The sequence below is a fragment of the Halopseudomonas yangmingensis genome, from assembly GCF_900114825.1.
Lineage (GTDB): Bacteria > Pseudomonadota > Gammaproteobacteria > Pseudomonadales > Pseudomonadaceae > Halopseudomonas > Halopseudomonas yangmingensis.
The window spans coordinates 283,085-339,528 of the sequence record NZ_FOUI01000001.1 but is presented as its reverse complement, the minus strand read 5'-3'; the positions used below and the strand labels follow the sequence as shown (position 1 = coordinate 339,528).

56 protein-coding genes and 2 tRNA genes (1 of these 58 cut by a window edge) are annotated in these 56,444 nt (G+C 60.7%); 22 read left to right on the top strand and 36 right to left on the bottom strand.

Annotated elements, in window-relative coordinates:
* The 5 genes from BMZ23_RS01670 to BMZ23_RS01650 all read left to right on the top strand — a co-directional run.
* Positions 1–1,048 carry the 3' portion of an efflux RND transporter periplasmic adaptor subunit gene (locus BMZ23_RS01670; protein ID WP_093471776.1) on the top strand. The gene continues 104 nt to the left of window position 1, outside the view, so 1,048 of the gene's 1,152 nt are visible here — the last part of the coding sequence; its start codon lies beyond the left edge, outside the window; its stop codon occupies positions 1,046–1,048.
* A 3-nt stretch (positions 1,049–1,051) separates the two neighbouring features.
* The gene (locus tag BMZ23_RS01665; protein ID WP_093471773.1) at positions 1,052–2,998 is read left to right on the top strand and encodes a MacB family efflux pump subunit; all 1,947 of its coding nucleotides are present in this window, start codon (positions 1,052–1,054) and stop codon (positions 2,996–2,998) included.
* Complete coding sequence (locus tag BMZ23_RS01660; RefSeq protein ID WP_093471771.1) at positions 2,988–4,364, top strand: efflux transporter outer membrane subunit; 1,377 nt, start codon at positions 2,988–2,990, stop codon at positions 4,362–4,364. The genes BMZ23_RS01665 and BMZ23_RS01660 overlap by 11 nt, the downstream gene beginning before the upstream one ends.
* A 21-nt stretch (positions 4,365–4,385) precedes the next feature.
* Positions 4,386–4,823 (top strand): hypothetical protein, encoded by a 438-nt coding sequence (locus BMZ23_RS01655; protein ID WP_143069545.1) that lies wholly within the window; start codon positions 4,386–4,388, stop codon positions 4,821–4,823.
* 209 nt (positions 4,824–5,032) lie between these two features.
* Positions 5,033–5,905, top strand: a complete 873-nt coding sequence (locus tag BMZ23_RS01650; protein WP_093471766.1) for an alpha/beta hydrolase family protein — start codon at positions 5,033–5,035, stop codon at positions 5,903–5,905.
* Between the two features lie 29 nt (positions 5,906–5,934).
* On the opposite strand, the gene BMZ23_RS01645 is transcribed toward BMZ23_RS01650, so the two are convergent.
* Entirely contained in the window at positions 5,935–7,899 is a 1,965-nt protein-coding gene (locus BMZ23_RS01645; RefSeq protein ID WP_093471763.1) for a methyl-accepting chemotaxis protein, read from the bottom strand.
* 212 nt (positions 7,900–8,111) lie between these two features.
* Complete coding sequence (locus BMZ23_RS01640; RefSeq protein WP_093471760.1) at positions 8,112–9,746, bottom strand: methyl-accepting chemotaxis protein; 1,635 nt, start codon at positions 9,744–9,746, stop codon at positions 8,112–8,114.
* A gap of 142 nt (positions 9,747–9,888) precedes the next feature.
* Between BMZ23_RS01640 and BMZ23_RS01635 the strand changes: the two genes are divergently transcribed.
* The gene (locus tag BMZ23_RS01635; protein WP_093471757.1) at positions 9,889–10,860 is read left to right on the top strand and encodes an alpha/beta fold hydrolase; all 972 of its coding nucleotides are present in this window, start codon (positions 9,889–9,891) and stop codon (positions 10,858–10,860) included.
* A gap of 12 nt (positions 10,861–10,872) precedes the next feature.
* Here BMZ23_RS01635 and BMZ23_RS15035 read toward each other — a convergent pair whose 3' ends face one another.
* Both BMZ23_RS15035 and BMZ23_RS15030 read right to left on the bottom strand, forming a co-directional pair.
* A complete protein-coding gene (locus BMZ23_RS15035; RefSeq protein WP_218143541.1) occupies positions 10,873–12,090 on the bottom strand; it encodes a methyl-accepting chemotaxis protein in 1,218 nt (405 codons plus the stop codon).
* A 3-nt stretch (positions 12,091–12,093) separates the two neighbouring features.
* Positions 12,094–12,798: a cache domain-containing protein gene (locus BMZ23_RS15030; RefSeq protein WP_218143539.1), complete on the bottom strand. Its 705-nt coding sequence runs from the start codon at positions 12,796–12,798 to the stop codon at positions 12,094–12,096.
* Between the two features lie 260 nt (positions 12,799–13,058).
* On the opposite strand from BMZ23_RS15030, the gene BMZ23_RS01625 reads away from it, so the two are divergent.
* Entirely contained in the window at positions 13,059–13,769 is a 711-nt protein-coding gene (locus BMZ23_RS01625) for a hypothetical protein (protein ID WP_218143538.1), read from the top strand.
* Positions 13,770–13,772: 3 nt separating this feature from the next.
* Here BMZ23_RS01625 and speA read toward each other — a convergent pair whose 3' ends face one another.
* The 6 genes from speA to dapA form a co-directional block, all read right to left on the bottom strand.
* Complete coding sequence (gene speA / locus BMZ23_RS01620) at positions 13,773–15,692, bottom strand: arginine decarboxylase (RefSeq protein ID WP_093471754.1); 1,920 nt, start codon at positions 15,690–15,692, stop codon at positions 13,773–13,775.
* A 242-nt stretch (positions 15,693–15,934) separates the two neighbouring features.
* A complete protein-coding gene (locus BMZ23_RS01615; protein WP_093471751.1) occupies positions 15,935–16,144 on the bottom strand; it encodes a cold-shock protein in 210 nt (69 codons plus the stop codon).
* A gap of 236 nt (positions 16,145–16,380) precedes the next feature.
* A tRNA-Ser gene (locus tag BMZ23_RS01610) sits at positions 16,381–16,470 on the bottom strand.
* A gap of 47 nt (positions 16,471–16,517) precedes the next feature.
* The gene (purC, locus tag BMZ23_RS01605; RefSeq protein WP_093471749.1) at positions 16,518–17,231 is read right to left on the bottom strand and encodes a phosphoribosylaminoimidazolesuccinocarboxamide synthase; all 714 of its coding nucleotides are present in this window, start codon (positions 17,229–17,231) and stop codon (positions 16,518–16,520) included.
* A 34-nt stretch (positions 17,232–17,265) separates the two neighbouring features.
* Positions 17,266–18,366, bottom strand: coding sequence for an outer membrane protein assembly factor BamC (gene bamC / locus BMZ23_RS01600; RefSeq protein ID WP_093471746.1), 1,101 nt, complete (start codon positions 18,364–18,366; stop codon positions 17,266–17,268).
* 38 nt (positions 18,367–18,404) lie between these two features.
* Positions 18,405–19,280, bottom strand: a complete 876-nt coding sequence (gene dapA / locus BMZ23_RS01595) for a 4-hydroxy-tetrahydrodipicolinate synthase (RefSeq protein ID WP_093471743.1) — start codon at positions 19,278–19,280, stop codon at positions 18,405–18,407.
* Between the two features lie 182 nt (positions 19,281–19,462).
* Here dapA and BMZ23_RS01590 point away from each other — a divergent pair, with 182 nt between their 5' ends.
* Both BMZ23_RS01590 and BMZ23_RS01585 read left to right on the top strand, forming a co-directional pair.
* Positions 19,463–20,020 carry a glycine cleavage system transcriptional repressor gene (locus BMZ23_RS01590; protein WP_093471740.1) on the top strand — a complete coding sequence of 186 codons (558 nt, stop codon included), beginning with the start codon at positions 19,463–19,465 and terminating at the stop codon, positions 20,018–20,020.
* A 29-nt stretch (positions 20,021–20,049) separates the two neighbouring features.
* Positions 20,050–20,517 carry a peroxiredoxin gene (locus BMZ23_RS01585; protein ID WP_093471737.1) on the top strand — a complete coding sequence of 156 codons (468 nt, stop codon included), beginning with the start codon at positions 20,050–20,052 and terminating at the stop codon, positions 20,515–20,517.
* A 17-nt stretch (positions 20,518–20,534) separates the two neighbouring features.
* Here the strand turns inward: BMZ23_RS01585 and BMZ23_RS01580 are convergent, their stop codons facing one another.
* Both BMZ23_RS01580 and BMZ23_RS01575 read right to left on the bottom strand, forming a co-directional pair.
* Positions 20,535–21,617, bottom strand: a complete 1,083-nt coding sequence (locus BMZ23_RS01580; RefSeq protein ID WP_093471734.1) for an AI-2E family transporter — start codon at positions 21,615–21,617, stop codon at positions 20,535–20,537.
* A gap of 69 nt (positions 21,618–21,686) precedes the next feature.
* Positions 21,687–21,941 (bottom strand): sulfurtransferase TusA family protein, encoded by a 255-nt coding sequence (locus BMZ23_RS01575; protein ID WP_093471731.1) that lies wholly within the window; start codon positions 21,939–21,941, stop codon positions 21,687–21,689.
* 153 nt (positions 21,942–22,094) lie between these two features.
* On the opposite strand from BMZ23_RS01575, the gene BMZ23_RS01570 reads away from it, so the two are divergent.
* Complete coding sequence (locus BMZ23_RS01570; protein WP_093472120.1) at positions 22,095–23,489, top strand: M48 family metalloprotease; 1,395 nt, start codon at positions 22,095–22,097, stop codon at positions 23,487–23,489.
* 18 nt (positions 23,490–23,507) lie between these two features.
* On the opposite strand, the gene nadA is transcribed toward BMZ23_RS01570, so the two are convergent.
* The 14 genes from nadA to aspS all read right to left on the bottom strand — a co-directional run bounded on the left by nadA (position 23,508) and on the right by aspS (position 35,054).
* A complete protein-coding gene (gene nadA, locus BMZ23_RS01565; RefSeq protein WP_143069544.1) occupies positions 23,508–24,608 on the bottom strand; it encodes a quinolinate synthase NadA in 1,101 nt (366 codons plus the stop codon).
* 56 nt (positions 24,609–24,664) lie between these two features.
* Positions 24,665–24,740 (bottom strand) — tRNA-Lys (locus BMZ23_RS01560).
* 64 nt (positions 24,741–24,804) lie between these two features.
* Positions 24,805–25,590: a tol-pal system protein YbgF gene (ybgF, locus tag BMZ23_RS01555; RefSeq protein WP_093471725.1), complete on the bottom strand. Its 786-nt coding sequence runs from the start codon at positions 25,588–25,590 to the stop codon at positions 24,805–24,807.
* Between the two features lie 4 nt (positions 25,591–25,594).
* Positions 25,595–26,089, bottom strand: a complete 495-nt coding sequence (pal, locus tag BMZ23_RS01550; protein ID WP_093471723.1) for a peptidoglycan-associated lipoprotein Pal — start codon at positions 26,087–26,089, stop codon at positions 25,595–25,597.
* A gap of 44 nt (positions 26,090–26,133) precedes the next feature.
* On the bottom strand, positions 26,134–27,432 hold the full coding sequence (gene tolB, locus BMZ23_RS01545) for a Tol-Pal system beta propeller repeat protein TolB (RefSeq protein WP_093471720.1): 1,299 nt from the start codon (positions 27,430–27,432) through the stop codon (positions 26,134–26,136).
* Positions 27,432–28,451: a cell envelope integrity protein TolA gene (tolA, locus tag BMZ23_RS01540; RefSeq protein WP_245748083.1), complete on the bottom strand. Its 1,020-nt coding sequence runs from the start codon at positions 28,449–28,451 to the stop codon at positions 27,432–27,434. The genes tolB and tolA overlap by 1 nt, the downstream gene beginning before the upstream one ends.
* Entirely contained in the window at positions 28,448–28,894 is a 447-nt protein-coding gene (tolR, locus tag BMZ23_RS01535; RefSeq protein WP_093471717.1) for a protein TolR, read from the bottom strand. The genes tolA and tolR overlap by 4 nt, the downstream gene beginning before the upstream one ends.
* Before the next feature lie 12 nt (positions 28,895–28,906).
* The gene (tolQ, locus tag BMZ23_RS01530) at positions 28,907–29,578 is read right to left on the bottom strand and encodes a protein TolQ (RefSeq protein WP_093471714.1); all 672 of its coding nucleotides are present in this window, start codon (positions 29,576–29,578) and stop codon (positions 28,907–28,909) included.
* 4 nt (positions 29,579–29,582) lie between these two features.
* The gene (gene ybgC / locus BMZ23_RS01525; RefSeq protein ID WP_093471711.1) at positions 29,583–30,053 is read right to left on the bottom strand and encodes a tol-pal system-associated acyl-CoA thioesterase; all 471 of its coding nucleotides are present in this window, start codon (positions 30,051–30,053) and stop codon (positions 29,583–29,585) included.
* Positions 30,054–30,122: 69 nt separating this feature from the next.
* On the bottom strand, positions 30,123–31,178 hold the full coding sequence (ruvB, locus tag BMZ23_RS01520) for a Holliday junction branch migration DNA helicase RuvB (RefSeq protein ID WP_093471708.1): 1,056 nt from the start codon (positions 31,176–31,178) through the stop codon (positions 30,123–30,125).
* Between the two features lie 18 nt (positions 31,179–31,196).
* Positions 31,197–31,808, bottom strand: a complete 612-nt coding sequence (gene ruvA, locus BMZ23_RS01515) for a Holliday junction branch migration protein RuvA (RefSeq protein WP_093471705.1) — start codon at positions 31,806–31,808, stop codon at positions 31,197–31,199.
* 20 nt (positions 31,809–31,828) lie between these two features.
* Positions 31,829–32,356 (bottom strand): crossover junction endodeoxyribonuclease RuvC, encoded by a 528-nt coding sequence (gene ruvC, locus BMZ23_RS01510; RefSeq protein ID WP_093471702.1) that lies wholly within the window; start codon positions 32,354–32,356, stop codon positions 31,829–31,831.
* 118 nt (positions 32,357–32,474) lie between these two features.
* Complete coding sequence (locus BMZ23_RS01505) at positions 32,475–33,218, bottom strand: YebC/PmpR family DNA-binding transcriptional regulator (protein ID WP_093471699.1); 744 nt, start codon at positions 33,216–33,218, stop codon at positions 32,475–32,477.
* A gap of 60 nt (positions 33,219–33,278) precedes the next feature.
* Entirely contained in the window at positions 33,279–35,054 is a 1,776-nt protein-coding gene (gene aspS / locus BMZ23_RS01500) for an aspartate--tRNA ligase (RefSeq protein ID WP_093471696.1), read from the bottom strand.
* 205 nt (positions 35,055–35,259) lie between these two features.
* Here aspS and BMZ23_RS01495 point away from each other — a divergent pair, with 205 nt between their 5' ends.
* Together BMZ23_RS01495 and BMZ23_RS15265 are read left to right on the top strand one after the other, a co-directional pair.
* A complete protein-coding gene (locus BMZ23_RS01495) occupies positions 35,260–35,730 on the top strand; it encodes a Dps family protein (protein ID WP_177197187.1) in 471 nt (156 codons plus the stop codon).
* 171 nt (positions 35,731–35,901) lie between these two features.
* On the top strand, positions 35,902–36,519 hold the full coding sequence (locus BMZ23_RS15265) for a cold-shock protein (protein ID WP_093471691.1): 618 nt from the start codon (positions 35,902–35,904) through the stop codon (positions 36,517–36,519).
* 19 nt (positions 36,520–36,538) lie between these two features.
* Here the strand turns inward: BMZ23_RS15265 and BMZ23_RS01485 are convergent, their stop codons facing one another.
* Together BMZ23_RS01485 and BMZ23_RS01480 are read right to left on the bottom strand one after the other, a co-directional pair.
* Positions 36,539–36,751 carry a SlyX family protein gene (locus BMZ23_RS01485; RefSeq protein WP_093471688.1) on the bottom strand — a complete coding sequence of 71 codons (213 nt, stop codon included), beginning with the start codon at positions 36,749–36,751 and terminating at the stop codon, positions 36,539–36,541.
* Positions 36,748–37,179, bottom strand: coding sequence for an HIT domain-containing protein (locus BMZ23_RS01480; RefSeq protein WP_093471685.1), 432 nt, complete (start codon positions 37,177–37,179; stop codon positions 36,748–36,750). Before BMZ23_RS01480 ends, BMZ23_RS01485 begins: the two co-directional genes overlap by 4 nt.
* A gap of 266 nt (positions 37,180–37,445) precedes the next feature.
* On the opposite strand from BMZ23_RS01480, the gene BMZ23_RS01475 reads away from it, so the two are divergent.
* The 4 genes from BMZ23_RS01475 (at position 37,446) to BMZ23_RS01460 (ending at position 41,835) form a co-directional block, all read left to right on the top strand.
* Positions 37,446–38,696, top strand: a complete 1,251-nt coding sequence (locus BMZ23_RS01475) for an OprD family porin (protein WP_093471682.1) — start codon at positions 37,446–37,448, stop codon at positions 38,694–38,696.
* A gap of 143 nt (positions 38,697–38,839) precedes the next feature.
* Entirely contained in the window at positions 38,840–40,570 is a 1,731-nt protein-coding gene (locus BMZ23_RS01470) for a proline--tRNA ligase (protein WP_093471679.1), read from the top strand.
* A 2-nt stretch (positions 40,571–40,572) separates the two neighbouring features.
* Positions 40,573–41,247 carry a hypothetical protein gene (locus tag BMZ23_RS01465; protein WP_093471676.1) on the top strand — a complete coding sequence of 225 codons (675 nt, stop codon included), beginning with the start codon at positions 40,573–40,575 and terminating at the stop codon, positions 41,245–41,247.
* Between the two features lie 12 nt (positions 41,248–41,259).
* Positions 41,260–41,835: a lytic transglycosylase domain-containing protein gene (locus tag BMZ23_RS01460; RefSeq protein WP_425431649.1), complete on the top strand. Its 576-nt coding sequence runs from the start codon at positions 41,260–41,262 to the stop codon at positions 41,833–41,835.
* On the opposite strand, the gene BMZ23_RS01455 is transcribed toward BMZ23_RS01460, so the two are convergent.
* Positions 41,825–43,084 (bottom strand): YihY family inner membrane protein, encoded by a 1,260-nt coding sequence (locus BMZ23_RS01455; RefSeq protein ID WP_093471670.1) that lies wholly within the window; start codon positions 43,082–43,084, stop codon positions 41,825–41,827. The genes BMZ23_RS01460 and BMZ23_RS01455 overlap by 11 nt on opposite strands.
* 179 nt (positions 43,085–43,263) lie before the next feature.
* On the opposite strand from BMZ23_RS01455, the gene arsC reads away from it, so the two are divergent.
* From arsC to BMZ23_RS01440, 3 genes are read left to right on the top strand one after another with little or no spacing between them, the layout of a single operon-like run.
* On the top strand, positions 43,264–43,617 hold the full coding sequence (gene arsC, locus BMZ23_RS01450) for an arsenate reductase (glutaredoxin) (protein WP_093471667.1): 354 nt from the start codon (positions 43,264–43,266) through the stop codon (positions 43,615–43,617).
* Positions 43,614–44,234, top strand: coding sequence for an NAD(P)H:quinone oxidoreductase (wrbA, locus tag BMZ23_RS01445; protein WP_093471664.1), 621 nt, complete (start codon positions 43,614–43,616; stop codon positions 44,232–44,234). The genes arsC and wrbA (BMZ23_RS01445) overlap by 4 nt, the downstream gene beginning before the upstream one ends.
* A complete protein-coding gene (locus tag BMZ23_RS01440) occupies positions 44,221–44,655 on the top strand; it encodes a DUF2069 domain-containing protein (RefSeq protein WP_093471661.1) in 435 nt (144 codons plus the stop codon). Before wrbA (BMZ23_RS01445) ends, BMZ23_RS01440 begins: the two co-directional genes overlap by 14 nt.
* On the opposite strand, the gene hda is transcribed toward BMZ23_RS01440, so the two are convergent.
* A complete protein-coding gene (hda, locus tag BMZ23_RS01435) occupies positions 44,633–45,346 on the bottom strand; it encodes a DnaA regulatory inactivator Hda (protein WP_093471658.1) in 714 nt (237 codons plus the stop codon). The genes BMZ23_RS01440 and hda overlap by 23 nt on opposite strands.
* Positions 45,347–45,358: 12 nt before the next feature.
* Positions 45,359–46,492 (bottom strand): DUF2066 domain-containing protein, encoded by a 1,134-nt coding sequence (locus tag BMZ23_RS01430; RefSeq protein WP_177197186.1) that lies wholly within the window; start codon positions 46,490–46,492, stop codon positions 45,359–45,361.
* A 199-nt stretch (positions 46,493–46,691) separates the two neighbouring features.
* Between BMZ23_RS01430 and purM the strand changes: the two genes are divergently transcribed.
* Genes purM through BMZ23_RS01415 form a run of 3 tightly spaced genes read left to right on the top strand, consistent with a single transcriptional unit; the run spans position 46,692 to position 49,178 of the window.
* Positions 46,692–47,762 (top strand): phosphoribosylformylglycinamidine cyclo-ligase, encoded by a 1,071-nt coding sequence (gene purM, locus BMZ23_RS01425; RefSeq protein WP_093471653.1) that lies wholly within the window; start codon positions 46,692–46,694, stop codon positions 47,760–47,762.
* Positions 47,759–48,421 (top strand): phosphoribosylglycinamide formyltransferase, encoded by a 663-nt coding sequence (gene purN / locus BMZ23_RS01420; RefSeq protein WP_093471650.1) that lies wholly within the window; start codon positions 47,759–47,761, stop codon positions 48,419–48,421. The genes purM and purN overlap by 4 nt, the downstream gene beginning before the upstream one ends.
* A 16-nt stretch (positions 48,422–48,437) precedes the next feature.
* Positions 48,438–49,178, top strand: coding sequence for a DUF3108 domain-containing protein (locus tag BMZ23_RS01415; protein ID WP_245748094.1), 741 nt, complete (start codon positions 48,438–48,440; stop codon positions 49,176–49,178).
* Between the two features lie 47 nt (positions 49,179–49,225).
* Here BMZ23_RS01415 and wrbA (BMZ23_RS01410) read toward each other — a convergent pair whose 3' ends face one another.
* The 5 genes from wrbA (BMZ23_RS01410) to BMZ23_RS01390 all read right to left on the bottom strand — a co-directional run bounded on the left by wrbA (BMZ23_RS01410) (position 49,226) and on the right by BMZ23_RS01390 (position 56,194).
* Positions 49,226–49,825: an NAD(P)H:quinone oxidoreductase gene (gene wrbA, locus BMZ23_RS01410; RefSeq protein WP_093471644.1), complete on the bottom strand. Its 600-nt coding sequence runs from the start codon at positions 49,823–49,825 to the stop codon at positions 49,226–49,228.
* 219 nt (positions 49,826–50,044) lie between these two features.
* Entirely contained in the window at positions 50,045–51,265 is a 1,221-nt protein-coding gene (locus BMZ23_RS01405; RefSeq protein ID WP_093471641.1) for a 3-hydroxyacyl-CoA dehydrogenase, read from the bottom strand.
* Between the two features lie 153 nt (positions 51,266–51,418).
* Positions 51,419–51,805: a response regulator gene (locus BMZ23_RS01400; protein ID WP_093471638.1), complete on the bottom strand. Its 387-nt coding sequence runs from the start codon at positions 51,803–51,805 to the stop codon at positions 51,419–51,421.
* Positions 51,806–51,815: 10 nt separating this feature from the next.
* Positions 51,816–53,828 carry an ATP-binding protein gene (locus tag BMZ23_RS01395; RefSeq protein ID WP_093471635.1) on the bottom strand — a complete coding sequence of 671 codons (2,013 nt, stop codon included), beginning with the start codon at positions 53,826–53,828 and terminating at the stop codon, positions 51,816–51,818.
* The gene (locus BMZ23_RS01390; RefSeq protein WP_218143537.1) at positions 53,828–56,194 is read right to left on the bottom strand and encodes a PAS domain S-box protein; all 2,367 of its coding nucleotides are present in this window, start codon (positions 56,192–56,194) and stop codon (positions 53,828–53,830) included. The genes BMZ23_RS01395 and BMZ23_RS01390 overlap by 1 nt, the downstream gene beginning before the upstream one ends.
* Between the last annotated feature and the right edge of the window lie 250 nt (positions 56,195–56,444).

Here is a 56,444-nt window from a genome sequence, read left to right as displayed (position 1 = left end):
CAGCAGTGCCACCGTGGAGCTTGCCGACATAGAAGACAGTATCACGGCCCTCGGCACGCTTGAGCCACTGAACTATGTGGATGTCGGCACACAGGTATCAGGTCAGCTATTGCGCCTGCACGTGGAACCCGGCGATCAGGTTGACGCTGGCCAACTGCTCGCCGAAATAGACCCGACGCTCTACCTGACCCGCGTCGAAGCCAGCACTGCACAACTGGCCACCCAGCGTGCCCAGCTGCAGGATCGCGAAGCCCAGTTGCAACTGGCCAGACTGCAGGCCGAACGCCAGCGCCGGTTGCTGGCCGACCAGGCCACCAGCCAGGAGGCTGTGGAAGTAGCCGAAGCCAACCTGCGCTCGGCCGAAGCGCAAGTCGACGTGCTCAAGGCGCAGATCCGCCAGACCGAGTCGACACTCAAGGCGGACCAGGCAGACCTTGGCTTTACCCGTATCCATGCACCAATGACCGGCACTGTGGTGCAGCAACTGGCAAATCAGGGACAGACCCTCAACGCCAACCAGACGGCACCCTTGATTGTGCAGATTGCCGACCTGTCGAGCATGACTGTCCGCGCACAGGTTTCCGAAGCTGATATCGCCAGGCTCTCGGCCGGCATGCCGGTCTGGTTCACTACCCTGGGCCGCCCGGAGGTACGCTACGAAGGACAGCTGCGGCAGATATTGCCAACCCCCGAAGTGATCAACAATGTCGTGCTGTTCAACGCCCTGTTCGATGTCGACAACCCGCGCGGCGAGCTGTTGCCCAAAATGAGTGCGCAAGTGTTCTTTGTGCGCGCCTCGGCCAGCCAGGTCCCAACGATTCCGGTTGCCGCGCTGCAGACGGTTGGCCAAAGCGCCGCAAACCAGCGCGTACAGGTGATCGACGAACAAGGCAACCCGGTCAGTCGCGACGTACGCATCGGTGTTCGCAACCGCGTACAGGCCGAGGTACTGGAGGGCTTGCAGGTGGGTGAGCGGGTAATCACCGGCGGCATCTCGTCCGCACACAGTGGCAGCGGTGTGTCGCGCAGCACAGGACCAAGGTTCTAAGGCATGGATACCCCGCTTATCAGTCTGCGTGGCATAGGTCGCACCTATCACAACGGAGACATAGCCACCACGGTTCTGCAGGATATCGATCTGGACATCCAGGCCGGCGAGTTCGTCGCCATCATGGGTGCCTCCGGCTCGGGCAAGTCGACACTGATGAACATTCTCGGCTGTCTGGACCGCCCCAGTTGCGGGGATTACCTGTTTGCCGGGGAGTCCGTGGAGCGCCTGCACAAGGATCAATTGGCCGAATTGCGCCGGCGCACCTTCGGTTTCATTTTCCAGAGCTACAACCTGATCGGCTCGGCCAGCGCCCGGGAAAATGTTGAGGTGCCCGCCATCTATGCCGGCCTGCCCCGGCAGCAACGCCAGCAGCGAGCCGCGCAGCTACTGGGCGACCTGGGGCTTGGCGAACGCCTCGGCAATCGCCCCAGCCAGTTATCCGGTGGACAGCAGCAACGGGTATCGGTGGCGCGGGCACTGATGAACGACGGACAGGTGATACTCGCCGACGAGCCCACCGGCGCGCTGGACAGCCAGAGCGGCCGCGATGTACTGGAACTGCTGAAAAAGCTGCATGCACAGGGCAAGACGATCATTGTCATCACCCATGACCGCGATGTGGCAGCACATGCCGAACGCCTGATCGAGTTGCGTGACGGGCGCATCATCGCCGACACACGACGCAGCCCTGAGCCGGTAGCCGCCCCGGCCGAGCCTCAAGCGCCGGCACCAGAACGCTCCACCCAACCGCTGCAGGACCTGCTGGAGGCGGTACGCATGGCCTGGCGGGCGCTGCGCAGCAACCTGTTCCGGACAGCACTGACCCTGCTTGGCATCGTGATTGGTGTTGCCTCGGTGGTGGTAATGCTGGCACTGGGCAACGGTGCACGTCAGGAGGTGGTCGATCGCATCAGCTCAATGGGATCGAACCTGCTACTGGTAAGGCCCGGCGCACCCAACACCCGCCGTTCGATGGACGGCTCGACCAATACCCTGAGCCTCAGCGACGTCAACGTGGCAGCCGACATCGCCAACGTGGTGGTTGCCGTGCCGGAAATGAATGGCCGGGTGACGTTGCGTAGTGGCAACACGGATTATCAGACACAGGTCACCGCCACCAGCCCCGACCTGCCACTGGCACGCAATTGGCCGGTAGCACAGGGCGTATTCATTGCCGAACAAGACAACCAGAGCCATGCGGCGGTCACCGTGATTGGCCGTACCGTGGCCAACAACCTGTTTGGCGACAGCGATCCGCTGGGCCATTACCTGCTGATCAACAATGTGCCCTTCCAGGTGATTGGGGTGATGTCGGAAAAGGGCGCAGCACCCTGGGGTGGTGATCAGGACGATGTAGTCTTCGTCCCGCTGAATACCGGCAGCCTCAGACTGATCGGCCAGCGTCACCTGAACTCGATCACGGTCATGATTGACAACCTGTCGCTGGCCGAGCAAACCCAGGAAGCCGTGCGCCAGGCAATACTGCTCAACCATGCCGGGGTCGAGGACTTCCAGATCCGCAACATGGCCTCGTTGCTGGAAAACGTCAGTCAGACGCAAAACACCTTCACCATACTGCTTGGCTCGATCGCTGCGATTTCCTTGTTGGTAGGGGGCATCGGCGTAATGAACATCATGCTGGTGAATGTCACCGAGCGCACCCGGGAAATCGGCATCCGCATGGCCACAGGCGCACGGACCGGCAACATACTTCAGCAGTTCATTGTCGAGGCGGTGGTGGTGTCGGCACTTGGCGGCGCCCTTGGCGTGCTCGCCGGACTCGGCTTTGCCTGGTTGCTGCAAGCCCTTGGCACACCCATGGTGTTCACCCTTGGCCCGGTATTGCTGGCCTTTGGCTGCGCCTTCGCTACCGGCCTTGTGTTCGGTTTCATGCCTGCCCGCAAGGCAGCCCATCTTGACCCCGTGGTAGCCCTCAATGCCGACTAGATACAGCCTGATCCTGGCCGCCCTGCTGCTGGGCGGCTGCAGCCTGAACAGCCCTCTTCCAGCCCACCAGCCGGTACTGCCTGGGCAGTGGAGCAGCCAGACACAGACACCGGACTGGCCGGACAGCCATTACTGGCAGGCGTTCGGCGCCGACACCCTGCTGCGGCTGCAGCAACAGGCACGACAACACAATCATGATCTGGCCGCCGCCGCTGCCCGCCTGCAACAGGCCGATGCCCAGCTGCGCCAGGCCGGTGCCGCCCTGCTGCCCAGCCTGGATGCCGGCCTGAACGCCGGCCGCAGCGGCAACGACAACGGCGTCGGCAATAATTTGTCTGCCAGCCTGGGGGCCAGCTACGAAGTGGATTTCTGGGGCCGTAACCACCAACTGCGTGAGGCCGCACGCGCCAGCCTGGATGCCAGCCACTTTGATCAGGCCACCCTGGCAGTAGCCATTGAAGCCAGTGTCGCCAACAGCTGGTTCCAGCTACTGGAAACCCTGGAACGCGAACAACTGGCACAACAGAACCTGCACAGCGCCGAACGCCTGCTGCAACTGGTCGAGGCACGAGCCGCTGCGGGCGCTGCCGATGCGCTGGAAGTCAGCCAGCAACGCATCCTGGTATTGCAGCAACGCGCCGCCCTGCTGCCGTTGCAACAGCAGCGTCTGGCCCTGCACAACAGCCTGAACCTGCTGCTCGGCAACACCCCGGATGCCGCACTGCCAGTCGATAGCGCACTGGCCAGCCTGCACGTGCCCGAAGCCAGTGCCGGCCTGCCCAGCGAACTTTTGCAACAGCGCCCGGACATCCGCGCCAGCGAGGCGCGCCTGCTGGCTGCCAACGCCGACCTGAATGCGGCGCGCGCGGCGCTCTGGCCAAGCCTGCGCCTGACTGGCCAGTATGCCGGCCAGAGCAGCACCCTGGCCGATCTGCTGGGCAATCCGGCAACCAGCTGGAATCTGCTGGGAGGCCTGACCCAGCCGATCTTTGACGGCTCACGGCTACGCGCACGGGTCGAGCAGGCCGACGCACGACAACAGGAGCTGCTGATTGATTATCAGCGCAGCATTCTCACCGCCATCAGCGAAGCCGATACCGCGCTGGCGGCCGCGCTCAGCAGCCGCCAGCGCGTGCAGCAACAGCAGCACGTGGTAGAGCAAGCCCAACTGGCACTGCAACTGGCAGAAGCCCGCTATCGCGCTGGCGCCATCGCCCTGAGCACACTACTGGATAGCCAGCGCAGCCTGTTCCAGAGCCAGGACGCCTTGTTGCAACTGCAATCGGCGCAACTGCAAACGGCAGTGGATCTGTACCGTGCATTGGGTGGCGGCTGGCAGGCGACGACGCTAAGCTACAGCGACTGACCACGCATACCGGAGCTCACCTTGGCCGTCACACTCCACCTGACCACCCTGGATGGTCGGCAGTTACAATGCCATCCTCAGGCAATGCGGCAACTACTGATCCATCTCGACACACTGGATGCCCAGTGCCGCAGCCTGGGCGTGACACCCGTCAGCGAATTTATCGACTTGACGGACCTTGAGTGGCAGGAAGTGATGGATTTGGCAGCGGCAGACGCCGAACCGCCGGCCATCGACCCTGAAACCGGCTGCGGCTATGCCATCGAAGACATGGAGTGGCTGTCGGTCGGCAGCGGCATGGTGACCTTCGAAGCCCTTGCCGCGCACCTGCAACACAATCCGCTAGCGGAAAACACCGGCAGCCGGGACTCACTGCTTAAAGAACTGCAGCAATGCCTGGAGATTCTGGCACCGCTGGAATCACTGGGGCTGTATTTCAACCTGACAGCCCGCGACTGAAGACCGGCCAGGCGTTAGCAGCGGCACCGCAGAGTCGCCGGCAATCCATCGCGCGACAAGATCGCCCCAGACTGCAGCACAATTAGCGTTATTTCCGGCAGTTATGTCGCTTCAAAATAACGATCGGGATTCCCATACTGCCCTGACGCCACTCATCGAGACCGCTGTAGCGGACTCCCGGCACGGCATACTACAAGGACTCCCGACCCATGCCCCAATCCCATGGCATCACCACCGAGGAACTCAAGCTGACCGCCAGCGACGGATATCCTCTGGCAGCCAGCCTGTTCCATGCCCGGTCACCACAGGCACTGCTGTTGGTAGGCGCCGCCACTGGCGCACCTCGCGGCTTCTACCGGCGCTTTGCCGAACATGCCGCCGGTCGCGGCTTCAGCACACTGACACTGGATTACCGCGGCGTTGGTGAATCCCGTCCGGACGATCTGAAAGGCTTCGAGATGCATTACCTCGACTGGGCCTGGAAAGACCTTGCGGCAGCCCAGGTGCATCTGGAACAGCAAGGCTTGCCGTTATTTATGGTCGGCCACTCATTCGGCGGGCATGCCTTTGGCTCAATGCCCGGGCACGCACGCATTCGCGGCCTCTATACCTTTGGCACCGGCGCCGGCTGGCATGGCTGGATGCCGGGCATCGAACGCTGGCGGGTATGGGCAATGTGGAATCTGGCGGCACCGCTGATCGTCAAGCGCAAGGGGTATCTGGCCTGGCGCAAACTGGGCATGGGTGAAGACCTGCCTGCCGGGGTTTATCACTACTGGCGACGCTGGTGCAGTTATCCACGCTACTTCTTTGATGACCCACGCGAGCCGCAGATGGGTGAGCTCTATGCCAGGGTAAAAAGTCCGATTGTGGCAGCCAACAGCCTGGATGACCTGTGGGCCCAGCCGCGCTCCCGGGACACCTTTATGGCCGGTTATTGCAACAGCGAATGGCGGGGGCGTGATATTGACCCGCTACGGGAGGGGCTAGGCCAGATTGGCCACATGGGCTACTTCCGCCCACAGGCAGCCCCGCTGTGGGACGAGGCGCTCAACTGGTTTGAGGAACAACTGCAGAAATAAGGGCCGGCCTATGGCCGGCCCACCGGCCATCAGCGCAAACGGAAACGGCTGATCTGTTGCTGCAGATCACCACTCAGGCAAGCCAGATCGGCACTGGATGCGGAGGTTTCCTCGGAAGCCGCCGCTGACTGGTCTGCCACATCGCGGATATTCATCACGCTGCGGTTGATGCCTTCAGCCACCGCACTCTGCTGCTCGGCAGCCGCAGCAATCTGCTGGTTCATCTGTTGGATGGCTGACACGCTCTGGGTGATCGCTTGCAGTGCACGCCCTGTTTCACCGGCAGCATCGACACTGCTGTCTGCCAGCGAACAGTTGTGGCCCATGCTGCGCACTGCCTCTTCCGCACCCTGCTGCAGGGTGCGGATCAGCTCCTCGATCTCGTTGGTTGACTGTTTGGTACGCATTGCCAGACTGCGCACCTCATCAGCCACCACGGCAAACCCGCGCCCCGCCTCACCAGCCCGCGCCGCCTCAATGGCCGCATTCAGCGCCAGCAGGTTGGTCTGCTCGGAAATACCCTTGATCACATCAAGAATGGCGCCAATGTTGCCGCTGTCATGCTTGAGGCGCTCGATGGTTTCGCTGGAGTTGGTAATCGACTCGGCCAGCTCGTGAATGCGTTCGATGGTCTGGTTGACCACAGCCTGACCCTGGCGCGCCTGGCTATCCGCGGCATCCGCCGACTCGGCAGCCGTTTCAGCGTTGCGTGCTACATCCTGCACGGTGGCACTCATTTCGTTGACCGCAGTGGCCACCTGTTCGGTTTCCTGTTTCTGCTGGTTGATACCGGCACTGGTCTGTTCGGTGACGGCCGACAACTCTTCGGCGGCAGAGGCCAGTTGCTGGACGCCATCCGACATACTGCCAATCAGGCCTCGCAGGTTGGCGGTCATCTCATGCATCGCACGCATCAGCATGGCCAGCTCGTCGCTGCCCTGCACCTGCACATCCTGCGACAGATCACCCGATGCAATCCGGCGAGCCTGAGCGACTGCCGTCTGCAATGGCGTGACTATCACCCAGGCAATCAGCAGGCTGAGGGCAATACCCAACGCCACCAGTGCCACCATCAACAGCACCTGATTGCGCTGCAGGGCTGATTGCTGGGCATCCAGCAGCTCATTCTGGCGAGCCACCACATCATTGGCGGCCGCCATGGCCTGACGGGCAAGCGTGGTCATCTGCTCTTCGCTGCTCTGAACCTGCCGGATGCTGGCCACCAGTGTCATCAGCGCAGCACGGTAGTCCTCCAGCTCACTTCTGACCCGGCTCACAGAGGCCTCGCGCTCTTCGTTGTGCAATTGCATCAACAGTTGCTCGATCTCGCCATCGGCCTCTTCCAGGCGCTGCACAAGCGCATCTGCTTGGCTGCTATCACGGGTGACCAGCAGGTTGCGCTCCTCAATCCGGCCGTTCAGCAAGGACCGCCACAACTCGTCTCCGCGCTGCAAATTGCCGCGTAGCATCACCACCTCGCCATGGGTCAGCCACTCGGATTCTGTATTCAGTTCATAGCGCAGATCCTCAACCACTGCCTGAAGATCTTTCAGCAGTGTCTCGGCACGGGCTTCCAGTTGCCTGGCTGCCGAGGCCGACTGCCCGATGGCCAACACTGTGCTCTCGAAAGCCTGCAAATACTGTTGAACGCCCTGATCAATATTGCCAAGCAAGGCCAATGTCTGGCGGTCGCGAATGGACGCTTGCAGTGAGGCCACCTCGTCGCGCATACGCGCGACGGTCGAGCGGGCACTGTCCGCATCCGCTGCATTGGCGCGCATGATGAAATTCTTTTCATGCTGGCGCGCCTCCAGCACCATGCCGCGCACTTCCACTACTTTGACCATGCGCATCTGCAAGGCATTCAGGCTGGCACCCATGCGCATGCTCATCAACACCGAGAGGATGCTGAGCAGTAAAACCAGGGCAAAGCCCGTGAACAACTTGTTGCGGACACTGATCCGGCCAGCCAGGCTCATCAGGGCATTGATCATGGAGTTCTCCAACAGTAACGGCAAAGGCTCTGCGCTGCGGCTATAGGATCTTTCCGAGCGCGCAACAGAAAAACAACGCCGGCATTATGACACGAAGTGTCACAAGGCCACAGAACGCGAGGCAAAAAACCCCGGCAACCGCAACAGCGTCTTGCGCCCCGTGATCCTGAGTAAAGCGCAAATAGTGCGGCTCTGCCAGAAAACGGGGGTACTCAGACCCTGAAGCCGCCCAGTAAACCACCCAGCTCGCTTGCCAGCGTCGACAACCGATTGCCGGAATCGCGCACGGCACTGGCCGCGCCGGCATTGTCCCGCGCCAGATCAGCCACCTCGGTGACCGAGCGATTGATATCCTCGACCACATGGCTTTGTTGCAGAGTTGCGCTGGCAATCGACTCGTTGAGCGCGCTGACCCGCTGCAGCGCCTCGACAATTTGCTGCAAGCGCTCGGCAGCCTGCCCGGTCTGGTCAACGGCCAGGGTGGTCAGGTCGCTGCTTTCGGCAATCACACCTACCGCATCACGGGTGTTCTGCTGCAGGGTTTCAATCAGTTGCTGGATCTCCTCGGTCGACTGCTGCGTGCGCTGGGCCAGCAGCCGAACCTCATCGGCCACCACGGCAAAACCTCGCCCCTGCTCACCCGCCCTGGCAGCCTCGATAGCCGCATTCAGCGCCAGCAAATTAGTCTGTTCGGCAACAGCTCGGATCACCTCGAGCACCCGGCCAATCTGACCGGTTTCCTGCTGTAGGTTCTGCATGGTCGATACAGCGCGCTGCATCGACGCAGCCAGCTGCTCAACCTGGCGCGTGCCTGACTCAAGGCTTTGATGCCCCTCTCGCGCATGCCGATCAGCCTCACGGACTTCGGTTGAAGCCTGTTCCGCATGTTTCGCCACATCCTGCACTGCATAACTAACCTGATTGATCGCCGTCGCCACCATCTCTACCTGTTGCGACTGCTGATCGCTCTTTTGCCGGGTTTCTTCTGCAACCCGACCGAGCTCGGCCGATGCCTGCTCGAGCGCCTCAGCCGAGCCGAGCATACGCCGTATCATGCCGGCCAACTTGCCGGCAAAAGCATTGAAGTGTCCGGCCAGACGGCTCAATTCGTCACGCCCCTGTTCCGGCAGGCGATGGGTCAGATCACCGTCACCGCTGGCAATATCGGCCAGCGCCGCCACGGTACCGTCCAGTGGCCGGTCAATACTGCGTACAACCAGCAATAGCAAGCCTCCCAACAGCAAGGCAATCAGACCCACCAGCAATGCCACCTGAATTTGCTGGGTGCGGTAGATATCGCGGATATCGTCGATATAGACACCGGAGCCGATAATCCATCCCCAGGGTTCGAACAGCTGCACATGCGAGATCTTTTCTACCGGCTCACTGGAGCCCGGCTTGGGCCATCGATAGCCAACCATTCCAGCCCCGGAGCGGCGCGCCACCGCCACCATCTCGTTGAACAGCGCCTTGCCATCCGGGTCGCGATAACCGGACAGATCCTCACCCTCCAGAGCCGGATTGGTCGGATGCATGACCATGCGCGGATGCAGATCATTGATCCAGAAGTATTCGTTACCGGCGTAGCGCAGACCGCGAATCTGCTCCATTGCAGCTCGTTGTGCCTGTGCCGGAGTCAGCTCGCCCGCCTGCGCCTGCCGGTGATAATGCGCCAGAACGCCCAAGCTGCTTTCCACTACATTGCGCGTCATTTCAACCTTGCCGGCATACAACTGGCGGTTCATTTGCTGCAGCAACAGGGCAGCCAGCAGCAACAACGCGAACAGCGACAACAGCAACACCGACCACAGACGCCGACTGATCGGCAGGTTGCGTAACAGGTGCATGGCACTATCTCCAGCTTGGCTTAGAGGCCAAGTCTAGCTGCTGTAGAGGCGTTATGCCTTGCGGCTTTGGTATGACCGCGCAGTTTGACGACTCCTGTCTTCTGTAGCACCCTCGCGCAAAACATATTCAAGGAGCACAGATATGCCCGCCTGGCACCACCAGCTGCTGCAACTCGACGACATCCAGCTCAGCCTCTACAGCCAGGGGCCTACAACCGGCTACCCGGTATGGCTTTTACATGGATTCCCCGAATGCTGGCACTCCTGGCGCCATCAGATGCAGGCACTGGCAGATGCAGGTTACCGGGTATTGGTGCCGGAAATGCGCGGCTACGGCCAGACCAGTGCACCCGCAGCGGCAGAGGCCTACGACCTGATCAGTATTTGTGGTGACATCCAGTCAGCCATGGACAAGCTCGGACACCAGCACTGCGCGGTAATAGGCCACGACTGGGGCGCACCCATTGCCTGGCATCTGGCGCTGCTGGAACCTCGGCGGGTGCAGGCCGTGGCTGGACTCTCGGTACCCTTTGGCGGTCGCCCCAAGCGCCCGGCAATAGACATGCTGCGCCAGCATTATCAGGACAGGTTTCACTACATGCTGTATTTCCAGACACCGGGTGTTGCCGAGACCGAACTCGAAGCCGATCTGCCTCGCACCTTGCGGCTGTTGATGCACGGCATGGACACTTCCGCCGGCATTGGTAACGGCCTGATTGAAGAGCGGCCTGCCGAAGGCGGCTGGCTGAGCCAGCGGCATGACCCCGGCACGCCGCCGGACTGGTGTCCGCCGGACGCCTTCGCTGTCTATCTGGAGACCTTTCGCAACGGGCTGCGCGGCCCGATCAACTGGTACCGAAACTTCGAGCGTAACTGGCAACGCACCGAATCACTGGCCGGGCGGGCTATCGAGCAACCGGCACTTTTCATCATCGGAGACAATGACCCGGTTGGCGAACTGGAAGCCTTTACCATCGAACGCATGCCTGCGCTGGTCCCACAGGTGGAGCAGCATGTAGTCGAAAACTGCGGGCACTGGATCCAGAGCCAGTGCCCGCAGCAGGTCAACAGCTTGCTGTTGGACTTTCTGCAACGGCATATCCGCCAAGAATAGCCTCCCTGCCACTCAGATACGGAACTGCAACACCAGCGCCCGCAACTGCTCGGCCAGTTGGGCCAGATTTTCACCGGCTTCAGTGGACTGCGCTACGCTCTGCACAGTCTGCTGGGCCACATCATTGATCACATGGATATTCTGGTTGATTTCCCGAGCAGTGGCCGTTTGCTCCTCGGCCGCACTGGCGATCTGCTGGGTCATCTCGTCAATACTGCTGACACCTGCAGCAATACGCTCAAGCGCCTCAGCCGTGGTGCCAATACGGGCTACCGTAGATCCGGCTGCCTGGCGACTGCCATTCATGGCCTTCTCGGCACGCAGCGCACCCTGCTGCAGTTTTTCGATGGTCGACTGGATCTCGCCGGTGGAATCCTTGGTACGACTGGCCAGCGAACGCACCTCGTCCGCCACTACGGCAAAGCCTCGACCACTCTCTCCGGCGCGCGCAGCCTCAATGGCAGCGTTGAGTGCCAGCAGATTGGTCTGCTCGGCAATGTTCTCGATCACCTGCAATACCGTATCGATACGCTCGCTATCCTCACGTAGCGCCGATACCTGACTGGCGGCATTTTCAATATCGTTAGCCAACAGTTCGATAGCCGCTACGGTATCCGCCAACTCGGCGCGCCCGGTATCGGCCTCCCCACTGACGCCAGCAGCACTGTCGGCCGTGCTCTGGGTATTACGGGCAACCTCCTCGACAGTCGCGGTCATCTCGTTCATCGCCGCTGCGGCACTGTTGATCTGGGTATTCTGGTGCTGCATGCCGGCTTCGGTTTCTTCATTAACCTGAGACAACTCGGTTGCCGCTGCCGCCACCTGCTCGGAATACTGGCTGACCTCACCGAGCATCCGGCGCAGGCTGTCCTGCATCCTGGCAATGGAAGCCAGCAGACTATTGCTGTCACCGGCCCGCAGGTTCAGGGTGCCGGTCAGATCACCCTCGGCCACGCGATGCACCACCTCTGCCGCATATTGGGGATCGCCCCCCAGGGTACGCAGCACCGAGCGCACCAGCAGCAGACTCAAGGCTATCGCCACCAGCACTATCAATGCTGCCACGCCAACCAGACGCCAGAGCACTGCGCGCATTTCCGCCAGCGCTTCCTCTTCAGTGGTTTCGAGCACCAGACCCCAGCCGAGCATCGGCATATGGCTGTAACTGCCAAGCACCGACTGCCCGGCAGCATTCAGATAAAGCCCCTCGCCACTACGGCCTGCACTCAACGCCTAACCAGCCTCGGTACGGACTGCCTCGCCATCACGCAGTGAGGGTGCCGGAGTCAGCGGCATGGCCTGACTGTCCAGCAGGAAAATCTCGGTGCCCGCACCACGCTCCAGTTGGTTGACCCGCTCGATAATGGTATCCACGCGAACGGCACCACGCATGACACCGACTATTTGCTGCCCATTGCGTACCGGAATCGCAACCGTGCTGACCCGGTTGCCGGTAGCACGGGAAACCACCGGCTGAGAAAAGGTGTCATTGCCGGCCACGGCATTGCGGAACCAGTCTCGGTCAGCCACATCGAAGGCTTCAGCTTCGGCACGCGGCAGAACACGGGCACGTCCGTCATAGCTGACACCGACCACTCCGCGCCCGTTGGGCGCAACAAAAAAGATGGTGTCATAGAACCCCTGGGCCGCAGCAATCTGTGACAACAGATGCTCAAGCTGTTCCTCATCAATATTCACAGCGGCATCCAGCCGCGCCAGATAGCGCATTTCGTCCTGTCGGGCCAGCGCCCAGTCGGTGAACGACTGGGCATTCAGGGTGGCACGCTGATCCAGAGCTTCGAGCTCGGCCGAGGTCAGTGACGATCGGTAGGACATCGCCATCAAGGCGGTGACCACCACCAGCGCCACCAGGACCAGAGAGGCAATCATCAGGGTCAATCGCGTACCAAACCCCAGAGTTCTTTTATTGTCAGGCATGAAAAACTCCATCAATTTTTATTTACGACATTCCTGAACCTATCGCTCGCGCTGTACGCCACGACTTGCAGGCAGTTCCTGGCAACGGCCCATGAAGTATGGCAAACATTCAGAATGTTTATCCTGCCGGACAACCGGCAACCTGACATACGTCAGCGCCCTGATTGACAGGCATCACGCTCGTGCATGAATGCGGCACAGCCCTTCCAGAAACACCCGGGAGGGTTAAGATGATCGACCGACACTGTAAGGAGTTACCCATGAGCAACGCGCTGCGCATTGCCCGCCGCTTCTGCGGGCCACCCAACAGCGGCAACGGCGGTTATGTCAGCGGCCTGCTGGCCCGCCGGATGGCGCAACCCTGCCAGGTAACCCTGCACGCACCACCGCCACTGGATACCGATCTGCAGCTGCAGCCGCATGGTGACGGGCTGCAACTGAAGCTGGGCGAGCAGTTACTGGCCAGCGCCCGCCCCTACCAGTTCCAGCTGGAGATGCCACCGGCTCCAACCCTGCAGGAAGCCGAACAGGCACAGACGCAATTTGACGGCATCCGCCATCACGACCTGCCCGGCTGCTTTGTCTGCGGCACCAACCGTGAACCCGGCGACGGCTTGCGTATCTTTACCGGCTGCGTTTGCGGGCATACCGATCAGGTGGCAGCGCTCTGGCAGCCCGGCGCCGATCTGGCTGACGAGGATGGCAAGGTAGCCAGCGAATTTCTCTGGGCGGCACTGGATTGCCCGGGCTTTTTTGCGGTCAAACCAGTCTCCGGGCTGGCCCTGCTGGGACGTTACAGTGCGCGCATCGAGCAGCCGGTAGCGCCCGGTGAAAGCCTGATCGTCTCAGCCTGGGCCATCACGCATCAGGGCCGCAAGCACGACGCGGGCAGCGCCCTGTATCGCAGCAACGGCGAGCTGGTGGCCTGTGCCGAGGCCACCTGGATCAGTATTGCGGCTGTGACCAGCTGAAGATTACTCGGCGTTCAGATAGGACGAACGGGTCAGGCCAAGGCGCAGCGCATCCATGATCCGGGTACGCTGCGCGGCATTCAGACCGGCTGCGCCGACCTTGTCGCGGTAGCGACTGACCAGTTCGTCCGGCTCAAAGTGCACATAGCGCAGCATGTCCTCAATGGTGTCGTGGGTCTCGATGCCCTCGTGCTCGATCCGGCTGTTTTCACGCAGGAACACGTTGACCGAGTCAGTATCACCGAACAGGTTGTGCATGTCGCCGAGGATTTCCTGGTAGGCACCGACCATAAACACCCCGAGCAGATAATCCTCGCCCTCGCGCAACTCGTGCACCGGCAGGCTGGTCTCGATGCTCTGTTCATCGACGTAGTGACTGATCTTGCCGTCCGAATCGCAGGTCAGGTCCTGCAGTACCGCCCGCCGCAACGGCTCCTCGTCGAGCCGGTTGAGTGGCATGATCGGCAGCACCTGATCAATCGCCCAGGTATCCGGCAGGCTCTGGAACACCGAAAAATTGCAGATGTACTTGTCTGCCAGCTTGTCGGTCAGTTCGTCCAGCACCTGACGGTGCGAGCGCTGGCGGGCCTTGAGTTGTGCATGCAGTCGGTTGCACAGGGCGTAGTAGCACTGCTCGGCCAGCGCCTTCTGCGCCAGGGTGACCCGCCCTTCGGCGTACTGGGCGGATACATCACCAATGTAGTGGGTGGCCCGCCAGTAGGTTTCGGTCACCAGTTCGATATCGTGTCGATCCAGCAGCGCCACCAGATTACTCACACACTGGGGCAGTTCTTCGCTCGGGTCGATGGGTGGCAGGGTATCGTTGTGCCGCTCGACATCGGTGACCTGAACAATCAACACCGCATGGTGGGCGGTCAGCGCCCGGCCACTTTCCGAGAAAATATGCGGGTGCGGCAACTGCTGCTGGTCGCAGAACTCGCGCAGCATGGTAACCACGGTGTGGGCATATTCACCAATGTCGTAGTTGATCGAGCTGGCATTGCGCGAGTGGGTGCCGTCGTAATCCACCCCCAGCCCGCCGCCAACATCGATGTGATCCACCGGCAATCCCAGCGAACGCAACTCGCCAAAGAAGCGAATCGCCTCACGAAAGCCCTGCTGGTAGTCAGCCAGGTTGGCAATCTGCGAACCCATGTGAAAATGCAGCAGACGCACACCCTGCTGCAAGCCAGCCGCGCGAAATCGCTCAATGACCCGAAGCAACTGGGCGGCAGACAAACCAAACTTGGACTTCTCGCCACCGGTATCGGCCCACTTGCTGGACGCCAGCGATGACAGCCGCACACGCAGACCGATATTCGGCTCGACCTGCAGCGCGGCGGCCTCCTCGATCACCAGCTCGACTTCGGATTCCTTCTCGATAACGATAAACACCCGGTGCCCAAGCTTCTGGCCAATCAATGCCAGATGAATGAACTCACGGTCCTTGTAGCCGTTGCAGACAATGGTCGCGCCGCGCGGCGCCAGCGCCAATACCGCCATCAGTTCCGGCTTGGAGCCCGCCTCCAGACCAATGGATACATCACGGGTGGCAATGATGTTGTCGACCACCGCCTCCTGCTGGTTGACCTTGATCGGGTAGAGTGCGGTGTAACTGGCCTGGTAGCCCTGCTCGGCGATATGCCGGTCAAAGGCACCGGTCAGCTGGCGTACGCGGTCCTGCAGGATATCCGGGAAACGGATCAGCAGCGGCAGATCCAGCCCGCTGTCACGTAACTGACGAACCAGCCGGTGCAGGTCGATGGCTCCACTCTCGGCACCGTGCGGCCGCACCTCGACATGCCCGTCCTCATTAACGCCGAAATACCCAGCACCCCACTGGCGGATGCCGTAGACACTGCGGCTGTCGGCCACCGTCCAGGCGCTGGCATCTTCCTTGCGGGAACGTCGTGGTGAAACCATGAAAACCTCTTGGCAAAAAAACAGGTCCGCTTGCACCGGCGGGGCAGACTCCTATGCAAAACAGGGTAGCGTATTGGCGCACTAATGCCGAGAGTCAGTTACCCGCCAAAGCGGATTGACAGTTACCATTCAAAAGCACACCCCCTGACGCAACAAGGCCCAGCATATGCCGGGCCTTGTTGTTCGGCAGGAGGTGCATCCTGCCGCTATCGCGTAGCTGCCTGCCCCCGAAGGGGAAGGATTCAGATAGCGACGATGTTTTCTGCCTGCGGGCCTTTCTGGCCCTGGGTCAGACGAAACTCGACCTGCTGGCCTTCAGCCAGGGTCTTGAAACCATTGCCAGCGATAGCGCTGAAATGGGCAAAAACGTCCGGACCACTGGCCTGTTGAATAAAGCCAAAACCCTTTGCTTCGTTGAACCACTTGACGGTTCCGGTAACGGTAGCTGACATGATATGCATCCTGAATAAATAAAAATGTGGTCGTTTGACCGGTAAGGCTGGAGAGAAGACTGTAACTGAGAAACTTCAGGACGATGTATGCGAGCGATACGACGAAGTGGAGATCTGAACTAGAGACTGACTTTCAAGCTGGGACAAGCATACAGCGTTTACACCCGCTGCATAGCTTTATTTTTCCTAAAAACAAAAAAAACCTTGCAAACCATTGATTTGCAAGACTTTTTAAATGGCGGAGAGATAGGGATTCGAACCCTAGGTACGGTTACCCGTACAACGGATTTCGAATCCGTCCCGTTCGACCACTCCGGCATCTCTCCAAGTCGGCGCGAATCATAGCAGTTTTACCTGATGCTATGAAAGCCTTTCAACCAAGCTCCACGCCAAGACGATGGGCTACTTCCTCGTAGGCCTCGATGACCCCGCCGAGGCCCTGACGGAAGCGGTCCTTATCCATCTTCTTGCGGGTTTGCTTGTCCCATAGGCGACAACCGTCCGGGCTGAATTCGTCGCCCAGAACAATTTCGCCATGAAACAGACCAAACTCGAGTTTGAAATCAACCAACAGCAGCCCGGCCTGGTCGAACAGATCCGTGAGAACCTTGTTGACCGTGCGGGTCAGTTCTTCCATACGCGCCAGCTGTGCCGGCGTCGCCCAGCCAAAAGCGAATACGTGGGAAGCATTGATAAAGGGGTCACCACGCGCGTCGTCCTTGAGAAACAACTCAAAGGTTGGCGGACTCAACTGAATACCCTCTTCCACGCCCAGTCGCTTGACCAGGCTGCCAGCCGCGTAATTGCGCATCACGCATTCGACAGGAATCATCTCCAGCTTCTTCACCAGGCATTCCGTGTCAGACAACAGGCTGTCGAACTGGGTCGGCACGCCGGCTTCCTCAAGCTTCTGCATGATAAAGGCGTTGAAACGATTGTTGACCATGCCCTTGCGTTCGAGCTGCTCGATCTTCTTGCCGTCAAAGGCAGAGGTATCGTTGCGGAACAGCAGGATCAGGCGATCAGGATCATCGGTGATAAATACCGACTTGGCCTTGCCGCGATAAAGTTCTGTACGTTTTTCCATTGCTCGGCTCCGCAAGGGGCTGGATAAGATTGGCTCAGTTCAGGGCTGTTTCTATGCGTTGCAGCAAGGTACGAGCCTGCTGCGGATCGGCAGCCTGATCGATGCTACGCTCAACACTGACATCCACACGGTTGCCGACAGCAGTCAGACGCACCTGAAGACGCGAATCACTGGCGTCATCCTTGCTGGCTGAGCGCCGGAACAGGCGAGCAATGCGACCGGGCTGTTTTGCCTTGTCAGCGCTAGCGTCCAGATCGACGTAATAGACCCCGGAAGAACGGTTAAGGTCGGTGACCAGGATATCGGATCGCTGCAAGGCATCCCCTACTGCCGCCCAGGCACGATTGAAATCGCTGTCTATGCGCAGCACCGGGTTACCGGCGCCGTCCTGCTGAAGGGTGGCGCGTGAACTGGCTGCGCCTTGCTGCCGCGCAACCAACGAAGCGGCATCAACATCACCACTCTGATTCAGGTAACTTTCCAGTTCGGCAAGCATGGCGCGCTCAAGCGCCGGATTGGCAGAACGCTCCGGCCAGGGCTGCTCAACGGCCGTGCTGGACTGCATCTGGCGCACAAAGATTTCACTGGTGCCGCGCTGCACGCCGGGCTCAATACGGATGTGAAAACGCTGCAGCTCGTTGTTGCGGCGACGCTCGCCGAGCAGCGGCTGGATACGCCGCGCCAGCGGGTTGTCAGAGCTGGCGGAAAAATTGATCCAGTCAGTTTGCAACTCGCCCAGACGGACATCCTCACGCACAACAGGCAGTTGGTATTCGCTGGCAAAACGACGCACCAGCGGCCAGCTGTCCACCGGCGTGCGCTGCGCCAGCAACCAGACACTGGCACCATCCTCTTGCAGACTGAACTCGCTGCTGTCGGCACTGACCAGCAGGGGCTGTGGACGCGGCATGACAAACTTGCTGCCATCGCCCTGACGAATTTCGCCGGGCACCGGCAACAGATCACCCGTTGGTCGGGCCTCGAGCCCGGCAGGAATGCTCATGCGCGGCTGGACTTCAGCCAGCTGGTAATCACTGCCTCGATCACGGAAGAATCCGTCTTCACCCATCAGATAGCCACAACCACCCAGGCTGCCAGCAGCAGTCAGGGCCAGAATTCGCACCAGCGGTTTCATAGGTATTTCCTTGCTGAAGATGGAGCCGGTCAATCGTTTCACAGAGCACCGCACTGGTGCAGGGCATCCAGCACGGGTGTATGGCAACGGGCACTCAGGGGCGTCAGGGGCAAGCGCATCCCTTCACCGATCAGGCCCATTTGCTGCAGAGCCCACTTCACCGGAATCGGGTTGGATTCGATAAACAGCATTTTGTGCAGCGGCATCAGCTGTTCGTTGATGCGCCGGGCAGTTTCGGCATCACCCGCCAGTGCTGCCGCACAGAGTTCATGCATGGCCTTGGGCATTACATTGGCAGTCACCGAGATATTGCCCTTGCCGCCCATCAGGATAAGCTCGACGGCGGTAGCATCATCACCGGAATACACGGCAATCTTTTCTCCGACACGATCAATCAGTTCACGCGCGCGCTGCAGGTCACCGGTAGCTTCCTTGATACCAACAATATTTTCGATACCCGCCAGACGCTCGACGGTTTCCGGAAGCATGTCACAGGCCGTGCGCCCGGGTACGTTGTAGAGGATCTGAGGAATGGCTACTGCTCTGGCTATATGCTGAAAGTGCTGGAACAGACCTTCCTGGGTCGGCTTGTTGTAGTAAGGCGTGACCAGCAGACAGGCATCCGCGCCCACACTGCGTGCAGCCTCGGTCAACTCCACTGCTTCACTGGTAGAGTTGGCGCCGGTGCCGGCAATGACCGGAATGCGTCCGTTGACCTGCTCTACCACACGGCGGATTACCACCTTGTGTTCATCCATGCCGAGCGTCGCCGACTCGCCGGTGGTGCCTACCGCAACTATGCCGTCTGTGCCCTGCTCGAGATGGAAGTCGATCAGACGCTCAAGCGCCTGCCAATCCAGCCCGCCCCGGGAATCCATGGGAGTTACCAGCGCCACCAGGCTGCCTGAGATCATGCAACTGCTCCAGTTGAAACGTTAAAGCGCAATGGTACTTAGCCCATGCGAGCAGCACAAGGGAGCGACCATGCGGAAAGCCGCGCCAATGGCGGTTGAACCCTGACGACAGGACTGTGAGAATAGGGCGCTTTGCGCACAGGCCCTTGCCCTGTCCACCGGCTTGATTAACGAGGATCTGCATGTCAACCACCCCCAGCCCACGGGAACAGTTTCTGGTGATCACCGCGACCGGCGCCCAGCCCGGCAGCATGGCCTCGCTGCTGACCCGTCTGTGCATGGAGCAGCGCTGCCTGATTATCAGCAGCCGCCTCAGTCAGCACGGTAACTGTGCTGTGCTGGTGCTGCAGGTCAGCGGCAACTGGGACGCCCTGGCCAGACTGGAAAGCCTGCTGCCAGCCATGGCCCGCCGCGAACATTTTCAGCTGTCGCTGAACCGCAGTCAGGTTCCAGACGAACGTCCCCAGGCGCTTCCCTACAACGTCTTCGTCACCGCTGTTCAGCGCCCCGAGCTGCTCGCCGAGTTGTGCGGCTTTTTCAGCCAGCTGGAAATCAGCATCGAGGAGTTCTTCAGTTTTACCTATCAGGCCCAGCACACCGGCACGCCGATGATCAACCTGACGCTGACCATCGCCATCCCGGTTCGCACCCAACTCAGCTGGCTGCGCGAGCAATTCCTCGACTTCTGTGATGAACTCAATCTGGATGCAGTGATCGAACCCTGGCGCCCCCTGCACTGATTGCCCGAACACAACAGGAGACAGAACAGATGAACATTACCCTCAACCAGCCGGCACCTGACTTCAGCGCTGCCGCCACGTCCGGCCAACAGGTATCCCTGAGCGGACTCAAGGGAAAGGTTCTGGTGCTGTATTTCTACCCCAAGGACAACACGCCCGGCTGCACCACCGAAGGCCAGGACTTCAGAGACCGCCACGCCGACTTTGAGCAGGCCGGCGCCGTTATCTACGGCATCTCCAAGGACAGCCTGCGGGTTCACGAAGGTTTCCGCAGCAAGCACGGCTTTCCCTTCGAGCTGATCAGCGATGCTGACGAGCAACTCTGCCGCCTGTTCGACGTGATCAAACAAAAGCAGATGTACGGCAAGCAATATGAAGGCATTGAACGCAGTACTTTTATCATCGACCGTGAAGGTGTTCTGCGCCACGAGTGGCGCAAGGTCAAGGTCAGCGGACACGTTGACGAGGTCCTGGAGGCCGTCCGCCAGCTTGCCTGACCCCCGACTGACGGCCCTCAGCTACTGCTGTCGGCCGTCTCTACCGCTGCCTCAACACCCCTCGGCCAGGCATAGAGCACCGCCTTGAACAGCGTTGCCAGAGGGATCGCAAAGAACACCCCCCAGAACCCCCACAAGCCACCAAAGATCAGCACCGCCGCAATAATTGCGATCGGATGCAGGTTGACTGCCTCGGAAAACAGCACAGGAACCAGCACATTGCCATCCAGGGCCTGGATCACGGCATACACCACCATCAGCACCATGAACTCGCTGCCCAGCCCCCACTGGAAAAGACCGATCAACGCGACCGGAATAGTCGCCACAGCCGCACCGATATAGGGCACCAGCACTGACAGTCCGACCAGCACCGCCAGCAAGGCCGCATAATTGACGTTCAGCACGGTAAAGCACACATAGGTGACAGCGCCGACTATGATAATTTCGATAACCTTGCCACGTATGTAATTGGCAATCTGCAGGTTCACCTCTTCCCATACCACGGTGACCAGACGACGCCGGCGCGGAAGGTGCTCACTGATCCAGGTACTGATCTTCTGGCTGTCCATCAGAAAGAAGAACACCAGAATCGGCACCAGAACCAGATAGATAAGGATATTCATCAACATCGGCAAGCTGGCCAGCGATTGTGACAAGAGCCATTGACCGAACTGGCCGGCCTCGGCATTCGCCGAGCGAACCAGTCGCTCTATCTGTTCTTCGGAAATAAAGGCCGGATAGCGCTCCGGCAGATGCATCAGCAGGTTCTGCCATTCAGCCAGCATGCGTGGCAATTCGTTGAACAGGTTGATGATCTGCTTCCAGACCAGCGGCACCACCACACCAAACAGCGTTGCCAAACCACCAAGAAACAACATGAACACTGCCCATACGGCCAGCCAGTGCGGCAGGTTCCAGCGCTTGAGTTGCTGCACCAGCCCTTGCAGCAGGTAGGCCAGCACCAGGCCGGTCAGCAATGGCGCCAGCTTGCCACCGAAACCAATGATCACGGTAAAACCCAGCAGCAGCAGCACAGCCAGCACCACGGCCTCCTCATCGGAGAAGTAGCGGTGCATCCAGCTTTGAAAAACCTTGATCATGGTGATTGAACTCGTTCCGTCCAGCGTCGATCATGAAGGCCGCCAAAGACAGGCGGTCTGGTGCAACATTCAGTCACCGCTCTTGCGCAACCAATAGTGGAATTCGCCGTCAAAGGTCTCGCTGGCTTCCAGAATGTGCCCCGACAGCTCGGCATAGCGCCGGATGTCCCGTTGCGAACCGGCATCGGTTGCCAGCAGCCAGAGCACCTGACCGACCTGCATGCCACTGATCGCCTGCTTGGCCTTCAACAACGGCAACGGGCAAGCCAGTTCTCGCGCATCAAGCTGCTGGTCGAAAGGATGGTCAACAGAAACATCGGTCATGCAGAATCTCCGGACAGGGATGGCCAAGTATAGCCCCCCTGCGGGGGCCACAAACAATACAACAGGCGGGAGTCAAGGGTAACCATGGGTTTCAGACATTTTGCGGGAGCCGTGCTGGTGGGTGGCGGACTGCTGGTCGCAGGGACTGCCGGGATGTCGACAGCCGTTGCCCAGAGCGAATTCAATCTGCCGTCACTGGGCGACACCAGCGCCTCGATCATGTCCCGCGAGCAGGAATACCAGCTCGGTCGCGCCTGGCTGTCCATGCTGCGCGGTGCCGTTCGAACCCTGGATGATCCATTGCTGAAGGATTATCTGGAGCAACATGTTTACCATCTGGTGCAAACCAGCCAGCTGGAAGATCGACGCCTGGCCTTTGTGGTGATCAACAGCTCGCAACTGAATGCCTTTGCCGCGCCTGGCGGCGTGATAGGCGTCAATGGCGGCCTGTTCCTGCATGCACGCAGCGAATCCGAGTTCGCCTCGGTCATGGCCCACGAACTGGCGCACCTGTCCCAGCGCCATTTTGCCCGCAACCTCGAACACCAGCAGCGCATGCGAATACCGCTGATGACCGCCATGCTCGCCAGCGTAGTGCTGGCTGCCAGCGGCGGCGGTGATGCCGGTTTTGCTGCACTGGCTTCCACCCAGGCCGCAGCCATCCAGGAACAGCGGCGATTCTCACGGCAGAACGAACAGGAAGCGGATCGCATCGGCCTGCTCAACCTGCGCCAGGCCGGCTACGACCCCGGCGCCATGCCGGACATGTTTGAAAGGCTGTCGCAGCTAAGCCGGTTTGATCGCACGCCACCAGAATTTCTGCTGACCCACCCGGTCAGCCAATCACGCATTGCCGACTCGCGTAACCGTGCCGAACAGCTGGGCGGTGGCGGCCGGCGCGACAGCCTGGATTATCAGATGCTGCGCGCCCGGATGCAGCTTTTCTATGAGCAAAGCCCCGGATTAGCCGCGCAGCGTTTCCGCGCCCAACTTGAGGAACATGGCGAACAGCACCACGCAGCACGCTACGGCCTGATGCAGGCGCTGCTGCGCGCCAGCCAGTTTGACGAGGCCGAGCAGCAACTGCAGCAATTGCTTTCTGCAGAGCCCGGCAATCTGATCATCCGCTATGCCCAAATCGAACTGGAAGCCGGTCGCGGACTGCATGCACAGGCTCTGGCGCATGCAGATCGCCTGCTGGAAGAGCATCCGGGGCATTTCCCGCTGCTGTTTATCAAGGCCGACCTGCTGATGGCCAGCCAGCGTCACCGCGAGGCAGAACAGGTCATCGACCGGCTCGCCGGGCTACGCCCGGGGGATCCGGATGTCTGGTATCTGGCGGCTGAGATTCGCGGCCTGGCCGGCAACATTGTTGGCGTGCACAGCGCCCGCGCCGAATACTTCATGCTCGCCGGCGATCTGGCCCAGGCCGGTGAGCAACTGGATCTGGCGCTTCGACGCTCTGGTGACAACTTCGTGCACAACGCACGCATACGTGCGCGCCAGCAGGAGCTGGAGCGCTTGCGTGAAGTTATCAAGGGGTTCTGAGCGACCCGGGCAGCGCCCTCAGGCGTTGCCCGGCTTGCTGATACCGCGCTGACGGGTGAAGTCGAGCATGCGCTGCAGCGGCAACACCGCACGCGGAATCAGTTGCGGATCAACCAATATCTCGTCACTACCCTGCTCCAGACTCTGCAACACCCGAGGCAGGGTATTCATTGCCATCCAGGGGCAGTTGGCACAGCTTCGGCAGGTAGCACCATCACCTGCGGTCGGCGCCTCGATCAACCGGCGATCAGGGGCAGCCTGCTGCATCTTGTAGAAGATGCCGCGATCGGTAGCCACAATGAACACCGGATTCGGCAAGGTTCGCGTGGCATTGATCAACTGGCTGGTCGAACCAACCACATCAGCCAGCTCGACCACCGACGCCGGTGATTCCGGATGCACCAGTATCGCCGCCTCCGGCCAGACCTTTTTCAGATCAAGCAGCGCCTTGGCCTTGAACTCCTCATGCACAATGCAGGAGCCTTGCCAGAGCAGCATGTCAGCACCCGTCTGACGCTGGATATAGTCGCCGAGATGTTGATCGGGTGCCCAGAGGATTTTTTCGCCACGATCCATCAGATGATTGACGATATCCAGTGCGCAACTTGAGGTCACCACCCAGTCGGCACGCGCTTTGACTGCCGCCGAGGTGTTGGCATAAACCACCACGGTCCGCTCCGGGTGCTGATCGCAAAAAGCCGAGAATTCGTCGATCGGGCAACCTAGATCGAGCGAACAGGTAGCCTCAAGGGTCGGCATCAGGATGCGCTTTTCCGGACTCAGAATCTTTGCCGTTTCACCCATGAAACGGACCCCGGCAACGACCAGCGTGGTTGCCGGATGTTCCTTGCCAAAACGGGCCATTTCCAGCGAATCGGAGACACAGCCACCGGTTTCTTCGGCCAGCGCCTGCAGTACCGGATCGGTGTAGTAATGAGCCACCAACACAGCATTGTGGCGCTGCAGGGCTTCAGCGATACGCGCCTTGTAATCAGCGGTTTCGGCATCGCTCAGAGGTCTGGGCTGCTTGGCATCAAGATGGGCCTGAACCAGCAGGCGCTCGGGAATCTGCGACATGATTTCAACCCATTGCAAAGGTGAGCTGATGGTATCACGCACGCCAACGCTTTGGCGTACCGAGCAGAAAGAGGCAGGGAGAGGCGTGCGAGAGAAAATGGTGGGTCGTGTAGGATTCGAACCTACGACCAATTGGTTAAAAGCCAACTGCTCTACCGACTGAGCTAACGACCCTTCGAATGCGCGCTATGGTACTGATTTTTCGACTGAACTCAAGCTTTTTTTACAGCTGCCCGAATCACAGCGCGTCAAGATCGCGGCGTGCCAGTTGGGCCGCAGTAGTCCCGGCATGCCTGGACAGAACCTCGCGGTACAGCTCTCGCGCCTTGTCAGTATTACCGAGTCGGCGCTCGACGTCTGCCAGCTTGTACATGGCGTCAGCTTCCTTGCGATGCCCGGCATAACGACTCAGAACCCCGGCAAAGGCACGTCCGGCAGAATCCAGATCGTTCTGCACCAGATACACCTCACCCAGCCAGTACTGGGCATTACCGGCATACTCGCTATCCGGATAGCGGCGCAGGAAGGCGGTGAAGGCGGTTACCGCCTTTTCAAAATCTCGCGCCCTGACCAGATCGAAGGCGGCTTCATACATCAGTTTTTCACGCTCGGGATCCGGCGTGGCGGCAGCACTGCCCTGGGCAGTGTCGGCCGGAGATTCGGCGACAGAGGTCTGACTACTTCCTGCAGCAGCAGGTGATTGTGCAGCGGAAGAAGTGCCTCCGCCGGCCAGACGACGATCAAGGTCCTGATAACGCTCCAGCTGATCACGCTCCATGCGTTGGATACGATGCTCCTGCTCTTCCAGCAGGCCGCGCAGCATGGAAACTTCCTGTTGTAGCTGATACAGCTGTTGCAGTAGCTGGCCCTCGGCAGAGAGGCCAGCCATCTGCGGCTGAATCTGTCCCGGGGAGCCGGCAACGCTACCCTGGCGGTTACCCCCGGCATCGAACACAGGTACCTGTGCCAATGCCAGCGACGGCAGCATGACAGCTGCCAGCACGACTCCACGGAACATATTCATGATCTTACTTGCGCAGCTCTACACGACGGTTCTGAGCCCAGGCTTCCTCGGTGGAACCCAGAGCAGCCGGCTTCTCTTCGCCGTAGGAGACCAGTTCCAGCTGAGCCGGAGACACGCCCTGCAGAACCAGGTAGCGCTGTACGGAAGCAGCACGACGCTCGCCCAGAGCCATGTTGTACTCGCGGGTGCCACGCTCGTCAGTGTGACCTTCGAGTACTACACGGTTGCCAGCGGCCTTGAGATCCTTGGCGTGTACGTCCAGGGAGCGCATGGCTTCGGGCTTCAGCTCGGAGCTGTCAAACTCGAAGTAGAAAGTGGTGATGGCACGCAGTGCCGCTTCTTCGCTGCTCAGGCTGCTGTCAACGGCGGAACCGGTGTAACCAGCGTTCGGGTCGATGGCACCGGTACCGGCTGCATCACCACCCTTGGAGGAACAACCTACTACCGCGCCAAAAGCCACAACCAGAGCTGCGAACTTGCCGAACTTGATAACTTGCATCATAGACTCCTGAGAAAACCCCATATGGTTTGTGTTGATCACCCCTATGGCAGGTATGGGGACCATGATGGTACGCGCAGGTCCGTGAACGGCGTCGGAATTTCCGAACGCGCACGGCCGTTGGTTGACACCAGCATGAGAACACCCCGCCCCTGTTGACGGGTGGCATAAATTAACATAGTGCCGTTGGGAGCAACAGTAGGCGACTCATCCAATGACGTTTCTGTTAAAACCCTCAGATTGCCGCGCTTGAGGTCTTGCGTGGCAATATGAAAATTCCTGTAACCATCCTGCCGGTGCACCATCACCATGGTACGACCGTCAACGGACAACTTGGCGTTGGCATTGTAGTTGCCAACAAAGGTCAAACGCTCACTGCTGCCTGTGCGCAAGTCCTGTTTGTAGATCTGCGGCCGGCCACCCCGGTCCGAGGTAAACACCAGCGTATTGTTATCAATCCAGGCCGGCTCGGTATCAATGCCGAAATGATTGGTAACACGTTGCATCTGCCGGGTGCCCAGATGCATCACATAGATTTCCGGGTTGCCATCACGCGACAGCACAAAGGCCAGGCGCTCGCCGTCCGGCGACCAGGCCGGCGCACCATTCAAACCCTCAAAGCTGGTAATGCGCTCACGCCGACCAGTGGCGATCCAGTGCACAAAGATTTCCGGACGACGCGACTCGAAGGACACATAGGCGATCCGCTGCCCGTCCGGCGAATAACTGGGCGAAAGGATCGGCTCACGCGATTGCAGCAAGGTTACCGCACGGGCACCATCGTAATCAGCGCGCTGGAGCGTGTAGCGAGTATTGTCCACCGAAAAACGCTCGGCAGCTACGTAGAGTATCTTGGTACTAAAAGCACCGCGAATACCGGTAATCTGCTCGAACACCTGGTCGCTCAAGTGGTGCGCCATATCACGCAGCTGCGCCTGGGTACCACTGACCACCTTGGTCATCAGTATCTCTTCACGCGCCACGCTGTACAGCGCATAGTTGAGCTCGTAGCGCTCGGCAGTCCCGGTTATACGGCCGGCCACGACAAACTCCACCCCCAACATGCGCCAGTCATGGGCAAAGATCTCCTCGGCACGGGTCGGGTAGCTGAGCATGTTTTCCCGGGCAAAGGGCGCAAACATGCCGGTATTGCGCAGGTTATTGGCGGTGATCTGGGCCAGATCCTCGGACAGGGGTGCAGCCCCCTGCCAACCGAAGGGCACCACGGCAATGGGTGTCGGCCGATCGGTGCCACGGGTAATCTCGATGGCCTCCTGGGCCATTACCATCTGCGCCAGCAGCAAGGCTGCCAGTGTCATCAGGCTACGGATGTACTGTTTCATCAGAAATCCAGATCCTCGGGTTTGAATACCAGTTCGCGTTGCCGATACAGACGATTGAATGCGGCCGGGTCGTCACGCGACAGTTGCTGGAACTCAGGTATGCGTCCCACGTTGCGCACGGCCTGAACCGCTGACTGATCGAAGCCCGCGTCGCCGCTGGAGCGTACCACCACCACATCGGTGATCTGCCCGGTCGGCAACATGCTGATACGAACTCGTACCACCATGCCATTACGCGCGGTCGGCGGACGCCGCCACTGCTCACTCACATAGCGGCGGATCAGGTCGTCATAGCTGGCCGCCACCTGCTCACCAAACTGCTCGGCCGGGGCGCGCTGATACTGCGTCTCGTCAGCCAGCAACTCGGCAAGCGCCCGTGCCCGGGCATCTTCCTGCGCCTTGCGTTGTGCGTCCTCGGCTGCCTTGCGCTTGGCATCCTCGGCAGCCTTACGCCTGGCCTCTTCCGCCGCTTTCCGCTTGGCCTCTTCCTCTGCCTTGCGTTTGGATTCCTCGGCCGCCTTGCGTTTGGCATCTTCTTCAGCCTTGCGCTTGGCCTCCTCAGCCGCCTTCAGGCGAGCTGCCTCAGCATTTGCCTTGCGCTGCTCTTCGGCCTTTTTCTGTTCTTCTGCTTTCTTCTGCTCTTCGGCTTTTTTACGCACCTCTGCGGCAGCAGCCTGCTCGCGCTGCTGCGCAGCCTGTTCCGCCACCTTTTGCTCGGCGGCCTTGCGCTCCGCTTCCTGCTGCTGGCGTTGTTTGGCCAGCTCTTCGGCCTCATGACGCTTTGCTGCTGTGCGCTCGGCCTCACCCGCAATACGCTGATCAGTCGGCGTGGTAGCCGGGCTCTGTGCATTAAGCTGCACCAACGTAGCCTGCACAATCGGCCGTGCCGGCTCGAACTCCGGCGCCGAGGTAAAGGATACAAACAGCATCAGAATCACCACCAGATGCAATCCGATCGACTTCAGCAGCGGACCGCCCAGACTGTTACCCGGCGGCGGAGGTGCGTCGCGTCTGTTCACGGGGCCTCGGTGATCAGTCCGACATTGGGAACACCGGCACCCTGCAACGCCGCCATGGCACTCACTACCACGCCATAGTTGGCCTCACGGTCACCACGGATATACACCAGGGTATCCGGCCGGGCCCGCATGATCTTGCCAACGCCATCGGTCATCTGCTCAAGGCTGATGGCTGCATCGGTCTGGTTCTCGGTATCCACCGCCTCACCCAAATTCCAGAAGAAGGTACCGTCAGCCAGCACCGACAGGGTCAGCACCTGCTGGTTAGTGTCGGATGGCAACACTTCGCTGGACACTTGCGGCAAATCAACCTTGACGCCCTGATTGAGCATGGGCGCGGTCACCATGAAAATCACCAGCAGCACCAACATCACGTCGATGTAAGGCACCACGTTCATTTCGGCGACCGGCTTGCGTTTCTGGCGTCTGCCCTGAACCTGCATGTGCGCTCCCGGTTACTCGTCGCCAGCGTGCACACGACGGTGCAGAATGCTGGAAAACTCGTCGGCAAAGGTGTAGTAGCGGCTGATCAGCATCTCGGAACGGGCCGAGAAGCGGTTGTAGGCGATAACCGCCGGAATTGCCGCAAACAGACCAATGGCTGTGGCGATCAGCGCCTCGGCAATACCCGGAGCCACCGTGGCCAGGGTTGCCTGCTGCACGGTGGCCAGCCCTCGGAAGGAGTTCATGATGCCCCACACGGTACCGAACAGGCCGATGTAGGGACTGGTGGAACCCACCGTGGCAAGGAACGGCAGATGCTGCTCAAGCTTTTCCTCCTCGCGGGAAATCGCCACGCGCATCGAACGCTGCACCGCATCCATCACCGCATCCGGGTCAACCCCTGGTTGCTGGCGCATGCGCGAAAATTCCTTGAAGCCGGCACGGAATATCTGCTCAAGCCCCGAATCCTCGTTGGGCTTGCCGGTAACCTGGCGATACAGCTTGGCCAGATCAACACCTGACCAGAACCGCTCTTCAAAATCATCCAGCGAGGTCTTTGCCGCACGTATGGCCTGACTGCGCTGAAAGATCATCACCCAGGACACCACCGATGCCAGCACCAGTGTCAGCATCACCAGCTGCACCAGAACACTGGCGCTGGCGATCAGGTGCCACATCGACATTTGATCAGCTTGCACGCTCTGCCTCTCCCCGTTCGGCTTCAACTTCATTGACCACAATGGTCGAGGCAAAAGCCTCGACCAATGCAGCCGGAATCGCTCTTGGACGGTAGCGGTCGCCACTTACACAGGCCACCAGCACCTCCCCCTCACACAACAACTGGCCATCCGCACGCGTTACCCGCTGGGTAAAACGTACGCTGGCGCGCTTCAGTTCCAAGACCGCAGCAGTCACCACAAGTTCATCATCCAGTTGCGCGGGCGCATGGTAACGCGCCGCCACCGAGTGGACGACGAAGATGATGTTTTCCCGTTGCAGAACGCTTTGGTCAAAGCCCAGAGAACGTACCAGTTCGGTTCGCGCCCGTTCCATGAACTTCAGGTAATTGACGTAGTAGACGATGCCACCGGCATCGGTATCCTCGAAATAGACGCGGGCTGTCAGCGCGAACGGCAGCCCCTGTTTCTCAGCGCGCATAATGTAGAGCCAACCCCCGGGTTTGCCTAGTGGGGTGCAAGCCCCTTTGAGAATTATATTTTTCTATCGCTAACCGTGATCCTGATTACCTTCAAACAGGTCAGCAGCCAACTCGGCACGTCCCCCAGGCACTTTCAGTCCGAAATGCAGGTAGGCATGCCGGGTCACCACCCGTCCACGCGGTGTGCGCATGATGAACCCCTGCTGGATCAGGTAGGGCTCAAGCACATCCTCGATGGTATGCCGCTCCTCACTGATGGCTGCAGCCAGGCTGTCAACGCCGACCGGCCCGCCATCAAACTTGTCGATCATGGTCAGCAGCAGGCGCCGATCCATATGATCGAACCCCTGCTCATCAACATCCAGCAGATTCAGCGCCTTGTCCGCCACGGCCCGGCAGATCAGCGGCTCGCCGCGCACCTCGGCAAAGTCGCGCACCCGGCGCAGCAAACGGTTGGCGATCCGCGGCGTGCCGCGCGAGCGACGGGCCACCTCAATGGCGCCTTCCGCCTCGATGCGCATGCCGAGAATACCGGCGGAGCGACTGACAATGGTGGCCAGATCCTCGACGCCATAAAACTCCAGGCGCTGGACTATGCCGAAACGGTCGCGCAGCGGGTTGGTCAGCATGCCGGCGCGGGTGGTGGCGCCGACCAGGGTAAAGGGCGGCAGATCCAGTTTGATCGAACGGGCCGCCGGGCCTTCGCCGATCATGATGTCGATCTGGTAATCCTCCATCGCCGGGTAGAGGATTTCCTCGACCACCGGTGACAGGCGGTGAATTTCGTCTACAAACAGCACATCGCCGGCTTCCAGACTGGTCAGCATGGCGGCCAGATCGCCCGCACGCTCGATAACAGGCCCTGAGGTACTTTTCAGTTTGACGCCCATTTCGGCGGCAATGATGTTGGCCAGGGTAGTCTTGCCAAGTCCCGGCGGACCAAAGATCAGCACATGGTCAAGCGCCTCGCCACGCCCCTTGGCGGCCTTGATGAACAATTCCATCTGCTCGCGCACCACCGGCTGACCGATATAGTCATGCAGGCGCAACGGACGAATCGCCCGGTCGATCACCTCTTCCTGCTGGCGTGGTGTGGCGGCAATCAGCCGATCCTGCTCAATCATGGACTACCCCTGTACTGTTCAGGCTGACACCATGCCCTTGAGTGCGCGGCGAATCAACTCCTCGCTGCTCAGTCCCTCCTCCTCCACCGCTGCCACCGCACGGCTGGCCTCCTGCGGCTTGTAACCCAGCGCGATCAGCGCGCTGACTGCATCATTGGCATGACTGGGGGGCGACACGGGCATGGCTTGCGGGGTCAAACCGCGCAGACTATCGGGCAGACTGTCCCAGGCCTTGAAGCGGTCGCGCAGCTCGATCAACAGGCGCTCGGCGGTTTTCTTGCCAACCCCGGGTACCCGTACCAGCGCCCGGCTGTCCTGGGCCTGAACCGCGCGCACCAGCTCGTCAGCACTCAGACCGGACATCAGCGCCAGCGCCAGCTTGGGGCCAACGCCACTGAGGCGGATTAGCTCACGGAAAATCTCGCGGTCGCGCTTGTCGGCAAAGCCGTAGAGCAACTGGGCATCCTCGCGCACCACCAGATGGGTATGCAGGGTCACTGTTTCGCCCAGCGCCGGCAGGCTGTAGAAGGTGGTCATCGGCGCATCCAGCTCGTAGCCGACCCCCTGCACATCCAGCAATATATGCGGCGGCTGCTTTTCCAGCAGCACGCCCCTGAGTCGTCCGATCACCCGGGTCTCCTTGTTGTGATTCAGCGGCGCCGGATGCGCCCGCCACGCAGGCCCAGCACGCCGCCACCCAGTTGTTGCTGAAGGCCCAGCGAATGGGCATGGCACAGGGCGACTGCCAGCGCATCGGCGGCATCCGCCTGTGGCGTGCCGGACAGTCCAAGCAACTGGGTCACCATATGCTGCACCTGGGCCTTGTCCGCGGCGCCGGTCCCGACCACCGCCTGCTTGACCTGCCGGGCAGTATACTCGCGCACCTCGAGACCGGCATGCACCGCCGCGACTATCGCCGCACCGCGCGCCTGACCGAGCTTCAGCGCCGAGTCCGGGTTGCGCGCCATAAACACCTGCTCAATGCTCAGCACCTCGGGGCGGTACTCGGCAATCAGGCTGCCCAGATGTTCGAAAATCATCTTCAGCCGCTGCGGGAACTCGGCTTCGCCCAGGCGAATGCAGCCGGAGGTGATGTACTCGCACTGCCCGCCCTGTTCGCGGACGATGCCGAAGCCGGTAATCCGCGAGCCGGGGTCAATTCCGAGAATCAGTGGCATGAGGGTCCTTGGCTGAAAGCTGAAAGCTGAAAGCTGAAAGCGTGATCAGTGTGCGCTTTGGCGCTGTCCAGCGCCGCTGAGAGATGGCAGAAGAAAAGCCTGATACCTGCCAGCCTTCCTACAACTGCTCCATCACGTCTGCCGGAATATCGGCGTTGGTGTAGACATTCTGCACATCGTCAAGGTCTTCCAACATATCAACCAGTCTGAGCACCTTCTGTGCAGTCTCCAGATCCAGGGTGCTGGTAGTCGCCGGAATCATTGCCACCTCGGCACCATCGGCAGTGAAACCCGCCGCATCCAAGGCATCCTTGACTGCACCGAAGGTCTCGAAGGCTGTCAACACCTCGAGCGAGCCGTCGTCATGCTCCAGCACATCCTCGGCACCGGCTTCCAGCGCGGATTCGAGCAGCACATCCAGATCCGTACCCGGCGCATAGCCGATCTGGCCGCGACGACTGAACAGATAGGCGACCGAGCCATCGGTGCCCAGGTTACCGCCGCACTTGCTGAAGGCATGCCGCACTTCACCGACAGTGCGGTTGCGGTTGTCGGTCATCACCTCAACCAGTACCGCCACCCCGCCACTGGCATAGCCCTCGTAGGTCAGCTCTTCCATGCTGTCGGCGTCGTTGCTGCCGGCACCGCGGGCAATCGCGCGATCGATGGTGTCACGGGTCATATTGGCAGTCAGCGCCTTGTCCACCGCCGAGCGCAGGCGCGGGTTATCCGCCGGCAGCGGCCCACCGAGTTTGGCAGCCACCGTCAGTTCACGGATCAGCTTGGTGAAAATCTTGCCGCGCCTGGCGTCCTGGGCTGCCTTGCGGTGCTTGATATTGGCCCATTTGGAATGACCGGCCATGACTCACTCCTGTCAGAAACTCAGCGACAAGCGACAACGGCTTGCCGCTTGCCGCTGCCTTTATTCCGCCTTTGGCTGCTCACGCAGACGGATATGCAGCTCACGCAGGGCCTTGTTGTCGACCAGGCCTGGCGCCTGGGTCATCACACAGGCAGCGCTCTGGGTTTTCGGGAAGGCAATCACTTCGCGGATCGAGCTGGCGCCGGTCATCAGCATCACCAGACGGTCCAGACCAAAGGCCAAACCACCGTGCGGCGGCGCACCGTACTTAAGCGCGTCGAGCAGGAAGCCGAATTTCTCCTGCTGCTCCTCGGGGCTGATACCGAGGATGTCGAACACCGCCTGCTGCATGTCCTTGCGGTGGATACGGATCGAGCCGCCACCCAGTTCGGTGCCGTTCAGCACCATGTCGTAGGCGCGCGACAGGGCGGTGGCCGGATTGGCCTTGAGCTCTTCCGGACTGCATTGCGGCGCGGTAAACGGATGGTGCAGGGCCGACAGCGAGCCGTCGTCGTTCTCCTCGAACATCGGGAAGTCCACCACCCACATCGGCGCCCATTCGCAGGTCAGCAGGTTCAGGTCATGACCAAGCTTGATGCGCAGGGCACCCAGTGCCTCGGAGACGATCTTCGCCTTGTCGGCGCCAAAGAACACGATGTCGCCATCCACCGCACCGACGCGGTCGAGGATCACATTGATATTGTCCAGCGGGATGTTCTTGACGATCGGCGACTGCAGTCCCTCGACGCCGGCGGCACGCTCATTGACCTTGATGTAGGCCAGACCCTTGGCACCATAGATGCCGACATACTTGGTGTAATCGTCAATCTGCTTGCGCGGCATGCTCGCGCCACCCGGCACCCGCAGCGCGGCAACCCGGCACTTGGGATCATTGGCCGGGCCGGCGAACACCTTGAAATCGACATCCTTCAGCTGGTCTTCAACATCCACCAGCTCCAGCGGAATGCGCAGATCCGGCTTGTCCGAGCCGTAGCGGCGCATGGCTTCGGAGAACGGCATGTGCGGGAAGTCGCCCAGCTCGACATCCAGCACCTCCTTGAACAGCTTGCGGATCATGCCTTCGGTCAGGCCGATGATGTCCTGCTCGTCGAGGAAGCTGGTTTCGATGTCGATCTGGGTAAATTCAGGCTGACGGTCGGCGCGCAGGTCCTCGTCGCGGAAGCACTTGGCGATCTGATAATAACGATCAAAACCGGACACCATCAGCAATTGCTTGAACAGCTGCGGCGACTGCGGCAGGGCGAAGAAACTGCCGGCGTGGGTACGACTGGGCACCAGATAATCGCGCGCGCCTTCCGGGGTGGCACGGGTCAGGATCGGCGTTTCCACATCGAGGAAACCATTGTCATCAAGATAGCGACGCACGCTGCTGGTGATGCGCGAGCGCAGCTTCAGCTTGGCCGCCATCTCCGGGCGGCGCAGATCGATAAAGCGGTAGCGCAGACGGGTTTCCTCGCCAACATCGCTGTATTCATCCAGCGGAAACGGCGGGGTTTCGGCCTGGTTCAGCACCTCAAGCTGGTAACCCAGCACCTCGATGGCACCGGATGCCATGTTCGGGTTGCGCGCACCCTCGGGGCGCAGGCGCACCTTGCCGGTAACCTTGACCACATACTCGCTGCGCACCCGGTCAGCCTTGGCAAAGGTTTCCTCGCGATCCGGATCGAACACCACCTGGGCAAGGCCCTCGCGGTCACGGATATCCAGAAAGATCACGCCACCATGGTCGCGGCGACGGTGCACCCAGCCGCAGAGAGTGATTTCCTGATCCGCCAGCGTCTCGTTCAACTGGCCGCAATAGTGGGTACGCATCATGGTGTTGGCTGTCCTGTAGGCTTGGATTCGAATGCCCTGCCGAAGCTGTCGCCCCTGCGGCATCCGCACTGTCAATAAAGCCGGGTAATATACCCGAAACCCGCCGCACTTCGCGACACTCGGCGCTGCGCCTTGTCGCACCCCCTTGAGTTGCAAGGTTCTGGCCCTATACTCGTCTGATATGTCCAGCAACGCGGAGAGACGCATGAAAATCGATATCGGCATCAGCGAAGCCAACCGTTCAGCCATTGCCCAGGGTCTGTCGCGACTGCTGGCCGACACCTACACCCTGTACCTGCAGACCCATAATTTTCACTGGAACGTCAAGGGCCCGATGTTCCAGACCCTGCACCTGATGTTCGAAACCCAGTACAACGAACTGGCTCTGGCGGTAGATGAGATCGCCGAGCGCATCCGCACCCTGGGCTTTGCCGCCCCCGGCACCTACAAGCAGTTCGTCGAGCTCAGTTCGATCAAGGAAGTGGAAGGCGTTCCCGAAGCCAAGGAAATGATCCGCCTGCTGGTGGAAGGTCAGGAAGCCTGCGTACGCACCGCGCGCAGCATTTTCCCGGTGTGTGATGAAGCCAGCGACGAGCCCAGCGCCGACCTGCTGACCCAGCGCATGCAGGTGCATGAAAAAACCGCCTGGATGTTGCGCAGCCTGCTCGAAGGCTAACCTCACCCGGTCCGCACTTACGCATCACCACACCCCGCGTGAGTGCGGACACTTTGAGTCAGCTGGCGAAACGGGTTACATTGCGCCGCCTGCCATTGCAGGCAGAGCTTGCTACTCCCGTGAACATGCCGGCAGGCCAACGCCGGCCAGAACAGACTCGACATACCCTATATGACAATGACAATCCGCCATATCACCCTTCTGGCCGCCGGTCTCGGCAGCCTTACGCTCGGCCTTTGTGCCAGCTTTGACTTTACCCCTGCCAACGGCAGCGCCATTGCGCTCAGCGGCATCCTTGCCGGCCTGCTGTGCCTGCAGAATCTGCTGGTACGCATCACAGGCGGCAGCCCACGCAGCGCACAACTGGCCGGCAACGCCCAGGCACTACTGCTGATACTGGGCGCGCTGGGCCCGATCAGTGCCGCCCTGGATCTGGCTGGCAGTCAGGTTACTGCCGTTCTGGCCTTTGCCGCCCTGCTAAGCGCCCTGGGCGTCTGTACCGGACTGGTATGGTCAAGCATTCCCCAGGGCAGCCAGAGCACGACGCCCCGCAGTGCCCGTACCAGCACCCCGCGCGAGCAGGGTATGGTGAAATGGTTCAACAGCAGCAAGGGCTTTGGCTTTATCAGCCGCGACGGTCAATCTGATGTGTTCGTGCACTTCCGTTCCCTGCGTGACCCGGACGTACGCAGCCTCAATGAGGGCGAACGGGTCGAATTCCTTGCCGTGCCCAACGACAAGGGCGTACAAGCAGAAGACGTGATACTGCTGGACATACGGATCAGGTGACCCGACCGAGGGGCCGCCATCAATAGTGTGGCGGCCGCTCCTCGACCACATCCTCAGGCATGGCCCCGGCCAATTCCTCCTGACGACGCATCATAAGACGCACTATCTCTCGCATCCGGTCAATCTCCAGCTGCTGGTGCCCCAGTGCATCATTCAGCGCCTGCAGCGTATCTTCCTGAAAGCTGAGCCGCATCTCCAGCTCGGCAATCCGTGCCTCATACTCTGCACTCATGTCCGCTCCCCAGAGAAAACAAAACCCAATCCGAGCACACCACGCAGACGGTCAATACGCTGGGCAATCAACTGCTCGTCACACTCAGCCACCGGCAGACGCCCCCACACAGGTGCAGGCCAGGCCACATCGCTGCGATAACGCACCACGTGATGCACGTGCAATTGCGGCACCATATTACCCAGCGCGGCAATATTCAGCTTGTCCGCAGCAAATACATCTTTAAGAACTTCTGCCAGATGACAGGACTCATCCAGCAGCTGCCGGCGATCAAGCGCATTCAACTGGAATATCTCACTGACATCCTCGCGCTGGGGCACCAGAATGAACCAGGGATACTGGGCATCCTTCATCAACAACAGCAAAGACAAGGGAAAACGACCAACTTTCCGGCAATCGGCAAGCAACTGGTGATGCAGACTGAACATGGACACCTCTCTGATAACAAGGTTGTAAAAATATACTGATTCACCCGAAACAGGCGCTGTTTTGCGGTAGAATGCACACCATTGCAAGGGCGGGAAAGCCTTGCAGCATCACTGCAAGAAGATGGCGTAATGGCATGAGTCGCCACAATTATTCACGAACTGCCGCACAGATACTTGGCATTTTCGTGAAAGATGGATTAACGTTAATAGACAACTAAAACTATAACGGGTTCCAAACCAACAGGATTTTTCCCAAGGAGCACAATATGAAAAACACCGTGAAGTGGAGTTCCATCGCTCTGGCCGTTGCCATGGGCAACGCCATGATCAGCAGCCAGGCTGTTGCCGGCGAAGGTTTCGTCGAAGGCGCTTCCGCCACCCTGAGCAACCGCACCGTTTATTTCAATCGTGATTTCCGCAACGCCGCCAGCGGCGATCAAAGCAAGGCCGAAGAAACCGGTACCGGCTTCCTGCTGAACTTCGAGTCCGGCTTTACCGAAGGCCCGATCGGCCTGGGTGCTGACGTTGTAGCTTCCGCCGGTTTCAAGGTTGACAGCGGCAAGGGCCGCACTGGCACCCGCCTGTTGGAAATGGGCAACAACGGTCGCGCCAACAGCGAATACTCGGAAATCCGTGGCGCAGTAAAGGCCAACATTCTGGGTGACACCACCCTGCGCTATGGCGTGCACTTCCCGGAGAACCCGGTCGTTGCCTATGAAGACGCCCGTCTGCTGCCCCAGCACTACCAGGGCTACAGCATCACCAACAGCTCGATCGACGGCCTGTTTGTCGAAGCTGGCCGCATGAACAAGCGCGGTGAGATGGATGATTCCAGCGAATCCAGCAAGGTAAGTGCAGTAGTAGCTGATGCCAACAAGGTAACCTATCTGGGCGGCACCTATGCTTTCGCTGAAAACCTGAGCGCCAGCCTGTACACCTCCAAAATGGACAAGGGCTGGAAGCGTCATTTCCTCGGCGCCACCCACACCGCCGACCTGGGCAACGGCCTAAGTCTGACCAGCGATCTGGCCCACTACCACACCTCCGATGACAGCCCGTCCGGCAACAGCTTCCAGAACAAGGCAAGCTCGCTGGCCTTCACTCTGGGTGCCGGCCACCATGCTGTCACTGCTGCCTACCAGCGCATGAGCGGTGATGCTGGTTTTGTCTATGATGACGGCGCTATCTTCCTGGCCAACTCGGTCCAGGTTCTGGACTTCGAAGAGAAGAACGAGCGTTCCTGGCAGGCCCGTTACGACTATGACTTCGAAGGACTGGGCATTCCTGGCCTGAGCTTTATGACGCGTTATGTGCGCGGCAGCAACATCGACATGGGTGCTGGCAATTCTGATGGCAAGCGCTGGGAGCGTAACAGTGAGCTGCGCTACACCGTTCAGAACGGCATGCTTGAGGGCGTCAATGTACGCTGGCGTAATGCGACCGTCCGTCAAGGCTCGGTCGGCAGCGACATCGACGAAAACCTCCTGATCGTTTCCTACACCTGGAACCTGCTGTAATCCAGAAAGGAAGCTGAAAAAGCCCGGCCTCGTGCCGGGCTTTTTCGTTTGCGTCCGCCAGCAGCGGCGCAGTCTGTACGCCATGCGGCACCAAACGTACAATAGCCCCCATTTGATCCCGCCACTATGGACAGCACACTGCCATGCGTACCAGCCAGTATCTGATTTCCACCCTCAAGGAAACCCCCGCCGATGCCAGCGTGATCAGCCACCAGCTGATGCTGCGTGCCGGCATGATCCGCAAGATCGCCTCCGGCCTGTACACCTGGCTGCCGATGGGCTTGCGCGTATTGCGCAAGGTCGAGCAGGTGGTGCGCGAAGAAATGAACGCCGCCGGCGCGCTGGAAGTACTGATGCCGGCCATCCAGCCGGCTGAACTCTGGCAGGAATCCGGCCGCTGGGAGCAATATGGTCCCGAGCTGCTGCGCCTGAAGGACCGCCACCAGCGCGAGTTCTGTGTTGGCCCGACCCACGAGGAAGTGATTACCGAGCTGGCGCGCAACGAAATCAGCAGCTACAAGCAGTTGCCGCTGAACCTCTACCAGATCCAGACCAAGTTCCGCGACGAGATCCGTCCGCGCTTCGGCCTGATGCGTGCCCGCGAGTTCGTGATGAAGGACGCCTACTCCTTCCACCTGACCCAGGATTCACTGCAGTCCACTTACGACGGCATGTACCAGGCCTACTGCAACGTCTTCAGTCGGCTTGGCCTGGAATACCGACCGGTGGTCGCCGACAACGGCTCGATTGGCGGTGAAGGCTCCCACGAGTTCCATATGCTGGCCGACTCCGGCGAGGACGCCATCGTGTTTTCCGACAGCGGCAGCTATGCCGCCAATATGGAAAAGGCCACCGCCCTGCCCCCGCAGGGCCAGCGCCCGGCACCCAGCCAGGAAAAGACCCTGGTCGAAACGCCCGAGCAGACCACCATCGAGGCGGTCAGCCACTTCCTGCAGGTACCGGCCAGCCAGAGCGTGAAGACGTTGATCGTTCTGGGTGCTGCCGAGGAAGGCAAGGCCCAGCCACTGGTTGCACTGGTGCTGCGCGGCGATCACGAGCTGAACGAAATCAAGGCCGAGAACCACCCGGCCATCCATGCCCCGCTGACCTTTGCCAGCGAGCAGCAGATTATTACCGCTGTCGGCTGCAAGCCCGGCTCCATCGGCCCGGTTGGCCTGGCGATCAGGGTGATTGCGGATCACTCGGCCGCCCACCTGGCCGATTTTGTCTGCGGTGCCAACCAGGACGGCTGGCACTTCACCGGCGTCAACTGGGAGCGAGATGCTGCGTTCGGCGAGCTTGCCGACCTGCGCAATGTGCTCGAGGGCGACCCCAGCCCGGATGGCAATGGCACACTGGTGATCAAGCGCGGCATCGAAGTCGGGCATATTTTCCAGTTGGGCCGCAAGTACAGCCAGGCGATGAACTGCAGCGTGCTGAATGAGCAAGGCAAGACCGAGGCGCTGATCATGGGCTGCTACGGCATCGGCGTGTCCCGCGTGGTGGCCGCCGCTATCGAACAAAACTGGGATGATCGCGGCATTCTTTGGCCGGATGCGCTGGCACCCTTCCAGGTGGCGCTGATCCCGATGAAAATGGAAAGCTCCGAGGCCGTGCGCGAAGCTACCGAGCAGCTGTACCAGCAATTGCAGGCGCGTGGTGTGGAAGTGCTGCTGGATGACCGCGACAAGAAAACCAGCCCCGGCGTGAAGTTTGCCGACATGGATCTGATCGGCATCCCGCACCGGGTGGTGATCAGTGATCGCGGCCTGGCCGAAGGCCAGCTGGAATACAAGAACCGCCGCCAGGCGGAGGCCTGCAATGTGCCTGCCGAGGGCATGCTGGACTTCCTGTTGGGGCAACTGGGGCGCTGAGCATGAAGCCGCATATCGCTGCCAGCCCATGGTTGTTGCTGCTGACCGGCCTGCTGCTTGGCGCTTGCGCCCAGCAGCCGGTCACGGACGGTGAGCGGGTCGAACGCCAACTGCTCAGCCACAGCCTGCTGATTGATGCCGGCGACCAGCCGGTACTGGCATTACCCCAACGCACCCTGCGCATTACCGAACAACGGCTCTATCAGGTCAGCCGTCTGGATGCGCGTGACCAGTTGATTGACCAGACCCAGGAATACCAGACACTGCCCTGGGGCAATAGAGCGGTGGCCGTGCATGCAGGGGAACTGGACACTGAATTGCACACTGACCAGGACGGCATTCTGCGCCTGAATCTGCTGCATGACGACTTTATCAACCTGGACTATGACAACCTGCGTGCCCTGCAACTGAGCGTGACGGCAGAGGACGGCACGCGTGCCGAACATACCCTGCTGGTCGGTCGCGAACTGCGTGGCAAGTTGCATGAAGCAGTATCCCTGATCTACCACAGCCTGGAGCAGGATGAAGTCGATGAATGGGCCCGCCGCGTGCATCGCCTGGCCGAGCTGGGCCTGCAGGAAGAGTCAGAGCAGTTGGAAAACATGCTGATCCTGCTGACCAGCGGCGATCCGCAACTGCAGGCCGACTTTATTCAGGCCCTGGAAGAGCGGGAGTAACACTCCATGCCAATGGTCGCACGGATGCTGACCCTGTGGCTGCTGCTCGGCCTGACTGCCTCCTATACCCAGGCCAATATACCCGACGAGGTCGACCCGCAACTGCGCCAACGCCTGATGCAGGCAGTCTCAATGGCCGACAGCTTCGAGGACCGCTTCGATGCCGAGGTCTGGCTGCTCGATATGTCCACCCGCATGGCGCGCTTTGTGCCGGATGAAACCGAGCGCCTGCGCCTGCTGCGCCTGGTCCACCGCGAGGCACGCCTGGCCGGGCTGAAACCGGATCTGGTGCTGGCGGTGATTCATGTGGAAAGCCTGTTTGACCGCTACGCCCTGTCACGCGCCGGCGCCCAGGGCATTATGCAGGTGATGCCATTCTGGAAGAACGAACTGGGGCGACCGGACGACAACCTGATCGATCTGGCCACCAACCTGCGCTATGGCTGCACCATCCTCAAGCACTACATGGACCGGGAAAACGGCAACCTGCGCCGGGCCCTGGCGCGCTACAACGGCAGCCTGGGCTCACAGCGCTACCCGGACCGGGTAATCGATTACTGGCACAGTTACTGGTTCGTCAACGAGTAGCCTGCTGCTGCGCATCGGTCACCGGCAGATCCGGCCCCAACCAATGCCGCAGACTGCCGGCAAACAGCTCGCGGTGCTGGCGCTGGTGCTGCTCCAGCGCCTGACGGAAGGCCGGATACCAGGCCCCGGCCCCTTCCAGTACGCTCGGCAGCGCCTCTGGCGACGGCAGGGGCTCCGGGAACCCGGCCAGCAGTTCGGCCATATCGATGCTGGCCGGATCCCGGCTGAGCACCCAGCTACCGGCACCCACGCTGCTGATCAACTGCCGCCGTTCCAGCCACTCGGTGAGATTCAGCCACTGATCCTCGGGTATCGACAGCCCGCAGGCAGCCAGCACTCCGCGGTCCACGCTGCCACCGGTCTGCTGGCGCTGCAGCAAGGTGCGCATCAGGCCAAGCATCACCACCACCCGCGGCAGTGCGCTGCGCTGCCAGGCCGCACTGTTGCCCAGATTGCTGACCAATTCGGCGCCCAGCAGGATGATCAGCCAGCTCAGGTATATCCACAGCAAAAACAGCGGGAAGGCGGCGAAGGCCCCATAGATCAGCTGATAGCCGGGGAACATTGCCACATACAGGGCAAAGCTGGCCTTGGCTCCCTCGAACAGCAAAGCCACCAGCACCCCGCCGACCAGCGCATGGCGCAAAGGCACCCGGGTGTTAGGTACTGCCGCGAAAATCAGGGTAAAGGCCGCCATACTCAGCAAAATAGGCAACCAGCCAAGCAGCCATCCCCAGGCAGTGGCCAGCGCATCGTCACCGCGCAGGAAGGACAGCGAGGTGACATAGGTGCTGACCACAAAGCCGGCACCCAGCAGCAATGGCCCAAGACTCAGTACCGCCCAGTACAACAGGAAACTGGAAACGCCGCGACGCGGCACACGGATGCGCCAGATGGCGTTGAAGGCCTTTTCGATATTCACCAGCATCAGGAAGGCGGTCACCATCAACAGCGCTACCCCTATACCGGTCAGCTGGCGCGCCTGTTGTGAAAACTCACCCAGATACTGCTGCAGGGTTTCGCCGGTGGAAGGCACGAAATTGTTGAAAATAAAGTATTCCACCTGCTCTCCGACCTGGCTGAAGGCCGGAATCGCCGCCAGCATGGCATAGGTCACGGTCATCACCGGCACCACGGCAAACAGGGTGGTGTAGGTCAGCGCCGCCGCATTCTTGGCACAGTTGTCCTCGATAAAACGCTGCAGCAGGTAGCGTAGAAAGTGCAGCAGGCGAACCAGCGGGTTGGGCATGCGAATTCCTTGTTGGACTGGGCAACAGCAAACCGGACATGTGCCGCAACACTGAAAGCGGTGGGCAAGCCGGACAGCATTTCCTAGAATAGCCGCTTGATCGCGGCACAGAAACCTTTGCCGCCCCGGTGATTACCTGAAAGCCCCCATCCCGTCACCTCGCGTACAGGAGCCTGCCGATGTCCAGCACCCTGATCTACCACAATCCACGCTGTTCCAAGTCGCGACAGGCCCTTGAACTGCTGACCGGCCGGGGCATTGATCCCGAGGTTATCCGCTACCTGGACACTCCCCCGGACGCCGCCACCCTCAGCGAACTGCTGAAACTGCTGGGGATCAACGCACGGCAATTGATGCGCAGTGGCGAAGAGGTCTACCGCGAACTGCAACTGGATAACCCCGGCCTCAGCGAAGCTGATCTGGTGCAGGCGATGGTGGACTACCCTCGCCTGATCGAGCGGCCGATTGTCGTCCACAACGGCCAGGCAGTGCTGGCAAGGCCGCCGGAAAAACTGCTGGAGCTGTTCCCATGAGCCACACCGATTACGTTCTGGTGCTCTACTACAGCCGCCACGGCAAGACCGCCGAGATGGCCCGACTGATTGCTGAGGGCGTCGAGCGTGGTGGTCTGCAGGCGCGTCTGCGCACAGTACCGCCGGTGAACAGCGAAACCCGTGAAATACTGCCGCCGGTCCCGGAACAGGGCGCGGTGTATTGCACCGAGGCTGACCTGCGCGGCTGTTCCGCACTGATCCTCGGCAGTCCGACCCGTTTCGGCAACATGGCAGCGCCACTCAAGTTCTTTATCGACGGTACCAGCAGCCTGTGGCTGGACGGCAGCCTGATCGGCAAGCCGGCGGCGGTGTTCACCTCGACAGCCAGCCTGCATGGCGGCCAGGAAAGCACGTTGCTGTCGATGCAGCTGCCTCTGCTGCATCACGGCATGCTGCTGCTGGGTCTGCCCTACAGTGAACAGGCGCTGACCGACACCCGCAGCGGCGGCACACCCTATGGTGCCAGTCACCACGCCGGCGCTGATGGCAAACAGCCGATCAGCCGCGAGGAGGCCAGTCTGTGCCGCGCCCTTGGGCAGCGGGTTGCCATTACCAGTCGCCAACTGCTGGCGGGAGCCTCACATGTCCAGAACTGACCGCCCACTGCCAGCGCGCGCCTGGCTGCTACCGCGCCTGCGCATCAGCCGCCTCCTGAGCACCCTGGGTTATGTTGGCCTGCTGGTCAGCCTGGCTGGCTGGAACCTGCTGTTTGCCGACCTCCACGGCGCCAATCCATTGGTGATTACCGGCGTTCTGCTGGTGCCGCTGCTGATCTTCCTGCCCGGCATCATCAGTGGCCATGCGCGCACCCAGGCCTGGCTGTGCTTTGCCATCAACCTGTACTTCATCCACGGGGTACTGGCCTGCTTCCACCCGCAGCAACTGCTTTACGGTCTGCTGGTCAGCGGCTTCTCGTTGCTGTATTTCATTGCTGCGCTGGGCTATGTGCGCTGGAGTTTCCAGCTGCAACGCCTGGATGCCGGCGAGCCTGCCGCTACCAGCCAAGCACCTGCTTGACGAACGGCAGGGTCAGGCGGCGCTGCGCCTGCAGCGAGGCCTGATCCAGCCGCTCGAGCAGGTTGAACAATTCATCCAGACCACGGCCACCACGGGTCAGCAGGTAGCGCGCCACCTCATCCGGCAACTGCAGGCCACGCTGGGCAGCACGCAGCTGCAAAATCGCCTGTTTATCGGCATCGTCCGGTGTCGGCAGCTGGAAAACCAGCCCCCAGCCCAGGCGTGACACCAGATCGGGCAGCTCCAGCGGCAATTGGCGGGGGGCGCAATCAGCGGCCAGCAACAGCCGCTGACCCGCATCACGCAGACGGTTGTACAGATGGAACAAGGCTTCCTGCCAGTCATTGCGCCCGGCCAGCACCTGCAGGTCATCAATACACAGAAGATCCAGCCCCTCCATACCCTCCAGCAATTCAGCCGGGTGTTCCAGCAGCTGCTTCAGGGGCAGATAGATGCTGCTGCCGCCAGCGGCGGACATCTGTTGGCAGGCGGCCTGCAACAGGTGCGAACGGCCGCTGCCGGATGCCCCCCAAAGGTAGATGCAGGAATCCGCCGGCGGCTGATCAAGCTGGCTGAAACCACGCAACAACTCAACCAAAGGTGCCGTCGCCAGACCATGAAAGCTGTCAAAACTGGCTTCGTCACGCAGACGGATACCCAGCGGTAGCTGGGCGGGAACCGGTCTATTCATGTTCAAGCCGTATCAACGCCACTGGAAACGCAGCAGCGGGCCCTGCGCGGAGTCGGGCTGCGGCGAAGCGTCCTCGATGGCGGATTGGCCGTCCTGCTCAGCGTCAGTACTGTCATCCAGCGACGTGGTCAGCGGCTCCTCATCGACGGACAGGGGGCGCAGACGATGATCCAGCGCCAGCAAACGCTGCAACTGGCTAAGGCTGCCAGGAAACTCAAGCGCAACCCGTACCTGATCGCCACGGATATAGACCAGCCGCGGCGCCTGCTCACTGCCCAGTTGCGACAGGGTACGCATCAACCCGGCGTAGTCATCCAGGCTGCGCAAACCTTCCACTTGCAGCAGCCAGTGACCTTCTGCGGATGATGCATCGGTGCTGACAGCATACTGAGCGATGATCTCGTCAGCCAGCGCCAGCATCAGTTGATCAGCCAGGGCGGCAGGGTCGTCACCACGCAGACGGCCGTTGCGGGTGCTGCCGCCAAGCCAGAAATGCCAATCCAGCTGGGCGGCCTGACCCGGTGCGGAAAGCCCAAGCACCAGCACACCGTCTGCCGCATAGCGCTGACTGGCCTCACGAAGCACTGTCTGGTCAGCCTTGCGAATACTCTGTTCATCCACCAGTGCACGATCCTGAAGATCCCCCAAGGGAAGCGCCAGGGCCACACCGCGTCGCGCTGCAGCCTGCTGCAAGAGTGTCAGCCAGTCACCGTCGCCAGGCAGCCACTCGTCACCCAGCACACCGGACTGGACGGCCCAGACCAGAGCCGCCGGCCGGTTACGCCCGAGCATTGGAATGCCGGCACGATGCAATATGCCGTTTACCAGCAGCGGTTCGAACTCGACCCGCTGCACACCATCGTCTGTAGTGCTGCTGCGACGCAGCATGGCTTCGGGGTTTTCATCCGCCAGCAAGCGCTCGCCCACTGCCTTGCTGCCAGCCAGGCGCCCGAGCACTTCAAGCAAGGCTGTGCGCAGTTGCTGCTGACGATCCGCTGCCGCATCGGCGGCAAGTTCGGCCTGATACAGATTACGCAGCACTTCGGCCTGAACCGACACCGGCCAGAGCAACACGAGGCTGAAAGCAAACAGCACTGGCAGATACAGGCTTCGTATCAGGGAGGGGTAAAAAGTCAGTCTGGGCATGGTCTCTGCTCGTGAAACACAGGAGCCAGCGGCTCCTGCAAAGGGCATACATTAAACAAGCAGGCCCACAGCGGCAACCGCGCCGGTTCAGGCAGTATCACCGGCATGGCCCGGCGCCGGGCAAATTGGTACAATCGCGCCCTTGCCAGGACGCCCCCGACGGGCGCCGCCATCCGACCATTACAGCCGAGACGCACGCATGAGCAGCCCGACTTCGTCCAAGCCCTCCATCAGCTACAAGGACGCCGGTGTCGATATCGACGCCGGCAATGCCCTGGTTGACCGTATCAAGCATGTTGCCAAGCGCACAGCCCGCCCCGAAGTCATGGGCGGACTTGGCGGCTTTGGCGCGCTCTGCGAGATCCCCGCCGGCTACCGCCAACCGGTACTGGTCTCCGGCACCGACGGGGTCGGCACCAAGCTGCGCCTGGCGATGGACCTGGGCAAACACGACAGCATCGGTATTGACCTGGTTGCCATGTGTGTCAACGATCTGGTGGTCTGTGGTGCCGAGCCGCTGTTCTTCCTCGACTACTACGCCACAGGAAAACTCAACATCGATATCGCCGCCCAGGTGGTCACCGGCATCGGTGCCGGTTGTGAACTGGCCGGCTGCGCGCTGGTTGGCGGTGAAACAGCTGAAATGCCCGGCATGTACGAAGGCGAGGACTACGACCTGGCCGGTTTCTGTGTCGGCGTGGTGGAAAAGTCCGAAATCATCGACGGCAGCAAGGTGCAAAGCGGCGATGTACTGCTGGCACTGCCCTCCTCCGGCCCGCACTCCAACGGCTATTCGCTGGTCCGCAAGATTCTCGAGGTTTCCGCCACCGACATCGCCAGCACCGAACTGGACGGCCAGCCGCTGCGTGATCTGTTGCTGGCACCGACGCGCATCTACATCAAGCCATTGCTGCAGCTGATCCGCGACACCGGCGCGGTCAAGGCGATGGCCCACATTACCGGCGGCGGCCTGCTGGAAAACATCCCGCGGGTACTGCCGGCTGACAGCCAGGCAATCATCGATCTGGCCAGCTGGAAGCGTCCGGCCGTGTTCGACTGGCTGCAACAGCAGGGCAATGTCGAACAGCACGAAATGTACCGGGTACTCAACTGTGGCGTCGGCATGGTCATCTGTGTGGCCGCCGATCAGGTCGCCACCGCTCTGCAGGTCCTGCAACAGGCTGGCGAGCAACCCTGGGTGATCGGCCGTATCGAACAAGCCAGCGCCGGTGCCGAGCAGGTCGTACTGCAGGGAGCCCACCCGGCGTGAGCTGCCGCATTGCCGTACTGATTTCCGGGTCCGGCAGCAACCTGCAGGCGCTGATCGACCAGCTGCCGGGAGATCACTGCCAGCTGGTCGCGGTACTCAGCAATCGTGCCGAAGCCCTCGGCTTGCAGCGGGCCGCCGAGGCAGGCATTGCCACCCGGGTGCTGGATCACCGTGAGTTTGCCAGCCGTGAGGACTACGATCAGGCACTGGTCGCCGCGATTGACGCCTTTCAGGTCGATCTGGTGGTACTGGCCGGCTTTATGCGCATCCTCACGCCGGCCTTCGTGCGGCATTACCATGGCCGCTTGCTGAACATTCATCCGTCCCTGCTACCGCTGTACAAGGGCCTACACACGCACAGGCGCGCGCTGCAGGCCGGTGACCGCGAACACGGTGCCAGCGTGCATTTTGTCAGCGAGGAACTCGACGGCGGCCCGGTAATACTACAAGCGCGCGTAGCTGTGCTGGCCGATGACGACGAGCAGCGCCTGGCACAACGGGTGCTGCAACAGGAACACAGCATTTATCCGCTGGCGGTTCGCTGGTTTGCCGAAGGACGCCTGCGCATCAACAATCTGGGTCGCGCCTGCCTGGACGGGGAACCAATCCCGCCGGGCGGAATCAGACTGGAAGACCTGCCAGCCACTGAACGAGAATAAACGGATGCTGCAAACCCTGTCCCGTCGTTTTGTCCTGCCACTCGCGCTGATTACCGCCAGTTTGGGTTCGCTGTCACTGCAAAACGCCAGTGCTGCCCAACTGGTTCCCTTTACTGCCAGTTATGCTGCAGAAATGAAAAAGGTGCCGGTGAACGGCGAGGCCAATCACAGCCTGAGTGCCAATGCCGATGGCAGCTGGAATCTGAATTTCACCGCCGGCCTGTTTGTCGCCCGTCTTACCGAAGAAAGCACCCTGCGCGCAGACAATGGGCAATTGCGCCCCCTGACGTATCGCTACGACCGTCGCGGGCTGGGTCGCAGCCGCAGTGACAAACTGGACTTCCACTGGGACCAGTCACGCGTATCCGGCAAGTACAAGGATCGCAGCGTTGACCTGCCACTGGAATCCGGCCTGCTCGACAAGACCACCTACCAGCTGGCCCTGCAACAGGATCTGGCTGCCGGCAAGCAGGAAATGCATTATCGCGTGGTGGATGGCGATACCGTCGATGATTATCACTTTCGGGTAGTCGGAGAAAAGCGCGTAACCACGCGCGTTGGCCAATTCAATGCGGTCGAGGTAGAGCGCGTGCGTGATGCCGACGCCAAGCGTCAGACCACACTCTGGTTTGCTCCTGACTGGCAGTACCTGCTGGTGCGTCTGACCCAGGTTGAAACCGACGGTCAGCACTATCAGATCATGCTCAAGGAAGCGAGCATCGACGGTCAGCCGGTTATCGGCGAACAGCCCAAATAACTGCTCTGCACAGTGAACAGGGCCGGCTATTGCCGGCCCTGTTTCGTTCAGCCCTTGAGTTTCACCGCCAGCTCAGCCACATGGCGGCCCTGGAAGCGCGCGATGGTCAACTCACGCTGGTCCGGCTGGCGCGAACCGTCACCGCCTGCGATGGTGCTGGCTCCATAAGGAGTGCCACCGCCTGGCTGCGAGATATCGGCCAGCTCGGGAATACCATAACCGATCGGCACTATGACCATGCCATGGTGCGCCAGGGTGGTCCAGGTGCTGGTGATGGTCATTTCCTGCCCGCCACCGGTACCGGTCGAGGTAAACACACTGGCCAGCTTGCCGAACAGTGCGCCCTTGGCCCAAAGGCCGCCAGTGCGGTCAAGGAAGTTGCGCATCTGCGCCGACATGTTGCCAAAACGGGTCGGTACGCCAAGGATGATCGCATCGTAATCCACCAGTTGCTCCGGTGAAGCCACCGGCGCCGCCTGATCCTGCTTGCCGCCGGCATTGGCAAAGGCACTCGCATCCATGGTCTCCGGCACCCGCAGCAGCGTCACCTCGGCCCCGGCCACCGCACCAGCGCCTTCTGCCACAGCATTGGCCATGGTTTCCACATGCCCGTACATCGAATGGTAAAGCACCAGAATCTTCGCCATGACAGTCTCCTGTTGTCTGTCGGTTGAACATGGGAACAAGCATGGCAGGCGAAGCGCGAATTATCGAATCGGTTTTTGCGGTATTTTTATCGATTTATTCGATAATACGCAGTGCAGTGTGCAACCCTGAGGCTGCAAGGATGGGGACGCAACGAGAGGGTTGGGGAACAGAAACAAGGCACCCCGAACCAGCCATAGCCGGTCCGGGGTATTCAGGCATCAGCCGACGAAGCGCTCACCAGCTTCGGCACGCCGAACCAGACCGGCGGCGGGCTTCCAGAACTCGCCACGCTCGGCTTCCAGCTGGCGGATTTCCTTCAGTACCACATCCAGACCCAGGCTGTCGGCGTAGCTCATCGGGCCACCACGCTCGGCCGGGAAGCCGTAACCGTACAGGTAGACACGGTCGATATCGGCGGCCGACTCGGCAAAGCCCTCGTCGAGAATCCGTGCGCCTTCGTTGACCAGCGCCAGGATACAGCGGCGCACGATTTCCTCGTCGCTGACCTCACGCGGGGTGTAGCCGGCCTCGGCTGCCACTTCGCGGGCCATCAAATCGGTTTCCGGATCATGCATGGCCTGACGGTTGCCCGGCTCGTACTTGTAGAAGCCATGGCTGCTCTTCTGGCCGAAACGGCCCATTTCACAGAGCTTGTTGTCCAGCCAGACAATCGGTTCGCCGCGGCCAATGCCGGCCAGCTGGCGCGAGCGCCAGCCCAGATCAACACCCACCACGTCATACATGCGGTACGGGCCCATGGCCATGCCGAAGCCCTGCAGGGCCTGATCCACCTGCCATGGGGTGGCGCCTTCCAGCACCACCTCGCGGGACTGGCGCGAATACTTCTCGAGCATGCGGTTGCCGATAAAGCCGTGGCAGTTGCCGGCCAGTACCGCTTCCTTGCCAATCTTCTTGCCGACCGCCAGGCAGGTGTCCAGCACGTCCTGGGCGGTGGCCTTGCCACGCACCACTTCCAGCAGCTTCATGATGTGCGCCGGGCTGAAGAAGTGCAGGCCCAGCACCTGGCTTGGACGGGCAGTGGCCGAGGCGATCTCGTCGATGTTCAGGTAGGAGGTATTGGTGGCGAGGATCGCCGAGGGCTTAACCGCCTTGTCCAGTTCGGCAAAGATCTGCTTCTTCAGATCCATGTTCTCGTAGACTGCCTCAATCACCAGATCCAGATCAGCCAGATCGGCATAATTCTGCGTGGTACTGACCCGCGCCAGACGGGCCTGGGCTTCGGCGTCATCAAAACGCTGCTGGGCCACCGAACGCTTGTAGACATTGGCGATTTCGCCGACACCCTTTTCCAGCATCTCGGCATTCACGTCCAGCCAGATGACCGGGTAGCCGGCATTCAGAAAATTGATCACGATGCCACGACCCATGGTCCCGGCGCCGATCACGCCCACCTTGCGAATGTCTTCAAATGCAGCCATCAGAATTGCCTCCGGATGATAGTCGGACCACAGGCCCGGTTGAACTGGCCTGACCCACGGGTCAGCAGGGTGCCTACCTTACGCAAACACGGCAAGGAAATGAACAGAACACCAGCATTCACGTGGTGAATGGAGTCGCCCGCATCAACCCGGTCAGTGAACCGTCTGCTGCCAGAACCCGCGCACCTGATCGGCCAGGCGCATCGGGTCAAATGGCTTGGCAATCACGCCGACTGCGCCCAACCCGAGAAAATGCGCCACCTCATGCGGCTGCACTTTGGCGGTCATAAATACCACCGGCACCGCAGCCAGGCGCGGCTCAGCCCGCAGGGCTTCGAGGGTGGCCGGCCCATCCATGCCCGGCATCATCACATCCAGCAATATCAGTTGCGGCGCAAACTCCGGTCCCTGCTGTAACGCCTGCTCGCCACCCTCACAAACCAGCACCTGCAAGCCACCAACCGCTTCCAGTGCCAGCTTGGCCACTGCCCGAATATCAGGCTCGTCCTCCACATACATCACCCGCTGCAATTCAGTCACACAACCTCCCTTAACCCTCGGTGCGACAACCGGGAAACTCCACCCAGAACAGGCTGCCCTGCCCCGGCGTCGACTCAAAGCCAATATGCCCACCCATCTGCTCGGTCAGCTCCTTGCAGATAGCCAGGCCCAGGCCGGTACCCTGGGCACGTCGCTGGTCACTGCCGTCAGCCTGGGCAAAGCGCTGAAAGATCCGTTCGTGGAAAGCCGGATCAATCCCCGGCCCCTGATCCTGTACAACAATCCGCAGCCACTGCCCGGCTTCCTCAAAACCAATACTCACCCGGCCGCCCGCATCAGAGAACTTGATGGCATTGCCCACCAGATTGGTCAATATTTGCTGCAGACGCAGGGCATCCACCTGTATCGCCGACGCCGACTGGCTGCGTAAATCCAGCTCGACCCTTCGACTGGCGGCCAGTTGCTGCAGATCATGCACAACCGTCTGCGCCACCTGTTCTGGTGACACCGGCTGCAGGTCAAAGGCCATGCGCCCGGCCATCAGCTTTTCGATATCCAGCAGGTCATTGATCAGCAGCCCGAGCCGCTGGCTGTTGTTGCCGGCAATCGCCAGCATCGATTGCATGGCCTGCGGCACCTCACCGAGGGTGCCTGACTGCAGCAGCCGCAAGGCGCCACTGATGGCGGTGAGCGGCGTGCGCAGCTCATGGCTGACAGTGGAAATGAACTGATCCTTGAGGGTCTGGTTGCGTTGCCGCTCGCTGATATCCTCGGCTATACCCAAATAGCCAGTGACCTCTCCATGCTGATCGCGGATGGCACTGACCACCACCTGTACCGGAATCAGCCGACCATCCCGGTGGCGGTAATGCAGCTGCATCATTTCCTCAATGCCCTGACGCGCCCGAAGGGTAAAGACTTCGTCACCCTGCAACTCACGGCCCAGTTCCCCGGCCAGTTGCCGTGCCCGCTGGCGCAATTCATCACCCAGCAGAAACAGCGTCACCGGACGCTTGCCAACCACTTCATCAGCCGGATAGCCCAGCATACGCTCGGCACCGGCATTGAAAACCTGAATAATCCCGTTGAGATCCACCGCAACAATGGCAAAGGCCCGGGCCGAGGCCAGCACCGAGGACAACAGCTCATTGGTGTCCGCCAGTTCGCCACTGCGCTGTTCAACCAGCGTCTCCAGCCGGCGCAACAGATTGCGCTGCCACAACAGGCGCAGTGCCAGGGCTGCCAACATCGCCAGCAACAGGCACAACAGGTAACCGCCGGCACGAATCATCCAGAATGCAGAGGACGAAGGCGCTGGCAGTGCATAGGCCATTTCCCAGTCGGCTTCGCCCGGCAGGCTCAACAGCAGGGGTTGCTGGTCCCGCTGAAACAGCGCCGGATCACCATAGAACACCGCACCGGGGCCATCTGCACCCGATGCATGCCGCAGGGCCACCCGCAAGGCATCCGGCCGGTCCGGCGCAGGCAACAGCGCAAACAGGCTGTCGGCATCTATCACCGTAGTGAGCAGGCCCCAATACTCACCGCCAATGCGGATCGGTGCGCGGTACACCAGCCCCCGCCCGCCCTGCACCAGTTCCAGGGGACCGGACAGGATGCCACGCGTACTCAGCATGACCCGCTGCACATCCGCCCACTGCTGCGGATGCTCGGTGTAATCAAAACCTACCGCGGCTTCATTGCCGGCCAGCGGAAATACCCAGCGGATGCGGTTATCCGGCGCTATGCCGATATTGCGAAAATGCCTGCCACGTTCGAAAACCAGCGCCAGAATGCGCTGTACCTCATCCGAGTTCACCTGACCTTCGCGTGCCACCACGTAGGACTCAACCCCGGTAGCGAGAAAGGCAGCGGCGTTGATCTCGCTTTCCAGCTGCATGCGCAGGCGTGCGGCCTGATCATGCAGCATTTCCTGCTGACGGCTCTGCTGCAGGGTCTCACGCAACTGCAGCGCGTACTCAAACAACGCCAGTAACAGGGCAAAACACAGACCTACCAGCAAGTAGGGTGCCAAACGGGAGCGCAGTGAGCGAGCCGGCATCAGCAGGCATCCCCAACAGCCGGAATACCCAGCACAAACTCGGTACCTTCCCCCGGCGTTGAGCTGAAGCTGATTTCAATACCCATGCGCTGACACAGCGCATGGGTAATGGCCAGGCCCAATCCGGTGCCGGAGCGCGAGCGCCGGTCCGAGGCATCGGCCTGGACAAACTTCTGGAAGATCTGCGGCTGAAACTCCAGCGGAATACCCGGCCCCTGATCGCGCACCCTGACCAGCCAGCGGCCGGCTGCACTGGCCAGTTCCACATCCACCCGCGATTGTGGCGGCGAAAACTTGATGGCATTCGACAGCAGGTTGGCCATGATCTGCTGGAAGCGCGGCGCATCCACCCGCACCCTGGCCTCTGAGGCAACCGGCCCGAGCTTGAGACTGACGGAAAACTGCCCGGCATAGGGCTGCATGGTCTCAATTGCCTCGTCCAGCAAGGTTGCCAACCTGTGTTCCTGCACGTTGATCGGCATCTTGCCGGCCAGCAGTTTTTCCATGTCCAGCAGATCGCTGATCAGCAGCAACAGCCGCTGACTGTTGCGATCAGCCAGCTCCACCATGGTCTTGGCACTGCCCGGCAGCTCGCCGGCCGCGCCCGAGGCCAACAGCGAGAGGGCACCACTGACCGCCGTCAGCGGGGTGCGCAGTTCATGACTGATGGTGGAAATGAACTCGTTTTTCATCCGGTCAATGCGCTTGCGTTCGGAAATGTCCTCGATCATCGACCAGATCAGCTCGCGCCCACCAGCATCCGTGACCAGCATGCCGTTCAACAGCACCGGGTAGCGACTGCCATCCTTGCGCAGGTACTCCTTCTCAAAGGGTCCGTAACGGCCGGTTTCGCGCAGGCTTATCAGTTGCAGGCGCTCGGCGTCCTCGTATTCAATAGGCGTTACCTCCCAGTAACTCAAGCCGAGAAACTCCTCCTCGGTGTAACCGGTGGGGGCCAGCAGTGCGGCATTTACCTGCACGAATTGGCCGGTATTCAGATCGTTCAGGGCGATGCCTATGGGTGACAGGTCGAACAACCCGCGCAGGCGCTGCTCGCTTTCGCTAAGCGCCTCCAGATAGTTGTCACGGTCAAGCTGCAGTTGTTTTTCCCGGGTGATATCGAGGATAAAACCGTCCATGTACTGCAACTGGCCCTGCTCATCAAAAACCGGTGTGCCTCGCTCCTTGGCCCAACGCACGGTGCCATCACGATGGCAAACGCGATATTCCACCTCCCAGGGCGCGCCTCGCGCTATCGCCCCACCCACCTCACGCTCCAGACGCGCATGCTCGTCGGGATGGATGATGCTCTGGTAGCTGCGCACCCGATTGCCGATAAACTCATCGGCCGGGTAGCCGGACAGTGGGTCCACCTCACCACTGATGTACAGCATGGTCCAGTGTTCGTCGTGCAGACAGCGGTAGGTAATACCGGGAATATTGCCAACCAGGGTACGAAATTGCGACTCGCTCTGTTCCAGAGCCAGCCTGGCCTGAACCTGATCGGTAACGTCGGCATGCGTACCGGCCATCAGCAACGGCTCACCCGCCGCCGTGCGACTGACCAGCCGCCCCCGGTCATGTACCCAGACCCAGTGCCCATCGCGGTGCCGCATGCGGCAGATCACATCGTAGTAGTCGGATTCGCCGGAAAAGTGTTTTCCCAGCGCCTGCCCTGATAGCTGCAGGTCATCCGGGTGTGCCAGCGAGGTCCAGGTTTCAATACTGATCGGCGCCAGCTCCTCAAGGCGGTAGCCGACCATTTCGGCCCAGCGCTGGTTGAACACAGTCTCGCCACTTTGCACATTCCATTCCCAAGTGCCGACATGGGTACCTTCGATCACCCAGTGCAGGCGCTGCTCGGCCAGCTCGGCGCGTTGCAGCTGATCCTGCAGTTGCTGGCGACTGATTTCCACCTCGGCCAGATCGGCCAGATCACGCAACGCCTGCAAGGTCCCGGCATCCGGCTGGCGTGGCTGCGGGTCGAGCACACAGAGGGTGCCGATACGCTGGTCATCGGCAATGCTCAGCGGTGCCGCCGCATAGAAGGCAATACAGGGGCCACCGGTGACCAGCGGGTTATCGGCAAAGCGCGGATCCAGACGGGCATCCTCGACCAGGAAGATGCTGTCCTGCAGGATTGCATGGCCGCAAAAGGAAATTTCCCGGGAGGTCTGGCAAACATCCAGTCCCTGACGCGATTTGAACCACTGATAGTCATCGGCGACCAGTGAAATCACCGCCGACTGCACCCCGAACAACTGGCGGGCCAGCCGGGTAATACGGTCAAAGCGTGCCTCGGCCGGGGTATGCAGCAGACCGGTGGCATGCAGGGCTGCCAGGCGCTCGGCTTCGTTATCAGGCACTTCGGGAATCCGCATGCAACAGCCTCGGCAAGGTGGGGAGTTCCGCTGACCGGTGCAGGGAACCACTGCCAGCAAAAGATAGCCCAAGCGGCGCAGGGGCGATAGCTGGCCGGCAAAAGTCTGCGACGGCAGCTGCAGCTCGGCTGAACCTATCCAACCCCGCAACAAACCGCTAGAATGCTGGCCGCTCGCAGTCATGGTGGCTGCGGCAATGGGTTCCCTAACCCCATTCAGCCTAAAAAGGACATCA

Excerpts from the sequence above, each read along its gene's own strand:
- BMZ23_RS01665 (WP_093471773.1), top strand. The coding sequence starts at position 1,052 with ATGGATACCCCGCTTATCAGTCTGCGTGGCATAGGTCGCACCTATCAC.
- BMZ23_RS01660 (WP_093471771.1), top strand. The coding sequence starts at position 2,988 with ATGCCGACTAGATACAGCCTGATCCTGGCCGCCCTGCTGCTGGGCGGC.
- BMZ23_RS01650 (WP_093471766.1), top strand. The coding sequence starts at position 5,033 with ATGCCCCAATCCCATGGCATCACCACCGAGGAACTCAAGCTGACCGCC.
- BMZ23_RS01645 (WP_093471763.1), bottom strand. The coding sequence starts at position 7,899 with ATGATCAATGCCCTGATGAGCCTGGCTGGCCGGATCAGTGTCCGCAAC.
- BMZ23_RS01640 (WP_093471760.1), bottom strand. The coding sequence starts at position 9,746 with ATGCACCTGTTACGCAACCTGCCGATCAGTCGGCGTCTGTGGTCGGTG.
- BMZ23_RS01635 (WP_093471757.1), top strand. The coding sequence starts at position 9,889 with ATGCCCGCCTGGCACCACCAGCTGCTGCAACTCGACGACATCCAGCTC.
- BMZ23_RS15030 (WP_218143539.1), bottom strand. The coding sequence starts at position 12,798 with ATGCCTGACAATAAAAGAACTCTGGGGTTTGGTACGCGATTGACCCTG.
- BMZ23_RS01625 (WP_218143538.1), top strand. The coding sequence starts at position 13,059 with ATGAGCAACGCGCTGCGCATTGCCCGCCGCTTCTGCGGGCCACCCAAC.
- speA (WP_093471754.1), bottom strand. The coding sequence starts at position 15,692 with ATGGTTTCACCACGACGTTCCCGCAAGGAAGATGCCAGCGCCTGGACG.
- BMZ23_RS01615 (WP_093471751.1), bottom strand. The coding sequence starts at position 16,144 with ATGTCAGCTACCGTTACCGGAACCGTCAAGTGGTTCAACGAAGCAAAG.
- purC (WP_093471749.1), bottom strand. The coding sequence starts at position 17,231 with ATGGAAAAACGTACAGAACTTTATCGCGGCAAGGCCAAGTCGGTATTT.
- bamC (WP_093471746.1), bottom strand. The coding sequence starts at position 18,366 with ATGAAACCGCTGGTGCGAATTCTGGCCCTGACTGCTGCTGGCAGCCTG.
- dapA (WP_093471743.1), bottom strand. The coding sequence starts at position 19,280 with ATGATCTCAGGCAGCCTGGTGGCGCTGGTAACTCCCATGGATTCCCGG.
- BMZ23_RS01590 (WP_093471740.1), top strand. The coding sequence starts at position 19,463 with ATGTCAACCACCCCCAGCCCACGGGAACAGTTTCTGGTGATCACCGCG.
- BMZ23_RS01585 (WP_093471737.1), top strand. The coding sequence starts at position 20,050 with ATGAACATTACCCTCAACCAGCCGGCACCTGACTTCAGCGCTGCCGCC.
- BMZ23_RS01580 (WP_093471734.1), bottom strand. The coding sequence starts at position 21,617 with ATGATCAAGGTTTTTCAAAGCTGGATGCACCGCTACTTCTCCGATGAG.
- BMZ23_RS01575 (WP_093471731.1), bottom strand. The coding sequence starts at position 21,941 with ATGACCGATGTTTCTGTTGACCATCCTTTCGACCAGCAGCTTGATGCG.
- BMZ23_RS01570 (WP_093472120.1), top strand. The coding sequence starts at position 22,095 with ATGTCGACAGCCGTTGCCCAGAGCGAATTCAATCTGCCGTCACTGGGC.
- ybgF (WP_093471725.1), bottom strand. The coding sequence starts at position 25,590 with ATGAATATGTTCCGTGGAGTCGTGCTGGCAGCTGTCATGCTGCCGTCG.
- pal (WP_093471723.1), bottom strand. The coding sequence starts at position 26,089 with ATGCAAGTTATCAAGTTCGGCAAGTTCGCAGCTCTGGTTGTGGCTTTT.
- tolB (WP_093471720.1), bottom strand. The coding sequence starts at position 27,432 with ATGAAACAGTACATCCGTAGCCTGATGACACTGGCAGCCTTGCTGCTG.
- tolR (WP_093471717.1), bottom strand. The coding sequence starts at position 28,894 with ATGCAGGTTCAGGGCAGACGCCAGAAACGCAAGCCGGTCGCCGAAATG.
- tolQ (WP_093471714.1), bottom strand. The coding sequence starts at position 29,578 with ATGTCGATGTGGCACCTGATCGCCAGCGCCAGTGTTCTGGTGCAGCTG.
- ybgC (WP_093471711.1), bottom strand. The coding sequence starts at position 30,053 with ATGCGCGCTGAGAAACAGGGGCTGCCGTTCGCGCTGACAGCCCGCGTC.
- ruvB (WP_093471708.1), bottom strand. The coding sequence starts at position 31,178 with ATGATTGAGCAGGATCGGCTGATTGCCGCCACACCACGCCAGCAGGAA.
- ruvC (WP_093471702.1), bottom strand. The coding sequence starts at position 32,356 with ATGCCACTGATTCTCGGAATTGACCCCGGCTCGCGGATTACCGGCTTC.
- BMZ23_RS01505 (WP_093471699.1), bottom strand. The coding sequence starts at position 33,218 with ATGGCCGGTCATTCCAAATGGGCCAATATCAAGCACCGCAAGGCAGCC.
- aspS (WP_093471696.1), bottom strand. The coding sequence starts at position 35,054 with ATGATGCGTACCCACTATTGCGGCCAGTTGAACGAGACGCTGGCGGAT.
- BMZ23_RS01495 (WP_177197187.1), top strand. The coding sequence starts at position 35,260 with ATGAAAATCGATATCGGCATCAGCGAAGCCAACCGTTCAGCCATTGCC.
- BMZ23_RS15265 (WP_093471691.1), top strand. The coding sequence starts at position 35,902 with ATGACAATGACAATCCGCCATATCACCCTTCTGGCCGCCGGTCTCGGC.
- BMZ23_RS01485 (WP_093471688.1), bottom strand. The coding sequence starts at position 36,751 with ATGAGTGCAGAGTATGAGGCACGGATTGCCGAGCTGGAGATGCGGCTC.
- BMZ23_RS01480 (WP_093471685.1), bottom strand. The coding sequence starts at position 37,179 with ATGTTCAGTCTGCATCACCAGTTGCTTGCCGATTGCCGGAAAGTTGGT.
- BMZ23_RS01475 (WP_093471682.1), top strand. The coding sequence starts at position 37,446 with ATGAAAAACACCGTGAAGTGGAGTTCCATCGCTCTGGCCGTTGCCATG.
- BMZ23_RS01470 (WP_093471679.1), top strand. The coding sequence starts at position 38,840 with ATGCGTACCAGCCAGTATCTGATTTCCACCCTCAAGGAAACCCCCGCC.
- BMZ23_RS01465 (WP_093471676.1), top strand. The coding sequence starts at position 40,573 with ATGAAGCCGCATATCGCTGCCAGCCCATGGTTGTTGCTGCTGACCGGC.
- BMZ23_RS01460 (WP_425431649.1), top strand. The coding sequence starts at position 41,260 with ATGGTCGCACGGATGCTGACCCTGTGGCTGCTGCTCGGCCTGACTGCC.
- BMZ23_RS01455 (WP_093471670.1), bottom strand. The coding sequence starts at position 43,084 with ATGCCCAACCCGCTGGTTCGCCTGCTGCACTTTCTACGCTACCTGCTG.
- arsC (WP_093471667.1), top strand. The coding sequence starts at position 43,264 with ATGTCCAGCACCCTGATCTACCACAATCCACGCTGTTCCAAGTCGCGA.
- wrbA (WP_093471664.1), top strand. The coding sequence starts at position 43,614 with ATGAGCCACACCGATTACGTTCTGGTGCTCTACTACAGCCGCCACGGC.
- BMZ23_RS01440 (WP_093471661.1), top strand. The coding sequence starts at position 44,221 with ATGTCCAGAACTGACCGCCCACTGCCAGCGCGCGCCTGGCTGCTACCG.
- hda (WP_093471658.1), bottom strand. The coding sequence starts at position 45,346 with ATGAATAGACCGGTTCCCGCCCAGCTACCGCTGGGTATCCGTCTGCGT.
- BMZ23_RS01430 (WP_177197186.1), bottom strand. The coding sequence starts at position 46,492 with ATGCCCAGACTGACTTTTTACCCCTCCCTGATACGAAGCCTGTATCTG.
- purM (WP_093471653.1), top strand. The coding sequence starts at position 46,692 with ATGAGCAGCCCGACTTCGTCCAAGCCCTCCATCAGCTACAAGGACGCC.
- wrbA (WP_093471644.1), bottom strand. The coding sequence starts at position 49,825 with ATGGCGAAGATTCTGGTGCTTTACCATTCGATGTACGGGCATGTGGAA.
- BMZ23_RS01405 (WP_093471641.1), bottom strand. The coding sequence starts at position 51,265 with ATGGCTGCATTTGAAGACATTCGCAAGGTGGGCGTGATCGGCGCCGGG.
- BMZ23_RS01395 (WP_093471635.1), bottom strand. The coding sequence starts at position 53,828 with ATGCCGGCTCGCTCACTGCGCTCCCGTTTGGCACCCTACTTGCTGGTA.